56 protein-coding genes (2 of these 56 only partly in view) are annotated in these 57,671 nt (G+C 42.0%); 33 read left to right on the forward strand and 23 right to left on the reverse strand.

Annotation, left to right across the window (positions count from 1 at the left end; genetic code table 11):
- Window positions 1-46: the 5' end (the start) of an MFS transporter gene (locus AC1XUE_RS19970; protein ID WP_483357744.1), read on the reverse strand. 1,142 nt of this gene lie to the left of the window's left edge; only the first 46 of its 1,188 coding nucleotides appear in the window; its start codon is at window positions 44-46; its stop codon lies beyond the left edge, outside the window.
- Window positions 47-205: 159 nt separating this feature from the next.
- On the opposite strand from AC1XUE_RS19970, the gene corA reads away from it, so the two are divergent.
- A complete protein-coding gene (gene corA, locus AC1XUE_RS19975) occupies window positions 206-1,150 on the forward strand; it encodes a magnesium/cobalt transporter CorA (RefSeq protein WP_483357745.1) in 945 nt (314 codons plus the stop codon).
- Window positions 1,151-1,157: 7 nt separating this feature from the next.
- Here corA and AC1XUE_RS19980 read toward each other — a convergent pair whose 3' ends face one another.
- A complete protein-coding gene (locus AC1XUE_RS19980; RefSeq protein ID WP_483357746.1) occupies window positions 1,158-2,042 on the reverse strand; it encodes a glycosyltransferase family 2 protein in 885 nt (294 codons plus the stop codon).
- A 67-nt stretch (window positions 2,043-2,109) separates the two neighbouring features.
- Entirely contained in the window at window positions 2,110-3,060 is a 951-nt protein-coding gene (locus AC1XUE_RS19985; RefSeq protein WP_483357747.1) for a glycosyltransferase family 2 protein, read from the reverse strand.
- A 269-nt stretch (window positions 3,061-3,329) separates the two neighbouring features.
- On the opposite strand from AC1XUE_RS19985, the gene AC1XUE_RS19990 reads away from it, so the two are divergent.
- Window positions 3,330-4,340 carry a ribonucleoside-diphosphate reductase small subunit gene (locus AC1XUE_RS19990; RefSeq protein ID WP_483357748.1) on the forward strand — a complete coding sequence of 337 codons (1,011 nt, stop codon included), beginning with the start codon at window positions 3,330-3,332 and terminating at the stop codon, window positions 4,338-4,340.
- A gap of 265 nt (window positions 4,341-4,605) precedes the next feature.
- On the opposite strand, the gene AC1XUE_RS19995 is transcribed toward AC1XUE_RS19990, so the two are convergent.
- Window positions 4,606-5,058: a regulatory protein RecX gene (locus tag AC1XUE_RS19995; protein WP_483357749.1), complete on the reverse strand. Its 453-nt coding sequence runs from the start codon at window positions 5,056-5,058 to the stop codon at window positions 4,606-4,608.
- 114 nt (window positions 5,059-5,172) lie between these two features.
- Here AC1XUE_RS19995 and AC1XUE_RS20000 point away from each other — a divergent pair, with 114 nt between their 5' ends.
- Window positions 5,173-5,988: a metallophosphoesterase family protein gene (locus tag AC1XUE_RS20000; protein ID WP_483357750.1), complete on the forward strand. Its 816-nt coding sequence runs from the start codon at window positions 5,173-5,175 to the stop codon at window positions 5,986-5,988.
- A gap of 77 nt (window positions 5,989-6,065) precedes the next feature.
- Here the strand turns inward: AC1XUE_RS20000 and tyrS are convergent, their stop codons facing one another.
- A complete protein-coding gene (gene tyrS / locus AC1XUE_RS20005; RefSeq protein WP_483357751.1) occupies window positions 6,066-7,367 on the reverse strand; it encodes a tyrosine--tRNA ligase in 1,302 nt (433 codons plus the stop codon).
- A 176-nt stretch (window positions 7,368-7,543) separates the two neighbouring features.
- On the opposite strand from tyrS, the gene AC1XUE_RS20010 reads away from it, so the two are divergent.
- Window positions 7,544-9,310 (forward strand): discoidin domain-containing protein, encoded by a 1,767-nt coding sequence (locus AC1XUE_RS20010; protein ID WP_483357752.1) that lies wholly within the window; start codon window positions 7,544-7,546, stop codon window positions 9,308-9,310.
- A gap of 625 nt (window positions 9,311-9,935) precedes the next feature.
- On the opposite strand, the gene AC1XUE_RS20015 is transcribed toward AC1XUE_RS20010, so the two are convergent.
- The 3 genes from AC1XUE_RS20015 to AC1XUE_RS20025 all read right to left on the reverse strand — a co-directional run bounded on the left by AC1XUE_RS20015 (window position 9,936) and on the right by AC1XUE_RS20025 (window position 12,403).
- On the reverse strand, window positions 9,936-10,532 hold the full coding sequence (locus tag AC1XUE_RS20015) for a Uma2 family endonuclease (protein WP_483357753.1): 597 nt from the start codon (window positions 10,530-10,532) through the stop codon (window positions 9,936-9,938).
- A 96-nt stretch (window positions 10,533-10,628) separates the two neighbouring features.
- Window positions 10,629-11,861 carry an S-adenosylmethionine:tRNA ribosyltransferase-isomerase gene (locus AC1XUE_RS20020; protein WP_483357754.1) on the reverse strand — a complete coding sequence of 411 codons (1,233 nt, stop codon included), beginning with the start codon at window positions 11,859-11,861 and terminating at the stop codon, window positions 10,629-10,631.
- 29 nt (window positions 11,862-11,890) lie between these two features.
- Complete coding sequence (locus AC1XUE_RS20025) at window positions 11,891-12,403, reverse strand: hypothetical protein (protein ID WP_483357755.1); 513 nt, start codon at window positions 12,401-12,403, stop codon at window positions 11,891-11,893.
- Window positions 12,404-12,655: 252 nt separating this feature from the next.
- On the opposite strand from AC1XUE_RS20025, the gene AC1XUE_RS20030 reads away from it, so the two are divergent.
- The 5 genes from AC1XUE_RS20030 (at window position 12,656) to AC1XUE_RS20050 (ending at window position 17,244) form a co-directional block, all read left to right on the forward strand.
- Window positions 12,656-13,210, forward strand: a complete 555-nt coding sequence (locus tag AC1XUE_RS20030) for a cob(I)yrinic acid a,c-diamide adenosyltransferase (protein WP_483357756.1) — start codon at window positions 12,656-12,658, stop codon at window positions 13,208-13,210.
- A 107-nt stretch (window positions 13,211-13,317) separates the two neighbouring features.
- Entirely contained in the window at window positions 13,318-14,388 is a 1,071-nt protein-coding gene (locus tag AC1XUE_RS20035) for a branched-chain amino acid aminotransferase (RefSeq protein ID WP_483357757.1), read from the forward strand.
- Window positions 14,389-14,496: 108 nt separating this feature from the next.
- Entirely contained in the window at window positions 14,497-15,012 is a 516-nt protein-coding gene (locus AC1XUE_RS20040; protein ID WP_483357758.1) for a cupin domain-containing protein, read from the forward strand.
- A 106-nt stretch (window positions 15,013-15,118) separates the two neighbouring features.
- The gene (locus AC1XUE_RS20045; protein WP_483357759.1) at window positions 15,119-16,009 is read left to right on the forward strand and encodes a DUF72 domain-containing protein; all 891 of its coding nucleotides are present in this window, start codon (window positions 15,119-15,121) and stop codon (window positions 16,007-16,009) included.
- Window positions 16,010-16,131: 122 nt separating this feature from the next.
- Window positions 16,132-17,244, forward strand: coding sequence for an AI-2E family transporter (locus tag AC1XUE_RS20050; protein WP_483357760.1), 1,113 nt, complete (start codon window positions 16,132-16,134; stop codon window positions 17,242-17,244).
- An 18-nt stretch (window positions 17,245-17,262) separates the two neighbouring features.
- Here AC1XUE_RS20050 and AC1XUE_RS20055 read toward each other — a convergent pair whose 3' ends face one another.
- The 5 genes from AC1XUE_RS20055 to AC1XUE_RS20075 form a co-directional block, all read right to left on the reverse strand.
- Window positions 17,263-17,949 (reverse strand): DUF3575 domain-containing protein, encoded by a 687-nt coding sequence (locus AC1XUE_RS20055; protein WP_483357761.1) that lies wholly within the window; start codon window positions 17,947-17,949, stop codon window positions 17,263-17,265.
- Entirely contained in the window at window positions 17,946-18,710 is a 765-nt protein-coding gene (locus tag AC1XUE_RS20060; RefSeq protein WP_483357762.1) for an LVIVD repeat-containing protein, read from the reverse strand. The genes AC1XUE_RS20055 and AC1XUE_RS20060 overlap by 4 nt, the downstream gene beginning before the upstream one ends.
- A gap of 29 nt (window positions 18,711-18,739) precedes the next feature.
- Complete coding sequence (locus AC1XUE_RS20065) at window positions 18,740-19,282, reverse strand: LVIVD repeat-containing protein (RefSeq protein WP_483357763.1); 543 nt, start codon at window positions 19,280-19,282, stop codon at window positions 18,740-18,742.
- A 171-nt stretch (window positions 19,283-19,453) separates the two neighbouring features.
- Window positions 19,454-20,746, reverse strand: coding sequence for an ABC1 kinase family protein (locus AC1XUE_RS20070; RefSeq protein WP_483357764.1), 1,293 nt, complete (start codon window positions 20,744-20,746; stop codon window positions 19,454-19,456).
- Between the two features lies 1 nt (window position 20,747).
- Window positions 20,748-21,422 carry a TetR family transcriptional regulator C-terminal domain-containing protein gene (locus AC1XUE_RS20075; RefSeq protein WP_483357765.1) on the reverse strand — a complete coding sequence of 225 codons (675 nt, stop codon included), beginning with the start codon at window positions 21,420-21,422 and terminating at the stop codon, window positions 20,748-20,750.
- Window positions 21,423-21,691: 269 nt separating this feature from the next.
- On the opposite strand from AC1XUE_RS20075, the gene AC1XUE_RS20080 reads away from it, so the two are divergent.
- Entirely contained in the window at window positions 21,692-22,150 is a 459-nt protein-coding gene (locus AC1XUE_RS20080) for a GNAT family N-acetyltransferase (protein WP_483357766.1), read from the forward strand.
- A gap of 116 nt (window positions 22,151-22,266) precedes the next feature.
- Here the strand turns inward: AC1XUE_RS20080 and AC1XUE_RS20085 are convergent, their stop codons facing one another.
- Entirely contained in the window at window positions 22,267-23,607 is a 1,341-nt protein-coding gene (locus AC1XUE_RS20085; protein ID WP_483357767.1) for a D-arabinono-1,4-lactone oxidase, read from the reverse strand.
- A gap of 123 nt (window positions 23,608-23,730) precedes the next feature.
- Complete coding sequence (locus AC1XUE_RS20090; protein WP_483357768.1) at window positions 23,731-25,218, reverse strand: aminotransferase-like domain-containing protein; 1,488 nt, start codon at window positions 25,216-25,218, stop codon at window positions 23,731-23,733.
- Window positions 25,219-25,354: 136 nt separating this feature from the next.
- Between AC1XUE_RS20090 and AC1XUE_RS20095 the strand changes: the two genes are divergently transcribed.
- From AC1XUE_RS20095 to AC1XUE_RS20155, 13 genes are all read left to right on the forward strand, one after another.
- On the forward strand, window positions 25,355-27,289 hold the full coding sequence (locus tag AC1XUE_RS20095) for a TonB-dependent receptor plug domain-containing protein (protein WP_483357769.1): 1,935 nt from the start codon (window positions 25,355-25,357) through the stop codon (window positions 27,287-27,289).
- Between the two features lie 310 nt (window positions 27,290-27,599).
- A complete protein-coding gene (locus AC1XUE_RS20100) occupies window positions 27,600-28,727 on the forward strand; it encodes a sensor histidine kinase (protein ID WP_483357770.1) in 1,128 nt (375 codons plus the stop codon).
- A 66-nt stretch (window positions 28,728-28,793) separates the two neighbouring features.
- On the forward strand, window positions 28,794-29,540 hold the full coding sequence (locus tag AC1XUE_RS20105; RefSeq protein WP_483357771.1) for an alpha/beta fold hydrolase: 747 nt from the start codon (window positions 28,794-28,796) through the stop codon (window positions 29,538-29,540).
- 79 nt (window positions 29,541-29,619) lie between these two features.
- Window positions 29,620-30,219 carry a pseudouridine synthase gene (locus AC1XUE_RS20110; protein WP_483357772.1) on the forward strand — a complete coding sequence of 200 codons (600 nt, stop codon included), beginning with the start codon at window positions 29,620-29,622 and terminating at the stop codon, window positions 30,217-30,219.
- 94 nt (window positions 30,220-30,313) lie between these two features.
- Complete coding sequence (locus AC1XUE_RS20115; RefSeq protein ID WP_483357773.1) at window positions 30,314-30,682, forward strand: YccF domain-containing protein; 369 nt, start codon at window positions 30,314-30,316, stop codon at window positions 30,680-30,682.
- An 11-nt stretch (window positions 30,683-30,693) separates the two neighbouring features.
- The gene (locus tag AC1XUE_RS20120; RefSeq protein ID WP_483357774.1) at window positions 30,694-31,698 is read left to right on the forward strand and encodes an NAD(P)H-quinone oxidoreductase; all 1,005 of its coding nucleotides are present in this window, start codon (window positions 30,694-30,696) and stop codon (window positions 31,696-31,698) included.
- Between the two features lie 66 nt (window positions 31,699-31,764).
- Window positions 31,765-33,105 carry a deoxyguanosinetriphosphate triphosphohydrolase gene (locus AC1XUE_RS20125; RefSeq protein ID WP_483357775.1) on the forward strand — a complete coding sequence of 447 codons (1,341 nt, stop codon included), beginning with the start codon at window positions 31,765-31,767 and terminating at the stop codon, window positions 33,103-33,105.
- Between the two features lie 86 nt (window positions 33,106-33,191).
- Window positions 33,192-34,316 carry an FIST signal transduction protein gene (locus tag AC1XUE_RS20130; protein WP_483357776.1) on the forward strand — a complete coding sequence of 375 codons (1,125 nt, stop codon included), beginning with the start codon at window positions 33,192-33,194 and terminating at the stop codon, window positions 34,314-34,316.
- Window positions 34,317-35,627, forward strand: coding sequence for a sensor histidine kinase (locus AC1XUE_RS20135; protein WP_483357777.1), 1,311 nt, complete (start codon window positions 34,317-34,319; stop codon window positions 35,625-35,627). It abuts the gene before it with no gap.
- 27 nt (window positions 35,628-35,654) lie between these two features.
- Window positions 35,655-36,086: a response regulator gene (locus AC1XUE_RS20140; RefSeq protein WP_483357778.1), complete on the forward strand. Its 432-nt coding sequence runs from the start codon at window positions 35,655-35,657 to the stop codon at window positions 36,084-36,086.
- A gap of 22 nt (window positions 36,087-36,108) precedes the next feature.
- On the forward strand, window positions 36,109-38,085 hold the full coding sequence (locus tag AC1XUE_RS20145; protein WP_483357779.1) for a response regulator: 1,977 nt from the start codon (window positions 36,109-36,111) through the stop codon (window positions 38,083-38,085).
- 105 nt (window positions 38,086-38,190) lie between these two features.
- Window positions 38,191-38,415: a CDGSH iron-sulfur domain-containing protein gene (locus AC1XUE_RS20150; protein ID WP_483357780.1), complete on the forward strand. Its 225-nt coding sequence runs from the start codon at window positions 38,191-38,193 to the stop codon at window positions 38,413-38,415.
- Between the two features lie 136 nt (window positions 38,416-38,551).
- Window positions 38,552-39,460 carry an alpha/beta hydrolase gene (locus tag AC1XUE_RS20155; protein WP_483357781.1) on the forward strand — a complete coding sequence of 303 codons (909 nt, stop codon included), beginning with the start codon at window positions 38,552-38,554 and terminating at the stop codon, window positions 39,458-39,460.
- Window positions 39,461-39,475: 15 nt separating this feature from the next.
- Here the strand turns inward: AC1XUE_RS20155 and pdeM are convergent, their stop codons facing one another.
- Window positions 39,476-40,117 carry a ligase-associated DNA damage response endonuclease PdeM gene (pdeM, locus tag AC1XUE_RS20160; RefSeq protein WP_483357782.1) on the reverse strand — a complete coding sequence of 214 codons (642 nt, stop codon included), beginning with the start codon at window positions 40,115-40,117 and terminating at the stop codon, window positions 39,476-39,478.
- Window positions 40,107-42,569: a ligase-associated DNA damage response DEXH box helicase gene (locus tag AC1XUE_RS20165; RefSeq protein ID WP_483357783.1), complete on the reverse strand. Its 2,463-nt coding sequence runs from the start codon at window positions 42,567-42,569 to the stop codon at window positions 40,107-40,109. Before AC1XUE_RS20165 ends, pdeM begins: the two co-directional genes overlap by 11 nt.
- A gap of 174 nt (window positions 42,570-42,743) precedes the next feature.
- Between AC1XUE_RS20165 and AC1XUE_RS20170 the strand changes: the two genes are divergently transcribed.
- Together AC1XUE_RS20170 and AC1XUE_RS20175 are read left to right on the forward strand one after the other, a co-directional pair.
- On the forward strand, window positions 42,744-42,959 hold the full coding sequence (locus tag AC1XUE_RS20170; protein WP_483357784.1) for a DUF2281 domain-containing protein: 216 nt from the start codon (window positions 42,744-42,746) through the stop codon (window positions 42,957-42,959).
- Complete coding sequence (locus tag AC1XUE_RS20175; protein ID WP_483357785.1) at window positions 42,959-43,216, forward strand: type II toxin-antitoxin system VapC family toxin; 258 nt, start codon at window positions 42,959-42,961, stop codon at window positions 43,214-43,216. The genes AC1XUE_RS20170 and AC1XUE_RS20175 overlap by 1 nt, the downstream gene beginning before the upstream one ends.
- 154 nt (window positions 43,217-43,370) lie before the next feature.
- Here AC1XUE_RS20175 and AC1XUE_RS20180 read toward each other — a convergent pair whose 3' ends face one another.
- Entirely contained in the window at window positions 43,371-44,969 is a 1,599-nt protein-coding gene (locus tag AC1XUE_RS20180) for an ATP-dependent DNA ligase (RefSeq protein WP_483357786.1), read from the reverse strand.
- A gap of 20 nt (window positions 44,970-44,989) precedes the next feature.
- Window positions 44,990-46,084: a ligase-associated DNA damage response exonuclease gene (locus tag AC1XUE_RS20185; RefSeq protein WP_483357787.1), complete on the reverse strand. Its 1,095-nt coding sequence runs from the start codon at window positions 46,082-46,084 to the stop codon at window positions 44,990-44,992.
- Window positions 46,085-46,174: 90 nt separating this feature from the next.
- Between AC1XUE_RS20185 and AC1XUE_RS20190 the strand changes: the two genes are divergently transcribed.
- The 7 genes from AC1XUE_RS20190 to AC1XUE_RS20220 all read left to right on the forward strand — a co-directional run bounded on the left by AC1XUE_RS20190 (window position 46,175) and on the right by AC1XUE_RS20220 (window position 52,103).
- Window positions 46,175-47,374, forward strand: coding sequence for an ABC transporter substrate-binding protein (locus tag AC1XUE_RS20190; protein WP_483357788.1), 1,200 nt, complete (start codon window positions 46,175-46,177; stop codon window positions 47,372-47,374).
- A 1-nt stretch (window position 47,375) separates the two neighbouring features.
- Window positions 47,376-48,425, forward strand: coding sequence for a FecCD family ABC transporter permease (locus AC1XUE_RS20195; protein WP_483357789.1), 1,050 nt, complete (start codon window positions 47,376-47,378; stop codon window positions 48,423-48,425).
- Entirely contained in the window at window positions 48,422-49,444 is a 1,023-nt protein-coding gene (locus tag AC1XUE_RS20200) for an ABC transporter ATP-binding protein (protein ID WP_483357790.1), read from the forward strand. Before AC1XUE_RS20195 ends, AC1XUE_RS20200 begins: the two co-directional genes overlap by 4 nt.
- 74 nt (window positions 49,445-49,518) lie before the next feature.
- Window positions 49,519-49,932, forward strand: coding sequence for a hypothetical protein (locus AC1XUE_RS20205; protein ID WP_483357791.1), 414 nt, complete (start codon window positions 49,519-49,521; stop codon window positions 49,930-49,932).
- A 41-nt stretch (window positions 49,933-49,973) separates the two neighbouring features.
- Complete coding sequence (locus AC1XUE_RS20210; protein ID WP_483357792.1) at window positions 49,974-50,372, forward strand: nuclear transport factor 2 family protein; 399 nt, start codon at window positions 49,974-49,976, stop codon at window positions 50,370-50,372.
- Window position 50,373: 1 nt separating this feature from the next.
- The gene (locus AC1XUE_RS20215) at window positions 50,374-50,982 is read left to right on the forward strand and encodes a GNAT family N-acetyltransferase (protein ID WP_483357793.1); all 609 of its coding nucleotides are present in this window, start codon (window positions 50,374-50,376) and stop codon (window positions 50,980-50,982) included.
- Window positions 50,983-51,203: 221 nt separating this feature from the next.
- On the forward strand, window positions 51,204-52,103 hold the full coding sequence (locus AC1XUE_RS20220; RefSeq protein ID WP_483357794.1) for a carbon-nitrogen hydrolase family protein: 900 nt from the start codon (window positions 51,204-51,206) through the stop codon (window positions 52,101-52,103).
- A 31-nt stretch (window positions 52,104-52,134) separates the two neighbouring features.
- On the opposite strand, the gene AC1XUE_RS20225 is transcribed toward AC1XUE_RS20220, so the two are convergent.
- Entirely contained in the window at window positions 52,135-53,160 is a 1,026-nt protein-coding gene (locus tag AC1XUE_RS20225; RefSeq protein WP_483357795.1) for an acyltransferase family protein, read from the reverse strand.
- A 209-nt stretch (window positions 53,161-53,369) separates the two neighbouring features.
- Here AC1XUE_RS20225 and AC1XUE_RS20230 point away from each other — a divergent pair, with 209 nt between their 5' ends.
- On the forward strand, window positions 53,370-53,738 hold the full coding sequence (locus tag AC1XUE_RS20230) for a hypothetical protein (protein ID WP_483357796.1): 369 nt from the start codon (window positions 53,370-53,372) through the stop codon (window positions 53,736-53,738).
- A gap of 383 nt (window positions 53,739-54,121) precedes the next feature.
- Here the strand turns inward: AC1XUE_RS20230 and AC1XUE_RS20235 are convergent, their stop codons facing one another.
- The 3 genes from AC1XUE_RS20235 to AC1XUE_RS20245 form a co-directional block, all read right to left on the reverse strand.
- Window positions 54,122-55,549: an APC family permease gene (locus tag AC1XUE_RS20235; RefSeq protein ID WP_483357797.1), complete on the reverse strand. Its 1,428-nt coding sequence runs from the start codon at window positions 55,547-55,549 to the stop codon at window positions 54,122-54,124.
- Between the two features lie 50 nt (window positions 55,550-55,599).
- Window positions 55,600-57,387 carry a DUF885 family protein gene (locus AC1XUE_RS20240; RefSeq protein WP_483357798.1) on the reverse strand — a complete coding sequence of 596 codons (1,788 nt, stop codon included), beginning with the start codon at window positions 57,385-57,387 and terminating at the stop codon, window positions 55,600-55,602.
- Window positions 57,388-57,489: 102 nt separating this feature from the next.
- A protein-coding gene (locus AC1XUE_RS20245; RefSeq protein WP_483357799.1) for an NAD(P)/FAD-dependent oxidoreductase crosses the window boundary here: on the reverse strand, window positions 57,490-57,671 show its 3' portion. Its footprint extends 1,075 nt past the window's final position; only the last 182 of its 1,257 coding nucleotides appear in the window; its start codon lies off the right edge, out of view; its stop codon occupies window positions 57,490-57,492.

Genomic DNA, 57,671 nt, shown 5'->3' on the forward strand with positions numbered 1-57,671 from the left:
ACCAGAACTGTGTGGTGAAGATACCCTTGGAATTACTGCTTTGCATCGCACAAAATTAAGAGAAAGACAAAAATTATATGCACAGCAGGGAAGATTAAAAATGGTAGCCATAATTTAATACGGCAGCGTACCTCAATTTCAGTGAGCTTTGCGTTTTTTCTTCTTTGCTTTACGTGAAACGCAATCTTTATTCTAATTTTAAACCATGGTTCGTATTTTCTATAAAGAGGGACGTTTAATTAAACGTGAAAATGATATCCGTGAGCTTGGCAAGGTCAAAAACCTGGTCTGGGTAGATTTGCAATCTCCCAGTGCGGAAGAAGAAGAATGGGTAGAAAATAAATGTGATATCAGTTTTCAAACACCTCAGGAAATCGTGGAAATTGAAAGTAGTTCCCGTTTTTTTGAACAGAACAATACCATCAACGCCAACTCCAACTTTCTGAAAGTAGATCAGAATGGCTATGAAGTGTATCCGGTCTCTTTCATCTTGCATAACGACACGCTTTTCACTTACCGACGCGGCGATTCCAAAACCTTTGCCGATGCTGTAAAGAAGATGAAAGTAAGTCCGGATACGTTCCAGACCGGAGTAGATTTTATGCTTTTACTACTCGAAACGCGTATTGAAGCTGACGCAGATTCCCTCGAAGCCATTTCCAGAGATATATCTTCCATTAGTAAAGGCTTGAGCCGTGAACAGAAAGCCCGTCAGGAAGTACTGATCAGGATCAGTGAATTACAGGAAATAACAATGACCTTGCGTGAGACCAGCATCGATAAGCAACGTGTACTTTCGGGTATATTGCGCAGCCAGTATTTTCCTGCCGACAGAAAAGAGCACTTACGGATTATCCTGAAAGACATCAGCTCATTGCTTGAATATACCACCTTCAACTTTGAAAGACTGGAATATCTGCAAAACACCTTTATGGGTTTGATCAATCTTGAACAAAGTCAGGTAATCAAAATATTCACTGTGGTGACCATCATCTTCATGCCACCTACCCTCATTGCGGGTATTTTCGGAATGAATTATGATCACATGCCTTCTACAGATTACCCATGGGGTTTCTGGTTATCCTTATTCCTGATGGTTCTTTCCTCAGCCGTGGTACTATGGTTTTTCAGGCGTAAGCGTTGGATATAGAATGGTTTCACCAGGTTGCACGCAATCTTTTAACGAGGTTTTTCATACGAATGGCAATGGGTATCTCCAATTGTATCAACGGCCCGTCGTAGGTTTCACCTCTTTTCAGATAATACCTTGAAAACGTGCCCGCGGTAAGTCCCCATTTATTGATAAAAGTGAAATATCCATTATTTTTCTTAACGCGTTTCACTGATGTAGAACCAAAGTGATACACTCTACTTTTACCAACTCCTTTAAACAGACGTATACCAAGTTTCCACAATTTCATGGAAAAATCAGGATCTGAATACATCCCGGGCGAAAACTCAATACTGTAGCCTCCCACTGTATCCCAAATATCTTTATGAACGACATTAGGCGGCCAGGTTGCTCCCTGCCAGTCGGGCATGTAGGGTTTAGCATATTCGGCAAGTAAGCGCTCTTCCTCAAATGTATTGATATCATTACCAAAGTCACCTTTAATAGAACAGGTACTTTGTGGATACGCCTCAATAGCGGTGCCTGAAATAAAAAATTTGTTATGACCAATCCGCTTTATTTCATCATACAGAGCTTTATCCCAGTCAGGACACACATACATATCGTCATTGAGATATAATATATAGGATGTTTTGGCTAAGCTTGCAGCGGTATTAAGAGCGAAACAAACACCAATATTTTGCTCGCTGAAAGAATAGTCAATATTGCCTTGTGCCCTGACCCAGTCAAGAGAACCATCTTTTCCTTCATTGATATGTACAATGATCTGATGATTGTAGCAAGAATTCTTCTGAATACTGCTAATGCACAGTTTCAGATAAGCAAGATTATTCCAGGACGGAATCAGTATGGAAAACAAAGCATCGCTATTTTCACATGAATCAGGCTGTGCTACTTTTTCTTCAATCATTGGTAAGCTACATTGTATCAAAAGTTATTTGCAAAAGTATCGCCTTTTAATCTTAAACCAGTTTATCTTATTGTAACCTGAAGAACATTTTGAAACAAAAGAACCAAATTCGCAAATTTCTACGCTTTTTATAGGCCGTAATTTCCTTCCTGTAGCGAAAAAACAGCATCATCCGTCTGAAATTATTTATCAAAGAAAAATACTGATAGCTTTTATCCAGCGCTAAAAAGGTCTTTTTTTCATTCGAAAGTAAATCAGGACATTTTTCATACATGAGTCTGATTCGTTGCCGGGCTATTTCATTTTTCTCTTCTTTGCTTTTTTTCAACTTTTTTGTTGCTCTTTCTCTTCCGACATTCACCCCCACCACATTCGCCTCGTGCTGCCGGTACAATACAAGAGGCTCATCCAGGTATTTTAGTGAGCCAGAAAAGGTTGCTACAAATCCGATCCAGTAATCGTGTGTTACTATTGAAGGTAAAGGAAGGCTTTGATGAATAGACTTGCTTTTCACAAGCATCGCATGACCTGAAGCCGTGCCACCCGTTACATAGTTAAGAGGTGTCCAAAAATCGGTCATCCTTTTTACATCCGACAAATTTATTCCTAAAGTAGCTCCGGTACTGTTAATTAATGCTGAATCACAGTAAATCAAAGGATAATCTCCACGAAGCTCCATCAAACGGCTGATTTTCTCATGCAGCCATATATCATCCTGGTCACATAGGGCAATGTACTCTCCCTTACAAAGCAGTATCCCCCGCTCAAAGTTTTTGATATACCCTAAATTTTGCTCACACGGGTAGCATCTTATATGTGGGTAGGAATTGATATATTCCTCCAGTATAGACATTGTATCATCGCTGGAAGCATCATCCACAACCACAATTTCCAGGTTTTTATAGGTTTGCTTAACCAGGCTATCCATTTGTTCCCGAAGAAACCGTTCGCCATTGTAGGTGGCTACAAGAATCGAGACGAGTGGCGATGAAGCAGATTCCTGTTCTGATAAAATCATGTCAAATAAAAAAGGACTTTCCGAGAGTAAGCTTAGGATATGGATTGAATAAAACTGACTTCAAAACCCGAAGAGATGCTCTCGCGTGTACAGCATTCCAAAGTTAGTTGAATCCATAGATAATTCTCGAAAATATCATTCCATTTTAGACCCACTTCCATTTGAGATTGTAAATCAAACCATGTAGATTTGTTTTCCCTCAAATGGCCCTTCACATGAAGGTCAGTCTTCCTAACGTACCTTATCGTAAATAAACTTTTCAACTAATTATGTCACAAGATCTTATTAATCAGCATGGCTCTGCACCCGAACCCTTGCTGACCGAAGACCCATTGCGTTTTGTGTTGTTCCCCATCAAACATTCTGACATTTGGGAAATGTACAAGCGCCATGAGGCTTCTTTCTGGACAGCTGAAGAAATTGACCTTTCACAGGATCAGAAGGACTGGGAAAATCTCAATGATGGCGAACGCCATTTTATTTCTCACGTACTTGCTTTTTTCGCTGCTTCAGATGGGATCGTGAATGAAAATCTGGCCATAAACTTTCTGAGCGAAGTACAGTATGCAGAAGCCAAATGCTTCTACGGCTTTCAGATCGCGATGGAAAACATCCATTCTGAAACCTATTCTTTGCTGATTGATACTTACATTAAGGATTCTACTGAAAAAGATCGGCTTCTCCGTGCCATTGATACCATACCCTGTGTTCAGAAAAAGGCTGAATGGGCGCTTAAATGGATAGACAGCCCCATATTTGCTGAAAGAATTATCGCTTTCGCAGCTGTTGAAGGTATCTTCTTTTCCGGCTCCTTCTGTTCGATTTTCTGGCTGAAGAAGCGCGGATTAATGCCAGGACTTTCATTTTCGAACGAGCTGATTTCCAGAGACGAAGGTCTTCATTGCGAATTTGCATGTCTGCTTTATACGCGTCATATCGTGAATCAACTACCACAGGAGCGTGTGATTGAGATTATGATGGATGCTGTTCGTATTGAGCAGGAATTCGTAACTGAAGCCTTGCCTGTTTCTCTGATCGGGATGAATGCCGAACTGATGAATCAATACATCGAATACATTGCTGATTTCTGGCTGGAACGTCTGGGATGCCCTAAGCAGTTTGGCTCGGCTAATCCTTTCGATTTTATGGAGTTAATATCATTGCCAGGCAAGACCAACTTCTTTGAAAAAAGAGTAGGTGAATACCAGAAAGCGGGTGTGATGAGTGGTGTTAAAGACAAAGATTCAGGACATAAGATTTCTTTTGATTCTGATTTTTGATCTATTGGAAATTTTGAAGTGAGTTAATGCAGCGTAAATTGTTTTTCGTATGGATTAACCACTTCTTTTTTGTTTTGCAGCATGTTTCATTCCTACGGAATTTATGCTCCTCATCATTCTCATGGCTACCGATATTACATCGCTACGCGATTTCTCAGCCAGTATTTTGTAAATACTACAATGCCGCAGGCATGAAGTATCGGTAGAAAAGACTAAAATCGGATTTTTCAAAAATGCCATAGGCATGCAACAGCCATCCTGATGTTCATTCCTCCCCAACCAGCTTCCACACCAGCTCGCTCTCATAGCCCTTACCCAAAGCATAGCGTACCAGTTTTTGTTTCAGCTTGAATTTGTCGGTCTCTGTCTTTTCCAGTAAACGTTTTTTCTTGATAAGCAGCTCTTTCAATGTTGATATATAGGCCTCATCTTCAATTTCATTCATCCCCTTCTCAATACTGTAATTACTGAGGCCGCGGCGATTGAGTTCTTGCCTGATCTTCATCCGTCCCCAATTCTTGACCCTGAATTTCCCTCCGGCATAACTTTTGGCAAACCGCTCCTCACTCAGATAATTCATTGAAATGAGCTCCGCTATAATTTCATCAGCCTCATCGCCCCATACATTCCATTTCTTGAGCCGAAGCTTCACTTCATCCTGTGTGCGTTCCTGATACGCACAGTACGATGCGGCTTTCTGGAGAATGAGACGGTCCATAATGCGATTGTTAAAAATTAATAATAAGGTACAATATTAAAGGAAATATCAGTGATGAATAACTATTTTTGACAATAGATCATATGCCGCAACCCCGATTCAATCTGAAATAAAATGACCATACAAAGACGTTCATTTCTAAAACTTTTGCCTGCTATACCTGCGATAACATCTGTGCCTTTATCTGAAACGAATAATAGTACTGCCAGAATCGCTATGCGATTTATTGTTGCTTCTGACGGCCATTACGGACAACCGGGAACGGAATTCAAATCCATGCATATCGATATGGTGAGATGGATTAACAGAGAAAAAATGCAAAAAGGAGTTGACTTTCTGGTATTGAACGGCGATCTGATTCACGATGACCCTACGCTTTTATACGATCTCAAAACCACACTTTCCGGCCTGCGCGTACCCTATTTTGTAGGTAGAGGTAACCACGACAGAGTTGGTATTGACGTTTGGGAAAGTACTTGGGGATACAAACCCAATCATAGTTTTGGCAAAAATGATTACGCATTCGTTGTCGGCGATACCTCCAACGAAAAGGGCGAATACATTTGTCCTGACATACAGTGGCTTAAAGAGGAATTAACCAAATACAGTTCAAAGAAAGGGATATTTGTTTTTTTACATATCACTCCTGAGAAATGGACAGATAATGGAATCAATTGTAAAGAGGTAATGGATTTGCTGGACAATACACCCAATGTAAAAGCTATCTTTAATGGTCACGATCACGATCAGGATGGCAAAAAGCAAAAAGGTAAAAAGCCTTATTTCTTCGATGGGCATTTTGGAGGAAATTGGGGAACTGCCTATAAAGGGTATAGAGTGGTGGAGATTTATGAAGATGATACCTGGCAGACTTACCAATACAACCCTACAGCTGCTCCGGTGATCAATAGCTTTACCGGAAAAAGCTAACTTTCAGCATTGTGACCAACAAAAAATGCCCCGGAACATTGCGTTCTCCGGGGCATTTTCTATCTATACAGATAAGCTTATATCACCTTGATCAGGTGATTTTTCTTTCCTTTTGAAATCAATAAGAATCGGTCTTGCAGCAGGCTGAAATCTGATGAAGGCTGCTCAGCAGAGGTCACCTTTCCTTTATTCACACTAACTGCATTTTGCTGAATGGCTCTTCTGGCCTCACCTTTTGAAGGATATATTTCCGATTTGGTAACGGTTGATACAAGATCCAGGACATTTTGAGTACCATCCCATTCTTCACGGCTAATTTCCGTCTGAGGAACACCTTCAAAAATAGTATCAAATTCGTCGATAGCGATACTCTGAAGCGTCTCCAGCGTTGCTTTCCCAAACAATACTTCCGAAGCTTTCAGTACCAGATCGTACGCTTTTTGTGAATGTACCCGAACCGTCAATTCTTCAGCAAGTGCCTTTTGCAAAATACGTAAATGTGGTGCTTCTGCATGCTGTGCTTCCAGCGCTTCGATTTCATCTTTGGTTTTGAAAGAATAAACACGAATGTAACGCGGGCAATCTTCATCGCTTTGTCCCAGCCAGAACTGGTAGAAAGTATATGGAGAGGTTTTTTCAGGATCCAGCCAAATATTGCCGCCTTCACTTTTACCAAATTTGCTACCGTCAGATTTCGTCAAAAGAGGGGTTGTCAGTGCATACGCTTTGAAATACCCTTCTTCATCTCCTTCTTTTCTACGGATGATTTCTGTTCCGGTGGTGATATTTCCCCACTGATCCGATCCACCCATTTGCAGGCGGATATTTTTGGTTTTATATAAATGATAAAAATCGTATCCCTGAAGCAGTTGGTAAGAAAACTCGGTGAAAGAAATACCTGTTTCAAGACGCTTTTTGACTGAGTCTTTGGACATCATATAATTGACGCTCAAAAACTTACCAGCTTCACGCAGAAACTGTAAAAAACCCATTTCCTTGAACCAGTCATAGTTATTGACCATTTCAGCAGAGTTTTCGCCACAATCAAAATCCAGGAACTGCTCCAGTTGTTTGCGGATTCCTTCCTGATTGAATTTCAAGGTCTCTTCATCCAAAAATGAACGTTCTGACGCTTTGAAAGACGGATCTCCTATCATTCCTGTTGCTCCGCCCACCAATGCGAACGGCTTATGGCCTGCCCGCTGAAAATGTACCAAAAGCATGATCGTAGCCAGATTTCCAATATGTAGTGAAGATGCTGTAGGATCAAAACCGATATAACCTGCTGTCATTTCTTTTCTCAGCTGCTCATCTGTTCCCGGCATCATGTCATGCAACATGCCCCGCCAGCGTAATTCTTCTATAAAATCAGTCTTCATCGGTATACTTAATTATCGTTATTTCTCTTGTGTCGCATCACATGCCACAAATCGACCGCAAAGGTACGGCTTATCATTTCAAGTTAAATAGGGTAGGTTAAATTAGACAAGGAAAACTAACCTTTGTATAGAGTGAAAAACAGTATCTTTAAAGAAACGAATACACTGATACAATTATGAAAGTGCAACTTAAAAAACACTTTTCGCTCGTATTCCTTCTTTGCCTGTTGTTCACAGGAATCTGCTCCCATGCGCAAACCACCTATTGTAATCCGATGGATATTGATTACAAATACAACTTCGAGCAGTTGAACGAGCATATCTCCTATCGTTCCGGAGCAGACCCGGTCATCATCAATCACAAAGGCGAGTATTTCATGTTTGTCACGATTCAGGGTGGATACTGGCATTCCAAAGACATGCTCAGCTGGAAATACCTGACTGCCAATCGCTGGCCTTTTGAGGATATGTGCGCACCAGCTGCCGTTTCCGTTCGTGATACGTTGTTTCTGTTTCAGTCCACATTTGAATCCCGTCCCATACTGTATTCCGTTGCTCCTGAAAAAGGAATATGGGAATTTTATAACAGATGGACGCCCCGTTTACCGAAGGACATTGGCCCATGGGATCCGGCAATTTTTCACGACGCCGATACCGACAAATGGTATATGTATTGGGGCTCGTCCAATGTCTACCCTATTTTCGGCTCAGAACTTGATCATTCCAAACGGCTTGCTTTCAAGGGACAATACCAGGCTATGTTTTGGCTGAATCCGTATGAGCACGGCTGGGAACGGTTTGGCCCCAACCACTCCGATCCTTTCAAACCTTTTACAGAAGGTGCATGGATGACTAAACATAACGGAAAATATTACCTGCAGTACGGCGCGCCTGGAACAGAATATAATGTATATGCCAATGGTACTTATGTCGGAGACAATCCACTCGGCCCCTTCACCTATGCACCTTATAATCCTGTATCTTACAAACCGGGAGGTTTCGCAACCGGTGCAGGACATGGCAATACTTTTCAGGATAATTATGGTAATTACTGGAATACGGGCACATCGTGGATCGGACTGAACTGGGCCATGGAACGCAGAATGGTACGTTACGCAGCAGGTTTTGACAAGGACGGACACATGTTTGCCAATACCCGGTTCGGCGATTTTCCTCATAAAATGACGACGAAAAAGTGGGAAGGAAAAGGTGATGAACTTTTTACCGGCTGGATGTTGCTATCCTACAAGAAACCTGTGACCGCCTCATCTACACTGGACACGATGTCTGTAGCAAAAATTACTGACGAAAACCCAAGAACGTTTTGGGCAGCGAAACAAAATAAACCGGGAGAAATAATTACTGTGGATCTAGGAAAAGAGTCGGACATCAAAGCAATACAAATCAATTATACAGATTACAAATCCGACATTTTTGCCAACGATCCTGAGAAAGTCTACACCCAATTTAAAATCCTGACATCCAAAGATGCTAAAAAATGGGAGGTCGTGAGTGATCTGACCAAAGAGCCTAAAAGAGACCGACCATGCGCTTACATCGAACTAAGCCAACCTGTGAAAGCACGTTATGTCCGCTACGAGCATGTCTATGTCGCTTCTCCTATCTTAGCAATCAGTGAATTCAGAATTTTTGGAAACGGCTATGGCAAGGTTCCGGAAACGCCTGACTCATTTAAAGCGATTCGCCAGAAAGACGCCCGCAATGCAGACCTATCCTGGAAAAAGGTGGCTGGTGCAACAGGTTACAACATCCTTTGGGGAATTGCACCTGATAAGCTTTATCAAACCTATCAATTCTGGAACGACGAACCGGAAACCTTCGAATTACGTGCATTGAATGTGGGCGTTCCTTACTACTTTGCTATAGAAGCCTTTAATGAAAACGGAGTTTCTAAAAAAAGCGAGACTGTGGCTGTGAAATAGATATTCGGTAACCACCAAAGGCTGTGGAAATTCGATGTTGTTAAATGAAACCTTGTAGTAGTAAACCGGTTATAAAACATCTCAATATTACTATTTTCTTCCTGTTAACACAGAACGTATTGGGGCAAATTTAAGGATCAAGCCCATCGAATTCAGAGTTAGCTGATTAAGCACCTTCTTGCCCAAAATCGCGTAGCGATGTAATTTTGGTAGATATTTGAAACCCTTATTACATCCAAATCCCGTTAGGGATATAACGTTAATAGCAAATCAAAATATGTAATTTTCGACCCATGTTGCATACCTGACGGCATTGTAGGATAATCTCTATCACAACCTTGCTACCGATATTAGATGCCTAACGGCATTTTAGTAGTAGTATGGATACGTTTTCCCGTATTTAATCGGGCATATGCAGTCGTCAGAGAGCTTGGATAATATACCCTAATATTAGAACCTCTCGCCAGCTGAGCGACAATTTTTAATACACCTTCTATTGAAAACAGATAAAAGGAAATGATGGCTTGAATTTGATAAAAATACTAAAAAGGAGTGCTGATAATATAAAGACACCAGGAGAAATACGGATAAGGGGAGCGAGGTAGAAAATTTGATTCTTCGTGCACTATTGACCCAAACCTTCTTCCTCCACAAATACAATTCCTTCATATACCTTTGAAACAGGCATTGTGAAACCCATCAAATCGAAGCTAATGACAGATTCGGGGTTATCAAATGCCTGATAAGTCCAGACGCCTTCCTGATCTGTCCGGGTGTAAAGTTCGATGTAGCAATCGTATTGAGAAACCAGCATATAGTAATTGAGAGAAGGAATTTCCTTATATCTTCTCAATTTAAAGTCACGATCGTAGGTGGCTGTCGATTTGGATAAAACTTCAACCAGTATGCTGGGATGTTTTGCAATGTAGGTACCAGCAATATCTTCCGGTGCACAGGTCACGGTGAGATCGGGATACGTATAATAGAAGTTTTTGATCACTTCTAATTTCACATTCTCTGCGAAAACATCGCATCCCTTTGGCAAAAAAACATTTTCAAAAAATCTCCGGATTCTGCCAACAATCCTATTATGATTCATGGTTGTCCCAGCCATAGCAAAGATCTCTCCATCATAATATTCATGACGAATTTCACTTTGCTCCTCCATTTTAAGATACTCAGCAACGCTATATTTCCGCTCGGCTACTTCTGCATGTCCCATATCTGATCCTTAGGATTTTAAGACAAATTACATGAAAATCAGTGTAATTACAACTTCCGTAAGATTTGAATAAATCGTAAAACCTGATCTATGCCCCTATCCCCTCCCCCACAAAAGCGAGGAATCCCCGTAGCTCAAAAAGCGGTAATCATTGTCAAGCGCTTCATTGTAAATTCTTGCCCAATCCTCACCTACCAATGCCGCCACGAGCAATATCAACGTGGAACCTGGCTGATGGAAATTAGTAACCATGCCTTTGCATATACGGAATTGATAGCCCGGGAAAATAAAAATTTCGGTTTCACCGACTAACTGTGTAAGTCCCTGTTCATCCATATAATCAGCAATGGCATTCAAAGCCTGTCCGGCATCTGGCAACTCATATTCTTCAAATGGATAAGGGTATAGTTTTTCGATTTGAAATACAGTTGTTTCCTTCCGGAACAGCTTCACGCCATACCAGTAAAGACTCTCCAGCGAGCGCATGGAAGTAGTACCGACAGGAATTACCGATCCGATTCCAGCAAGTAGGTCATCAATCAATTCTCTTGAGAAAACAATCTGCTCAGAGTGCATCCGGTGATCGGTTACCGTGCTGGCTTTAATAGGCTGAAATGTACCCGCACCCACATGCAATGTAAGGAATGACCGCTTTACACCTTTTTCATTGAGTTTTTCAAAAATCTGCTCTGTAAAATGAAGCCCGGCAGTAGGCGCTGCAACAGCTCCATCGCGATCTGCATATACGGTCTGGTAAGTTTGTTTGTCAAGCTCCTCAGTTTCCCGATTCAGATAAGGCGGCAAAGGTATCTCACCAAGTGCTTTTACGATCTCCAGAAATGTAAACTCACGGTTCCAGGATAGGCGAACGTGGTTTCTTTCATAATCCACATATTCCACTTCCAGCTTCAGCGATTCGCCATTTACAGTAATGGTTGTACTCAGCACATCCGCCTTTTTCCAACGCTTTTTATTTCCGATCATACATTCCCACACGCAGGTTTGCGTCACAAGCATGGCGTCGTTGATCACCTGTGTAGGTTGCTCGGGATGCAACAGCAATATTTCAATGGTAGCACCTGTTTCCTTCCGGAAGTGGGCACGTGCCGGAATGACCTTGGTATTATTGAAAACAAGTAATGAGTCTGTTGGCAACTGACCCACCAAATCCGGGAATTGCTGATGTGCTATTTTCCCGTCTTTATACACCAATAATTTTGAACTATCGCGGGGATTGAGCGGATATCGGGCAATGCGCTCGTCAGGCAAATCATAATGAAAAGCCTCCAGTCGTATAGACGCCGCTTGTTCAAGCCAGTTAGTCTTCATTCAATGGATATTTATTGAAATGCTGATTGCTATATCCTGTCTTTGGGTACAGGAGTCCAGAACAACCTGATAGGCAGCAAAAAAACAATGACTAACAGCGCCATTCCCACATAATAAATCCAGGAAAAGTCAAAAACATCCATTTTGAAATTGTCACTATTAATCGTGGCCAATGCAAAAAGGCTGAAGCCGATAATGGTATTGATTACCGCCATCACACAAAACAGCCAGTTGGTTAAATGCTCGTTCAATTCCTCACGATGCTTTGCCCATTCATTCCTTTTTAAAATAGGTAAATGAGACGCATCCATTTTAGGAAGTTGTTTCACCAAACCTGCTATAATTACATTATTGACAAGGAAAAGACCCATCACAATATAGAATATCTGCTCTTTGTTTACATATCTTTCGGCTAATCCTGTGTCAGAAAAGTCGACAGCAACCATTTCAGGGAATAATGAGTACGTCCATACCAATGCCCCTATTACCAGCAAAACTGAGGTCCAGCGCCAGACCTTAAAAAAAAATGTTCCGATTTTCATGAATAAACTACCCTTTCAGGCTTCTCTTTTCGTCATAGTAAATTTGGGTGCAAAATTAGGTCGGGAAGTTTCTAAAACCTAACTGACGGAAATGTATAAGCCAAAAAGTTGATATAAAGATGTTGGGAAGCTGTTAGCCACGCTGTGAACTTGGGTAAGTTCAAACTTTGGTACATTTGTTTGTTTTCTGATTCCTAATGGCTGTAAAATAAACATTACAACTATTCAACGCTAAACAGAAACTTCCCCATCATGAAAATATACACCAAAACCGGTGACAAAGGTACCACTTCCCTTATCGGCGGAACCCGGCTTAGTAAGGCACATATACGTATTGATGCTTATGGCACTGTTGATGAGCTCAACAGCTATATAGGTCTGCTTGGCGATCAGCCCGTTAACTCAGCCAGAAAAGAAGTATTAAAAGAAATCCAGGACCGGCTTTTTACCGTAGGCTCTCACCTGGCTTCGGAGCCTGAACAATCAAAGAGAATATTGCCCGATCTTGTCGAAAACGATATCAAGTTTTTAGAAAATGAAATGGATTATATTGACCGCATGGTTCCTCCATTGAGAGCATTTGTACTACCGGGCGGGCATGTTTCCGTATCATTCGGGCATGTAGCACGAACGGTCTGCCGGAGGGCAGAACGAGCCGTAATAGAATTGCGACAGGGAGAGGAAGTAGAAGAAATTGTGATCAGGTATCTCAACCGCCTGTCGGACTACCTCTTTATGTTATGCAGAATGATGAGCCACGAGCTTCAAATCGAAGAAGTTGTCTGGAAACCAAGAATTAACAAATAATTAATTGTTATACTAAATACCTTTATTTTCCTGATATTATTTTTTTAAATTGCAAGACTCTTTCGGGAGCAACATCAATCCAATTTATAAGTAAACACACGGGCATCATGACAGCCGACACCTTGCAAATCGAGATCCAGCAGACAAGTAATTCACGCTTGCATGAGGTTGATTTCAACAACCTTGTTTTTGGCCGGAACATTTCCGACCACATGTTCATTTCTGAATACCGTGATGGCCAGTGGCACGATTCACGCGTCGTCCCTTACGGAGACCTGTCTCTAAGCCCGGCTACAGCAGCTTTGCACTACGGACAGGCTATTTTCGAGGGAATGAAGGCATATAAGAACGAAGCGGGTGAAGTACTTACTTTCCGTGCAATCGATAACTGGAAAAGGCTTAATAAATCGGCCGAAAGACTTTGCATGCCTTCAGTCCCTGAAGATATTTTCATGGGAGGCTTAAATGAATTGCTTAAGCTGGATGCAGGCTGGGTACCTTCTCAAGAAGGATGCTCGCTGTATATCCGTCCTTATATGTTTGCCACCGATCCTTACATTGGTGTAAAACCATCTGACTCTTACTACTTTATTATCTTCACAAGTCCGGTTGGTTCCTATTATGCGAAGCCTCCTCGTGTGAAAGTGGAGACGAAATATATCCGTGCTGCAGAAGGGGGCGTGGGAGGAACGAAATGCGCAGGTAACTATGCCGGCTCACTTTATCCTGCCAAACTGGCTCAACAGGATGGCTACGATCAGTTGATCTGGACGGACGCACGTGAGCATGCCTATATAGAAGAATCAGGAACGATGAATATCATGTTCATGATTGATGGCAAACTGGTCACTCCTTATGTATCTGAAACTACGCTTGACGGTATTACCCGCAAAAGTATTGTTGCTATTGCGCAGCACTGGGGAGTTCCTGTAGAAGAAAGAAGAATCAGTGTAAAAGAAATCATCGACGCATTGAAAGACGGAAGTCTGGAAGCAGCATTTGGAGCAGGAACAGCTGTAGTAATTTCTCCATTCGCTACCATATCTTACGAAGACGTTGATTATACGGTGCCAGAAGTAAAAGAAGATTCGTTTGTTGCCAAGGTGAAGAAATACCTTACTGAGGTTCGCACAGGCGCGGCAGAAGATACTTTCGGCTGGACTTTAAAAGTTCAATAGTCGATTTAGGTAACCGAAAAATCATTATATAAAAGATGCTCTGCAATTCAGGGCATCTTTTTGTATTTTATCCTAATTTTGAAGTTCAACCTGATTAAAACACACAGCATGATTCAATCATTCTCAGCAACGGCCGATAAAGACGTTGTTTTTGACAAAGTAGGACAGTTCATCGCAGAACAAGGCTTCACGGTTGTGAGCAAGGATCACTCTCGTCCATGGGGCGGATTTTTCGTTCTGGAAGAAAAAGAAGCACCAAAGTTCATTTCCACATTTTTCCCGCATCTTTCGCTGGAGGATTTCGCCGGTTATGAAAAATTGAGTCCAAAAATCCTGGTTGTAGCACCCAATAAGCGTTTATCCTGGCAATATCACCACCGCCGGGCCGAAATATGGAAAGTGATCGGAGGTAACGCAGGCATCGTCATCAGTGATACAGACGAAGAAACAGAACTACGCCAGCTGCCGATCGGAACAGTGGTTGATCTGAAAAAAGGAGAACGGCACCGCCTCGTAGGTGTGGATGAATGGGGTTTCGTAGCGGAAATATGGCAGCATACAGATCCGTCCAATCCATCTGACGAAGATGATATCGTACGTGTTCAGGACGATTTCGGAAGATAGTTTTTCAACACAGAGTTAACAAAGTGGAACAAAGAGTACACTGAGCTTAATTTTCAACTCTGTGAAACTCTGTGTTAAATATTTAAACTTATCAAACGACACTACCATGAAATTCGGAAAAGTTGACAACCCGGACAATATAGATTTTACCCTTCCTGCGGACCATCCTGATACCGCTAAGGTTTTAGTTAAAAAAGGGAACGTTAGAATTTATATCGGATGTGCAAAATGGAACAAAGCTGATCTGAAGAGTTTCTATCCTAAAGGAACCAAAGATGAGCTTGCCTACTATTCCACACAGTTCAACAGTATTGAATTAAATGCTACATTTTACAATAATTTCCCTGTCGAAACGATAGAAGGCTGGTTTAAAAAGACTCCGGATGAATTCAGGTTTTTCCCGAAACTACATCAGGGAATCAGTCATTGGAAAAGGCTGAAAGATGCCAAAGAGCCTACCGAAGTATACTTGGACGGAATCGCACACCTTCAGGAAAAACTGGGCATGCTGTTTCTGCAGATGCCCGACAATTTCGGGCCGAAAAACTGGGAAACGCTTCAGGCGTACCTGGAAGAATGGCCATCAGGTTTTCCACTTGCACTAGAGTTACGACACACAGGTTGGTATGATGGCAGCTGGAATTCCAATGATTTATACGAACTCCTGGAAAAGAAAAATATCACTCACATCATTACAGATTCCGCAGGAAGGCGCGATTTGCTGCACATGCGGCTGACAACTCCAACTGCTTTTGTCCGCTATAATGGTGCCAATGCAGATTCGGATTATACACGGCTTGATGACTGGTTCGACAGGCTCAAAGCATGGATCGATGCCGGAATTGAAAATATCTATTTCTTTGTACACCAGAATCATGAAGAAGCTTCTCCGCTGCTTTCTGCACATTTAATCAAAAGAATGAATGAAGAACTGGGTACCGACTTAAAGATACCGGTAACCCCTGAGAGGCCTGGAAAACAGACAGATCTATTTTAGAAATACAAATGATAAGCGCGGAATCCTGTTCGCGCTTTTTTTATTGTTGATCTTTACCGAAATTGATTAGAAAGTACAATAATCCGGGACACTGGTTATCGTTTTAAAATTCGGAAAGAACAATGAATACACCTTTACCAACAAAACCTTTTTACCACCAGCTTTCACACTGCCTCATAGCTATTGCACTTATTACGCTGGCTATATATCTCGGACAAGACATCATTGTTCCGCTTGCTATGGCAGTATTACTGGCAGTCCTATTACGCCCGATTGAAAACTGGCTGATCAGGTTGGGTATTCCCAAAGTACTTGCGATCAGTATAGCTGTCACATTAGCTGTACTCGTACTGGCAGGCATCACAATATTGATTTCCATGCAGATATCCGACTTTTCGGACGAATGGCCTAAACTGAAACGAAACATCAACGACGCTTACCGGGATATCAGAAGATGGATTCGCCGTGAATACAGCGTTAGTTACCGCCAGCAGGATCAATATCTCAAAAAAGCCCAGACACAGACACTCGAAAATTTCCAGAGTGCCGAAACGCTGGGAATCGTAACTGGGCCGCTTGGCTCACTCATCCTTATTCCGATCTACGTATTTCTTTTTCTTTATTACCGCGCTATGCTGCTCCATTTTATGGTCGTGCTTTTCGCTGAAAAATACAAAACACAGGTAATGGAAATAGTTGGGGAAATCAAAACGATTATTCAAAGCTACATGGTTGGCCTGATGCTTGAAACCGGTGCAGTGGCTATTATGAATTGTATAGGTTTATTAATCCTGAATGTACAATATGCAATTCTGCTTGGCGTCATGGCTGCCATTCTCAATCTGGTTCCTTACATCGGAGGACTGGTTGCTACGGTATTGGCTGTGATGGTTACCTTCATCAATCATCCGGACGGCTATACACTTGCCGGCGTTGTAGGGGTATTTCTTACGGTTCAGTTTATTGATAACAACCTGCTGGTGCCTCTTGTCGTAGGATCTAAGGTGAGAATCAATGCACTTGTTTCTATTGTAGGTGTGTTGATCGGAGGTGCATTAGCAGGCATCTCAGGAATGTTTCTTTCTATTCCTGCCATTGCAATCCTCAAAGTTGTTTTTGATCAGGTGGAAGGACTGAAACCATGGGGAATACTTCTGGGTGACCAGACTCCCGAACAGGCAAAGCGAGATTTGTTCAGAAGCGTAAAAAAACTAAAAAATGAAACCAACGACTGATTCATTGTTGGAACGCTACTAATTAAATTTCCCCAGTGCAATGCCAAGATGAAACCCAATGGCCAGGCTCGGTATGACTTCAGGATTGTTAAAACTACCATTTCCGATCCACCAGTCGCTTTCCAGATTCCTGTTCTCAACATCGGGTGTAATCATTCTCATTTTTGCCTGCCGAAATCCCACACCTGTAAATACATCGAGACTTGTTCGATTAGAAAAGTAGAAATGCCAGCCTACTTTTGCATGGATGGCGTTCACAAATCTGCCCTGCTTGACCTGCATATGCTCAAAAAAAGAACATCCGCCAGTTGTTGTACAATCCCGTCCTATCCAATCCCGCTTTTGATTAACAACCCTTTTGTAAAGATACTCTCCTGCTATGTACGCCCTGAACCTGGAGCGTTCCAAAAAGTAAAAGCGAAATTGCGTTCTGGCTTTAATGGTGCTTTTATCCGGCCGGCTGTTGCGGTCGGCATACCATATATTGAAACTGGCATGTCCGTATCCAACATCCTGCTGAATTGTAAACCTGGAATCCGACAGCGGCACTTCTACTCCAAGCTGAACGGTGTTATCAATATCATACAGGCTTAACGGAGACCATTTCAGAATCACATGCTTTCGGGATTCTTCCGGATCTATTTGTCCTAAACCTGCATGACAGATCAGTAAACTGAATAGGAAAACCCATATATTCAACCTCATAAAACAGGGATTTTACTAAGCAATTCCATATTGTCCTCCTCATCATACTTGTATTGAAACAATCCTTTCTTGCCGGTAACAATGAGCGTGTTATTTCTGACAATCACATCATAGGAAGTCAGGTCTTTTAAATGATTTTTCATAACGGGCGACGCAGGTTCTGTAATATCCATCACCTTTAATCCATTGTCCCCTTCACATACAAATAACCTGTTTCCTGAAACGCCAAGTCCATACGGTGAAAGCATCTGCTGCGAATTTATCATAATCGGATTTGCGGGATTGCTGACGTCCACCACATCCAGGCTACTCTGAGAAAACCACACACGGCAGGCAACCCCTCCTCTCAACGTTACATAGGCATATTTACCTTGCACCACTACGGGATCACACGACTGAATATGCGTATATTTGGAAAGTAAAGCCGGATTTTGAGGAGCCTGGTTATTGTAGATATACATGCCATCGTTGGCACCTATGAATAAATGATTCTGATAAGGAAAGATGGTCTCAATTCCCATTCCCATATTTTTCGAGGTTGATTTAACCGGACTGGACGCATCGGTGATATCATATACTTCCAATGTCTCTTTGGATACAAGATAAAGCGTATTACCTGTAATAGCGAAACGTGCCATCGATCCTCCCACCCCTGATTGCGGATTCATTTCAGATTTTGAAGTTTCTGATGCACATCCTGTAAACAAAAAAAGAGCTGCTAAGAGAATTGATACAGAGAGAAAAATATTTTTGTTTTTCATGTCTTTCAGGAGTTCAGTAAATAAATGGATCATCTGAAACAATTGGGTTTGGTGATCATAGTCACTTTTTCCCAGCCCACAACTGTTCCTTTTTTGGCATCAGCGCATTCAAAGTAAACATTCTGAAAAGGAGGGTAATTCTGCGCAGGAATAGCATTGGCGATTCTTTTGGTCAGTTTAGGCTCCGTAGGTATACTGATATCAAAAACAAGCAGATCCGTAGCATTATCAGCATATAACCAGTTGCCTTTCGCTGCAATATCATAGTTACCTAAAATGGAGATGAAAGAAAGGTTCTTAGGATTTCCAGGATCCGAATTGTCAATGATATGAACTCCCTTCCCCATTTCATTGACAAAAAGGTATTGATTGAGAACATAAATTTTGCCGGGAGACCGAAGCGCCTCAGAGCCAACAATGCTAATTTTCTGAAGTTCGTTTTCCGTAGCATAAACCGGCTTATATGCCAGTCCGTCGAAAGGCGTTGACTCAGCAGGTGAATCGTCGCCTAAATTGATACAGGATGCCATTGCCAGCACCAGAAGCAGGAAAAGAGGTAGCGTTTTCATCATGTTGATTCTGAGTTTTTTATGAGGACACAACATGGCAAAAAAGGTTGTAAAAGGAAAATAATTATTTGCAATAATTTGAGATTCGTTTCACGATCCCAAAAGGCTTTTTAAACAAAAAACCGGATAACTTATCAGTTACCCGGCCATCATATACTTTCAATTCACTGCAAATCAATAACCCGTTACCACTTTCGCTTTCAGATCATGCAAAAGGCTGAACAAGCCGAAGAAGGTCCGGTTGATATAGATAAAATGTTTCGAACCACGATTGACATTCATCTTCTTTAGTTCTTTGTCATTGGCATAGCGTTCTCCAAGCTCCGCTAATTTCCCAAAGAAAGCTTCATCAGCAAAATCAAAGCTGGCAGACTGAAATGGCAGGGTCAGCAGAGAAATCACATCGTAGAACAGACTTGAAAAATATTTTGTCTCCTCAGGTGTATCCTTATCGGATAGCATCTCAAGATCATATAATTTTTGCTTGTAGATTTCAGGATTGTTCAGGCTTGCCGGATCAGCCAATTCAAAATAGGGTGCATAAAAAGAATCCGGAATAGACTTCATGCAACCGAAATCAATGGCGATCAGGTTTTCATCAGCATCTACCAGAAAATTGCCGGGATGCGGATCGGCATGTACTTTTTTGAGCTCATGCACCTGAAACATATAAAAATCCCAAAGAGCCTGTCCAACCTTATTTCCCGACTCCTGAGAAAACCCTGCTTTACACCATTCTGACAAATGCTTTCCGGTCATCCAATCCATTGTCAGGACACGTTCGCTGGAATATTCATCATAATATTTGGGAAAAAGAAGATTCGGGATATGCGCACATGCTTTCGCCACTTCATTACTCTGAGCAAGTTCAAGCCTGTAATCCGTTTCTTCAAACAGCTTGGTTTCAACCTCCTTAAAATACTTATCAGAATCCTTTGCCTGAATGTTAAACATCGACATCGCAATCGGTTTCACCAGCGCCAGATCTGACGAGATACTTTCAGCTACTCCCGGATACTGTATTTTGACGGCCAATTGTTTGCCATTTACCGTCGCCTTATGGACCTGCCCGATACTGGCAGCATTGATCGCCTGCGCATCAAACGTATCAAACATCTCATGAGGTGATTTACCGAAATACTTCCTGAATGTTTTGATCACCAGAGGAGCCGAAAGCGGCGGAACAGAAAACTGTGACAAAGAGAACTTCTCCACATATGCCTGCGGAAGAAAGTTCTTTTCCATGCTCAGCATCTGTGCAAACTTAAGCGCACTGCCTTTCAGGTTTTTCAGACTGTCATATATATCCTCAGCGTTGTTTGCATTCAGATTATCCCTTGCTGTATCAGGATTGGTAATTTTTTCTCCGTAATACTTAAGATAATTCCCGCCAATTTTGACACCCGTCGTAATCAGTTTGCTGGCACGCTGTATCTTTGAGGTGGGAATTCTATCGATTGTCTCCATCCTACTTCAGTTTCTCCTTAATTAAAAATTTACCAAAATCAATCACACTTTCCAGCGGAGTGGTGTCTATAAGATCGAATGTAGCCCTGATCGACTTTTCTATAAACAGATCCGTTTTCTCAAAACCAAGTGATTCATCATCCAGCCAGAATTTCAGTGTAACCAAAAACTGGATCCAGGCGCCTTCTTCCAGCGCGTCCTGTTGTACTTTTCTGATCCTTTCACTTTTCACTTTCAAATAGCCCAGGCTTTCTTCAGCTACATAGGTTTTAAAAGCAGTTCTCAGCTGTTTCAACTTCAGAATTCCATTCAAACGGTTCTTGTCTTCTTTCAGAGCCAATACCACATAACTTCTGTTTGCAGTAAGCAGCTCGAAGAAAGTATAGTAATAAGCTAGCAGGTTATCCTTGAAGCCTGCAACAGCCATCTCATCACTTTGACTGATCAGACGGAGCGTGTGGTTATGGAAGTTTACAAACACCCCTTTTTCAATTGCCTCGATAGAAGCAAAATGATTGTAAAACTCCTTTTCGGTGATACCCAGGTGCTGCGCAAACAGGTAAACAGATTCGGGTTTTTTATTTCTTTCCAGGCAATACCTCATAAAAATCTCTGTGATCCCTTCCGCTGTAACTTCTGCGGATTGCACTTTAATCTCTTTTAATCTTGTAGCCATGATTATAAAATGTTAGTAGTCGGTCGGAAGCATTTATTCAATCAACGTCCGTAGAGCTGTAATCTTGTCTCATAATGATTGTAAGCCAAACCAGCTCACAACATTACACGCAAGTCCGGATCGTGATTCCCATTATGTTCAACAATAAATATCGCAATAACTATCCCGCCATTGCATATATTTTAGTTTGTATTTTTGTCTCCGTAATTATAGTACGGTATTACCAATTCTCCGGAATTGATGGTGCATTATATTCTCCAATCCGATTTATGCTGAAAATAGTAAGAACAACGAGTGACAACCCTGATTTCCAACAACTGATCGAACACCTTGACGTCACGCTTTGTGAAATATATGGAACCAAGCAGGAAGACTATGCCGAGTACAACCGCATTACCGATTTACCGACCGTAGTCATTGCGTACGAGGATGAGAAACCCATAGGATGCGGTTGTTTTAAAAAGTTCAATGATCATACCATTGAGATCAAGCGGATGTTTGTGACACCCGGGCATCGTGGAAAAGGAATAGCTTCAAGAATATTGTACGAACTTGAAACCTGGGCTATAGAGTTGAGATACACTTATTCTGCATTAGAAACAGGAAAAGGACAACCAGAAGCCATTGAACTGTATCAGAAATGCGGCTATACAATTACAACCAACTACGGCCAGTATGCGCAGGAAGAGCGTAGTGTGTGTATGATGAAGGCGCTTTGGGCGGATTAGAAAACTCCTGTTTGTTCCATCCTAACAGGAGTTGCATTGATTCGACCGTCATTTTAACCAGGGGTAGAACCCCTGGCTATTCAAATTCAAACCTTACAGGTTTGGAGCGAGCTTAGTCACCCACCAAATATATTCTTATTCAAAAATTCATTTCTGAACTTCCCTTTCGGATCGTAGTCAGCTGCCACTTTTCTAAACTCCTCCAGTTTTGGGAAAAGAGTTTTTAAATGCGACGGTGCTATCGTAAACAGCTTTCCCCAGTGTGGTTTCGCGTGAAAGGGAGCCAGTTCCTTTTCAATTATGGGTAGTAATTTACTGACAGCCGGCCAATCCTGTTTCCATGTAAAGTGGATCGTCACAGAATCCTGCTTGTAACACGGGCTCATCCACAAATCATCCGCCGCGATAGTCCTTACCTCAGAAGTAAATAAATGTGGACCGATCTGGCTCCCCAACTTTGAAATGGCAAGAATAGCTTCTACTGCATGCCGTCTCGGAACGTAATATTCCGACTGCAGTTCTACCCCACTGCTGGGTGTAAAACCCATTTTAAAATGTGGCATACGCTCGTACCATGGCCCGGGAACACCCATTTGCCCGGTACAGTTCTCCGCTGAAAGTTCAGGGATAGGATGTAAATTTTTAGTTGCCAGCTTTGCCCCAAACCATTCCTTATCTGCTTCTCTGGTATCGTCCGCACGTCTTTTGATCCACACTTCTGTAATATTTTCACTTTGCCAATTGGTGAACAAACTCACACTGTATCCGCTTGCTTCAATCTCGTCAAAATGTTCTCTCAACTGCGCTAGCGGCAGATTTTCATATACATATTGTTTCATCAAAAATGTGGGCTGAATATCCAAGGTCATTTTGGTGACTACACCCAATGCACCCAGGTGTACCACTGCCGCTTTGAATTTTTCCCCATCCTTATTCCGCGAGAGCTTGACCAGATCTCCTGCAGCAGTAACCATTTCAAAACCAGCAACCGCCGTTGAAAGATTACCGCTTTTTTCACCTGACCCGTGGGTGGCTGTAGCACATGCACCAGCGATGGATATATGAGGCAATGAAGCCAGATTATGTAGTGCAAATCCTTTTTCATGCAGATAAGGGCTGATCTGCCCATACTTGATTCCTGAATTAACGGTGACAGTTTTAGCCTCCTCATCGATGAAGACATCATCCTTCATACCCACCAGCGTAACGAAATGATCCGTTGTATCGGCTATCGTATTGAAGCAATGCCGTGTACCCAGCACCTTCATTTTAGGATATTTTTTCACAAGTTGCTGTACTCCCGAAATGGAATTTGCTTCATCCAGCTTGTCGGTGCCATAAGTAAGATTTCCAGCCCAGTTTTTGAGCTTGTCGCCGGTTGCCCAGCCTGTTATAGGGGAAAATATAGGAGCTGTCATTAAAGCAGATGATAGTTTCAGGAAATGTCTTTTCTTCATGGGGCGACGGAGCGGTTAAGTATCATTTTTCTTACAAATTACTTAAATTATATAAGAGATCAAGTTCCTGATCATGAAAGATTCGCTCCGTCCTTCAATCATTCATTAAGTAGGTATTACGGCTTATCCTGGGCTGATCAGCCGCACCGAATCAATCAGAATTTCCATTGCCCTGTCTATCTCTTTTTCATTCAGATTACCAAAACCGAGCCTCATAGCACTTAATCGTCCGGTTTGAAAAAGAAGTGTCTGAGGCAGATGAAGTTCATATCTGAGACATTCCTTACTGACACGAAGCAGGTTCACATCCTTTCTCCACTCCGTCCATACAGCCAAACCACCAGGAGGTGTAGCAAAATTGAGGTAATCCGTAAACTCTTGCTGTAGCAAGTTACAGAACTGATCACGTCTTTGGTGGTAAATTTTCTGTGCTTTTTTGAGATGTCGCTGTATTTCACCTTCGTGCAACAATTCACCCATAGCCTGTTCCATCATCAGATCTCCCTGCCGGTCCACAATGCGCCTGAGCTTGGCCAGTTCGGCAATAAAATTTTCCGGGGCCACGATATAGCCGGAGCGCAAACCAGGTGCGAGTGCTTTACAGAATGAACCGATATAAACCACCATACCCGAAGCATCTGCGCTTGCAAGAGGTAAAAACGGACTGCTGTCAAAATGAAAGTCATAATCGTGGTCATCCTCCAGAATCACAAAACCATATTGCACCGACAAGTTCAGCAGCTCTATCCTGCGGTCAGCGCTCAGCGTAACGGTAGTGGGATAGTGGTGATGCGGAGTGAGATACAGCATTCGGATTGAACGTGTTTCGCACAACTTTTTTACCGCTTCCACCGATATACCGTACTGATCCACAGGCACGGATACAATATTAGCGCCTGCCTGCTGAAAGATCATATTGGCTACATAATAACTCAGATTACCCACTACTACGGTATCACCGGCACTGATGAGTAAACTGGATGCCAGATAAATACCCATTTGAATACCCCGCATGGTCATCACGTTTTCCTTACGTACATGCAAACCTCTGGTATTATTGAGATAAGCTGTGAGTTCCTGTCTGAAAAACTCATTCCCTTCCACATGCGAATAACCCAGGTACTTACGGTTATTCTTTCTTCTCAATACGCTGGAATAGGCTTTCGATAGTTTGTCGAGCGGGGCAATACGTACATCAGGCAAGCCATCCGTAAATTCAAGATCCGTTTTTGATACCGCGACGGGTCTGTCGAGAAGCATACTTTTCCGAAAGGTAAATCCTGTTTGCCTTGCATAATTCCCGGCATCCACAGTCGTCAGATTCTCATTTGGAATAATAAGAGAACGGGACGTAACAAAAGTACCCTTATTAGGCAACGTTTCAATCCAGCCTTGCGCATCTATCTCACTATAAGCAGCTACAATGGTTTTTCGGTGTACTTCCAGCATAACCGACAACAGCCGCGTGCCAGGCAGCTTTACGCCAGGTGCCAGAATGCCGCGCTGTATTGCAGCAATCATCGTGCGGGCGATTTGCAGATAAACAGGTGTATCAGAAACACGCTCTATCTGGATCAGACTTTTAAACGGAATTTCAACCGGACTACTCATTATATCAAAACCGGATCATATTAACAGTCCGGCAAGATAATAGTTTTGTAGCAGTAAGCCATCAGCAGTCGGCTTTCGGCCATTGCCGAATACCAATTGTACCATGTTGACAAAATATATAAACACATAAAAAACAGTGAAAAACAATTTACTTACAACTACACTTTTACTTATTCTCTTTTTAAGCCAATACAGTATTGCGCAGGACGTATCACTTGATCCGGTTACCATCACTTCATCATTGGTTGAAAAACGTGCATCGGAGACCGGACGCAACATCGCTGTGATCAAAGGAGAATATTTTAAAAATCTTCCGGTAAACAGTATTGATGATCTGCTCCGGTATGTACCAGGTTTAGAAATTCAGGCACGTGGCCCAATGGGGTCCCAGAGTGATATTGTATTGCGTGGAGGAACATTTCAGCAGGTGCTCGTGGTAGTGGATGGCCTGCGCATAAATGATCCTAATACCGGTCATTTCAGCAGTTACATTCCTATCGTTCCTTCTGAAATTGAGCGGATTGAGGTATTGAAAGGCGCATCTTCTGCTGTCTATGGTTCTGAGGCCGTTGGAGGTGTGATCCATGTGATCACCAAAACGTTCGCTGCAAAATTGCCGGGACAGGAAGATGTATCGCGCACCGCTGTGAATGCAGCCGTTATTGCCGGGCAACATGGCCTCCTTAATGCAAATGCCGGAATTTTTACGCAAAAAAATAAACTGGTTCTATCAGCCGGACTGCTTTCAAACAACGCTGACGGCGTTCAGCAGAGAGGTACCCGAGGATACTTTCATAACAATACAGCTTCTGTTTCAGCCAACTATGCTATATCTGACGCATGGAATATTGCAGCGAGAAGTTCTTTCGATCACCGCGACTTTGCCGCTCAGAATTTTTATACCACATCTGTTGCAGATACGGCCAACGAGCAGGTTAAAACATCATGGAATCATTTGAAATTAGGCTACAAACGAGGTAGGTCGGCCTTTTCCTTTGACGGAGGATACAAATATGTAAGTGATCAGTATGCATTCAATTCAGCTTCGATCCGAAATGTCAGTAAATCACAATTATGGCAGGGGCTGATGACCTGGCAACAGACTTTTTCTACTCATACAGAACTGGTTACAGGTATTAACTATCAAAATAAAAGTATCTCATCAAATGACCGTGGCGAGCATTCCATTCATCAACTCGCTCCTTTTATTACGTTATCTCAGCATTTGGGTAAATATTTTACAATAAGTCCTGCGATCCGCTTCGATTGGCGTGAAGGAATTGGTACGGAGGTCGTACCTCAGGTGAGTCTTTCCTATAAAAAAGATATACTGCAACTTAGAGGCAGTGCGGGCAAAACCATTCGTGATGCAGACTTCACTGAACGTTTTAACAACTATAATAAACCAACCGTTACCACCGGCAACCGAATTGGCAATCCGGATCTAAAAGCAGAAAGGTCATTCAGCTATGAAGCAGGAGCAGATATTCTGCTGACAAACCTGAAAATATCGGGTACATTTTTTCAGCGTTTGCAAAAAGATCTGATCGATTATACCAACACACCTTATGCAAATATGCCACGCCGGGAAAACCTTGTACCTACAGGTACATATGCTTTGGCTGGAAATGTAGCGGAAGTAAATGTAACCGGATTCGAGCTGGATGTACAGTATAGTAAAGCGCTGGCCGACAATCAGAAATTATGGGTTACAGCCGGACTTACCAAGCTGGATAGTAAGAGCGGCAATGTTACTCCAGGTTTTTATCTTTCTTCTCATGCCAGACTTCTTACCAACTTTTCTGTTTTGTACCAGTATCGCCATCTTAATCTGAGTATAAATGGTTTGTATAAGAAGAGAGCCAAGCAGGAAGCCACTGCACTAAACGCACAAATATCATCAGCATACTTTATTTTCAATGTTAAGGCGGAATATGAAATAGTAAAAAATACACTTTATGTTTTCATTCAAACTGATAACGCTTTTGATAAAACGTACAGTGATTTACTGGGAGCAAAGATGCCTGGCAGATGGGTAATGGGTGGAATCAGATATAGCCTGATCAGATGATTTAATAGGTAATTCTTTAATAAAGTAAAAAAAATATCCTGTCAGAATACAGTCTGGCAGGATATTTGCATTTATGCTATTATTTTTATAAATATGAGATAATATTATAAAAAATTTAAAAATATCTTGACAATACAATTACTACACTGGTTTCTATAAAAAGTAAAAATAATTTTACAAATTTGTAGAAAAATACTCCACCAGTTTGTAAAAATATGCAAGACTAATATAACTCAACGGACATAACTTATTGAAAAAGTATGATAATCTTCCTTTTGGGTAATTAATACCCAACTAAAATTTACAGGAAATGGAAATGTTAGCCCGAATTGACGACGACCTGTTTCACATCATGGTGGAGAATTTACCGGTAGCCATTCTTCTTGTTGACCACAATTATAAACACGTATATTCAAATTCAGTATTTCTTGCGATATCCAATCTTCATGTTGCTCAAATTACCGAACGCGGATGGTCAGCCTTTTTGAGACCGAACCAACGTAAACAACTACTGGAAACATTACAGGAAATGAGTGAAAATCCTGAAATCACTATCCGGAAATATCCCGAGTGGACAATCAACCGGGCGATCAATGCAAAGAACGATACTTTATTTCTGATCACTTTCACTGCTCAGTCCGAACCGGTACACCTTTCCACGATTAAGGTGCATGGCCGTCATACATTTACACATCAAAATCATGTAAAAAAGCAGTCGGCATCTGAACTTAAAAAGATCAACAATCAGCTGTCGGCATCCAACCAACTTAAGGACAAAATTCTTGCGATTATTTCGCATGATATGAATGCACCTATTGCTTCCCTGAAAGGACTTACATCGGCCCTTTTAGATAACGAACTTGACAAAGAGCAAAAAGCACAGGTACGTGAGGGCCTATTAAAGCAGCTGTCCGATGTGGCAGACGTTACGGATAACTTATTGTTATGGGCAACGAATTCTTTCCACAAAACTGAAACGATAGGTCTGGACGTATTGTCGGTCCTTGATACACTCGAAAAAAATAAGGGTTTTTTTGAACAACAGGCAATGGCTAAAAACATTGCTGTCCAGTATGATATTCCCGATAAACTTCATATAAAAGCCAACCGTGATCAGTTTAATATGGTCATCAGAAATTTGATTACCAATGCCATCAAATATACGCCTGTAAGAGGCAATATCTCAATTTCTGTTATTGACAAAGATGCTTTCGTTGAAATAAGCATTACAGATAATGGCATTGGGATCAGTGAAGAAAACCAGCAATCTTTATTTACATTCCTGCAAAGAAACACATACGGTACGCATGGAGAAAAGGGGATTGGATTGGGTCTGCTGCTATGCAAAGAATACGTAGAAGCCAACAATGGCAGGATCTCCGTCACCAGCAAGGTCAATATCGGTACTACTGTGATCACCGAATTTCCGCGTGCATGACATGGAGCCATGTGCAATCGATATGCATAAAAGCTTCGTATATAGCAGCAAAGTTTCCCTGAAAAGATGAACAACAATACATGTATTCTGCTCTATATTCTTATCACGCTTTCTTTGACCGTTTCTGCAAAAAACACATTTAAAAAAGGCCCTTCCGAATCAGGCAAGGAAGTATATTTTATAAGTGGATTAGGAGCTGACAGGCGTGTTTTCGATCAACTCAGTCTTAATCCTTCCATCTCTGTCAAACATATTGAATGGATTAAGCCACTAAAAAAAGAATCGATCGCGCATTACGCTTCGAGGTTAGTCGCTCAGATAGATACGACTCGGCCGTTCCAATTGGTCGGATTATCTTTCGGAGGCATTATTGCTTCAGAATTATCGGAAATTGTACATCCTGAAAAAGTCATCATCATCTCCAGCACCTCTACGGGTATACCGGTATCTTCATTTTACCAAAAACTAATAAAAATCATTCTTGCCTCACCATTGGCCGGACCCATATTAAAACATCCCGGTTCTTTCACTTATAAATACTTCGGCGCAGACACACCTGAGCTTAGATCACTTTTAAAAGCCATTTTAAAAGATACTGACAGTAAGTTTCTCAAATGGGCACTTAACCACATGAGCTACTGGAAAAAATCAAAAAAAGCACCTGCGCTTTATCATATACATGGTTCAGCAGACAGACTTATTCCAATCAAATTGGTATCGCCTGACGCAGTTATAGAAAATGGCGGGCACCTGATGGTATATGCTCAGGCCAATGAAATTTCAGAAATACTTAATCAGCAAATTTTGAAATAGCGCAGAGATAGTCTTTCTCCCGAAATGCAATCATTCCGTAATTAATGTCCAATTTTGTGGATAGCCAAGATCCCTGTCCATGAGTGAACATCATTATTTTATTCTGCATAAACCTGCTAACATGGTATCTCAGTTTGTAAGTCCGGATGATGTACGGCTACTGAAAGACCTGGATTATAAGTTTCCTGAACACACCCATGCCATCGGAAGGCTCGACAATCACTCGGAGGGGCTTTTATTACTGACAACAAATAAAAAAGTTACCAATCTTCTTTTTCAGGGAGAAGTTCCGCATAAGCGTGCCTACCTCGTTCTGGTGGGACATGTCGTTAGTCAGGATACATTACAACTACTCAGAACAGGTATTCCAATCAGGATCAAAGGAAATGTCGACTATGTGACATCGCCCTGTGAAGTGGACATCATTGAACGTCCTGAATGGCTCCCCAAAAATCAAAGTGAGTCACATCATGTACCTCACACATGGCTGAAAATTGTATTGACTGAAGGCAAATTTCATCAGGTGAGAAAAATGGTTCGTACCGCCGGGCATCGTTGCAGGCGGCTCGTACGTGTCAGCATTGAAGATCTGGAATTGGGTGATTTGCAACCAGGTGAGGTAAAAGAAATAGACGAGCACGTTTTTTTTGATAAATTGAAAATAAGAAACTGGAAATAAACCGATAAAACACCGGCTTTCCCGCTTATCAAAATATAATAATACCATAATAGCTTCCAATTACCTTTAAGAGTACATCAAATCTGTATCGGCTATGAATCTAATAGGAAATATCATCTGGCTCATTTTTGGAGGTTTTCTGGTTTTTCTGGAATACATGATTGCAGGGCTGGCTCTTTGCGTAACCATCATTGGAATTCCTTTTGGCATTCAGTGCTTCAAAATCGGTATTCTTGCATTGTTCCCATTCGGAAAACAGGTACGGGAAGTACCCGGTGCTACCGGCTGTTTATCTACAATTTTCAACATCATCTGGATTGTAATAGGTGGTATATGGATCGCTCTGACGCATCTTGTATTTGGAATTCTTTTAGCCATTACCATCATTGGCTTACCTTTTGCAAAGCAACACTTCAAACTCATGAGCTTATCATTCACGCCTTTTGGCAAAGATGTGTACTAAACAGCAACCTGATGAAAAATGAAATGAATGCTGTGATTATTACACAGCCCGGTGATGCTAAGGTATTGCAATTGCAAAAAAGACCCATTCCTGTTCCAGGCAAAGATGAGGTTTTAATTCGGGTAAATGCAGCAGGTATCAACCGACCCGACGTTTTGCAGAGGAAAGGTACATATCCTGCCCCACCCGATGCACCGGACGATATCCCCGGACTGGAAATAGCAGGCATTATTGAAGCTTGCGGTGATGCAGTCACCAACTGGAAAGCCGGAGATAAGATATGCGCATTGGTACAAGGCGGTGGTTATGCAGAATATGCTATTGCCAGAGCTGGTCAATGTCTTCCTGTACCACATGGATTTTCATTCGAAGATGCAGCTTCCTTACCTGAAACCGTGTATACGGTATGGCATAACGTATTCAGAATAGGAAAACTTCGCGCTGGCGAGACGCTGCTTGTACATGGTGGCAGCAGTGGTATAGGCATTACCGCCATACAACTTGCGAAGGCTTTTGGTGCAAAGGTATTTGCCACGGCTGGCTCTGATGAAAAATGTGACGCTTGTTTGGAATTAGGCGCCGATCGTTGTATCAATTACCGTATTCAGGATTTTGAAGGTGCGCTCAAGAATGAGAAAATAGACGTTGTTCTGGATATGATCGGTGGAAGTTATATAGCGAAAAACATTCGCCTGCTCAATGAGGATGGCAGGATGGTTTTTATTAATACAATGAAGGGAAGCAAACCGCCCGTTGAAGATTTGCCTGATTTTGGAATGGTATTACGAAAGCGCCTGACGATCACAGGAAGTACTCTCAGAAACCGTGACCACGAGTTTAAAAAGCAACTAACCGAAGATATTTTAGGAAAAGTATGGCCTGTTATTGAGTCGGGTAAATTTAAATCTGTGATACATGCGTCCTTTCCCCTCGAACAAGCTTCAGCTGCACATACACTGATGGAGAGTAGTAAACATATTGGTAAGCTGATACTTACTGTTCATCATTCTATCTGATAAGATATATCAAAACGGTTTTCACTGAAAAGCAGTTAGATTTGTTTTTTGTAAAACAGCAAAGCAATGAAGTGGGAACAGTTACTATCTGCCAAAAGATGGGGAAGTGAAGATAAATACAACGGCGATCCGGCGGAAGCCCGGTCTGAGTTCCAAAGAGATTATGACAGACTGATTTTCTCTTCTCCCTTTCGTCGCCTGCAGAATAAGACGCAGGTCTTCCCTCTTCCCGGAAGCATTTTTGTACATAACCGGCTTACACATAGCCTGGAAGTTGCCAGTGTGGGCCGCTCTTTGGGTAGAATTTTTTATAATAAACTTAAAAACGAAGATCCGGAAATAGATGAAAGGCTTCCACTGATCAGCGAGATTGGCAATATCGTCGCTTCGGCTTGCCTGGCTCATGATCTGGGCAATCCTGCATTCGGGCATTCGGGCGAAGATGCCATTTCACGTTATTTCACAGATGGTGCGGGTTCAGTTTATGAAAATCAGGTAACTCCGGCACAATGGGCAGATCTGACCCACTTTGAAGGAAATGCCAATGCCTTTCGCATACTTACTCATTCCTATGCGGGTAAAGGTTATGGCAGTTTTGCACTCACCTATTCTACCCTTGCAGCAATAGCAAAATATCCCTGTGAATCCCTGGGGAAGGATAAAAGCAATATTTACACAAAGAAATATGGATTCTTTCAATCTGAACAAGCCAGTTTTCAACGTATTGCCCAAGATCTGCAACTTGAAAAAGTGAAGGATTCTCCACTTACTTACAAGCGGCATCCAATTGTATACCTGGTAGAAGCGGCTGATGATATTTGTTATAATATTATTGATCTTGAAGATGCGCACAGACTAAAAATCTTGTCGTACCAGCAGGTGGAAAGTCTGCTATTGAAACTATGTAATGATCCGAACTTACCCGCACGGCTTGCTGATATTAAAGATGATGATGCCAAGATAAGTTTACTACGTGCCAAGGCGATCAGTGTATTGATCTATTCATGTTCCGAGTTGTTTTTCAAAGAGCAGGACAATATTCTGAACGGAGATTTTAATCATAGTCTGATTGATATGATCGAAGAACCTTACCGGTCGGTGATGAAAGAAATCAATGTCATTTCAGTAAAAAAAATATACAATTATTCGTCTGTTGTCCAGATAGAAGTGGCTGGTTACAAAGTAATGGCCGGCCTTCTGGAAGAGTTTATACCGGCGTATCTCAACAACAAATCGAATTATACGAAAAAGCTTGTTGAACTGATTCCAAAACAATTTATCACGCAGCATGAAGACACGTATTCCAGAATACAGACAGTGGTAGATTTTGTGTCCGGTATGACAGACATTTACGCCGTGGAGCTGTTCAGGAAAATCAAAGGTATATCATTCCCGACCATCAGTTAAATCTATTAAAAGATGTAAAATAGAGAGATTGCTTTTACCCGAAAAGTTTTTGTAAATTGTCTGGGAAAATTTACAAAAACCCTCAAATGCAACTCAACCAACTTGTTTATTCAAGAGAAACTTCTCCTATATCCTTTTCCTTGGAACCGGATGTTATTTTTGTCTTTGGCAATCGCGAACTACTGGAGGCGAGCTCTGTCACCGCACAACTGCGTACGCAATATCCACAGGCTATCTTTTCAGGTTGTTCCACAGCTGGTGAGATTATTGGCGAATCTGTAAACGACAACACCATTGTACTTACCGGTGTTCAGTTTGAGAAGACCAAAATTGTATCATCACTCGTAGGACTTGATGAAGTAGAATCAGATAGTTTCGCTGCCGGCCAAAAACTGGTCTCTCAGCTTCCTACCGAAGAACTCAAGCACGTATTTGTAGTATCAGACGGGCTGCACGTTAACGGAACTGACCTCGTCAAAGGCATGCGGGCAGCACTTGACGCCCATGTAACTATTACAGGTGGTCTTGCGGGTGATGGTTCACAATTCTCAAGGACCGTCATTGTTGAACCCGATGGTACCGTTGCTCCTGAAAGTGTGGCTGCTATAGGCTTTTACGGCGATGCCATTTCTATCGGCTTCGGATCAAGAGGTGGCTGGGATAGCTTCGGACTTGACCGACTCGTAACCCAATCTACAGACAATATCCTGTATGAAATTGACGGCCAGCCTGCGTTGGATCTTTATAAATCATTTCTGGGTGACCAGGCAAAATATTTGCCTGCATCCGGTCTGTTATTTCCGCTCAGCATGCGTGACAGTGAAGACAAAGCACCGGTGGTGCGTACGATACTGGGAGTAAACGAAGAACAAAAAAGCCTGACATTTGCAGGTGATATTCCGCAGGGATCATTTGTGAGGCTGATGAAAGCGAATACAGACAGGCTTATTAACGGAGCCGAAGAAGCAGCAGAAGTAGCGTTGGAAAGTCAGGATCTCTCGCCTGAGTTTGCCATACTTGTAAGCTGTGTAGGTAGAAAGCTCGTTTTGAAACAAATCACAGAAGAGGAAGTGGAATCAGTTTCAGAGGTACTGGGCAAACCAGCTATCACAGGTTTTTATTCCTACGGAGAACTTGCTCCGTTTAACAAGGATACATCCTGTGAGCTACACAATCAAACGATGACCATCACCACTTTCCGGGAATTATAAATGCTTACTTCCGAGCCTACCGAAGTACTATACCATCGGTTATTAAAACGTCAAATCAGAAAGTCTTTACCAGACGACCTGGCGGAAGATCCGCGTTTACAGGAGTTTCTCAGTTCTGTAAGTAAAGCTTACCTTGAATTTCAGGCGGATCTGGGTCATGCAGAGAATATCCTTGAACAAAGTTCCGGCGAACTTTTCAAAGCAAACCGTGAACTGAGCCGTATTGCAGAAGAAAAAACACAAGAAGCGGCCTTTTCCAATCAGAGGCTGGACGAAGTGGTGAAGAGTATATCGGAGGTGCTTGTACAGCTGGACGAAGAACGCAGATTTGTATTTCTGAACCCGGCCTGGAAGGTGATTACCGGTTTCTCTGTAGAAGAGAGTCTCGGCAAAAAACTGGATGATTATATCCAGGCAGATTCAACAAATCTGATCCAATTTACCGAATCAAAAAATATTGAAGATACCGTCAGAATAATGACTGCTGACCAATCCGAAAAGTGGTTGGGAATTACACTCAGCCGGCATATATCTGTTGATAATCAAAGTGCGGGATACATAGGAACCTTTACCGATGTATCTCAAAAAGTGGAAGCGGAACAAAAACTGAACTTGTACATGCGTGATCTGGAAAAGATCAATGCTGAACTAGATCAGTTCGCGTATGTAGTGAGCCATGATCTGAAAGCTCCTCTCAGAGCGATAAACAACCTGTCAGAATGGATTGAAGAAGATATTGGTGATATGATAGAAGGTGATACCAAAGAGCAATTTGCATTACTCAGAGGTCGTGTACACCGCATGGAAAGTTTGATTAATGGCATTTTATCCTATTCCAGGGTAGGAAGGGTCAAACTGGTAAAAGAAAAATTCCTGATAAAAAGCATTGTAGATGACGTATGTGATACGTACAGTTCAAAAAATCCGGTGCAATTCTGTCTGGAAGGTGATACCAGCCTTGAAATCTATTCGGAAAGAATTGTCCTTACTCAGGTTCTGCAAAATCTTATATCTAATGGCATTAAATACAACAATAAAGATCAGGTAGTGATTACAATCGGATGGACAAAAAAAGAATCTCAGATTGAAATTTTTGTAAAAGACAATGGGCCGGGTATCAGTTCTGAATTTCACGAAAAAATATTTGTGATCTTTCAAACCTTACAGTCTCGGGACGAAGTAGAGAGCACCGGGGTCGGACTGGCAATTGTTAAAAAGATAATTGAAGAAAAAAGAGGAAAAATCCGTGTTGATTCAGTGATAAATGAAGGAACAACCTTCACATTTCACTGGCCTGTGATCGAAGAATAAACTATCAAAAAAACAAACCCATTCTCTATGTCAGTATCTAATGCTGTCCCATTAACTATTCTTCTCGTAGAAGACGATGAGGTAGATATTATGAATGTAAAAAGGGCATTCAAAAAGAACAATATAAGTAACCCTCTTATTGTAGCGCACAATGGTATTGAAGCTTTAGAGGTATTACGCTCAACAGATAGCGACGCACCAAAACCAAAGATTATTTTACTGGATCTGAATATGCCTCGCATGGGTGGAATTGAGTTTTTGAAAGAAATGCGCCAGGATCCTGCTTTGAGTAAACTGTCCGTTTTTGTGATGACCACTTCTAATGAGGATGGCGACAAAATAGATGCCTATAACCTGAATGTAGCAGGCTATATTTTAAAACCCTTATCCATGGACAGATTTATTGCTGCCGTGTCAACCTTAAAAAGCTACTGGACACTTTGTGAGTATCCATCATAACTATACACAAGCCTAAACCAAAATGATGACGCCTCTCAATATCTTACTTGTCGAAGATGACAATATTGATGCTATGGAGTTTAAAAGAGCTATCTCAAGAAGTCAGGTTGAGATCAAAGAGCTACGTGTATGCAAGTACGCGGAAGAGGCACTCCTACTATTGGAATATTGGTTGCCCAACTGCATCTTCATTGATTATCAGCTCCCAAAAACCAACGGACTCGAATTACTTTGTAAAACCAAGGAGGTAGCTCCTCATATCCCTGTTGTCATACTTACCTCACAGGGGGATGAACGTATAGCGGTGGAAATGATGAAGGCCGGAGCGATGGACTATTTCCCAAAAGCTGAAATTACGGCAGAAAAAATTACCCGGCTTTTCCACTCCATGTGGCAGATGCTGGAAACGGAAAGTAAAAGGATTGAAACACAAAGAGAACTAGCCGAAAAAGAGGAACTAATTGACAAGATCAATCTTTTATCGCCTAATATTATTTATGTGATCGATATCGAAAACCGCATTGATGTCTTTCATAATGACCAGATCTGGCCGATATTAGGTTATAGTAAGGAAGAGCTTGCTGTCAATACCGAAACATTCATTTTCCAGGCTACACACCAAGAGGATTTACCTGCGATAAAAGCACACTACCATCGGATCAGAAACCATGTCGAAGATGGGGAGGTGACTGAAATGGAGGTGCGATTGAAACACAAAGACGGCTCTGAGATATGGATCATTACCAGGGAGGTTCCTTTTAAGAGAAATGAGCAGGGTGAAGTTCAGCAGGTACTGGGTACCGCCATTGATATTACCCGGCGTAAATCCATGGAAAATGAATTGATTAAAGCGAAAAGAGATGCGGAAGAAGCATCAAGAATTAAGTCTGACTTTTTGTCAACGATGAGTCACGAGATCCGGACTCCAATGAACGCCATCATTGGTTTTACAGATTTATTACTGGAAAGCAACCTGTCCGGCGAAAGCAGCCAGCATCTGAACACCATCAAATATTCAGCAGATAACCTCATGGTTATTCTCAACGACATTCTTGACTTTTCGAAAATTGAAGCAGGGAAGTTTGATCTTGAGGATTTTGAGTTCGATCTCAGGGAAAAACTTCAATACCTGGAAAGAACATATGAGGTTAAAGCGCGGGAAAAAGCTATAGATCTGATTTTCAGTATAGACCCCAAGGTACCTGAGCTACTGATAGGTGATGTATACAGGCTCAATCAGATTTTGGTTAACCTGCTCAGTAATGCGCTGAAGTTCACGCATACCGGCTTTGTACGGCTATCCGTTCACGTTGAAAATGAGGATCATGAACTGGTTGGTCTGAGATTTGAAGTCGCAGATTCCGGCATAGGGATTTCCGAAGATAAACTGAACAGCATCTTCGATAGTTTCTCTCAGGTTCATCATAACAATGCTATCAAATCGTTTGGAGGAACTGGCTTAGGACTTACTATTACCCGAAAACTTTCTGAAATGATGAATGGAAGCATTCATGCAGAAAGCCAGTTGGACAAAGGCTCTCTATTCAGAGTGTTTCTTCATTTCAGAAAAATCATTGAACCGCAGCCAAAGCCCCAAACAATTTCAGTAAGTGAATTTTCCCTGAAAGGATATAAGATACTTGCAGCGGAGGACATTCTTGCCAATCAAATTTTATTAAAACATCTTTTAAGTAAATGGGGAGCTGAATTTGTGATCTGTAATAATGGCGGGGAGGTGATTAAAGCAATAGCAGACACGCATTTTGACCTGATCCTGATGGATATACAGATGCCCGTGATGGATGGACTGACTGCTATGAAACTTATCAGAAAATCACATCCTGCTTATGATCATGTGCCTGTCATTGCTTTCACTGCCGATACATTCGCAGAGAGTACACCGGAAATACATGCCTGTAACTTTGATGATTTCGTAACTAAACCTTTTAAAGCAGATGAGCTTATCAAAAAAATAAGTACACACCTCTTCAATAACTAAATAGGCTCTGCAGAACAAAGTAGCTGTATTTGTACTAATCCTAAACTGCAATCCGGGGTATCGGCCTTACAAGTCGTTGCCTACCTTTGTCAAAAAAAACGCATCATGACGAAGGTAAAGCTTACAATTAACAACAACGGTTCAGTTAAAATCGACGGCGATTTTGAGATCGTTGATATGCAGGGAAACGAGTACGGATTACAGGGCCGCACAGTGGTATCTATATGTCGGTGTGGAATGTCGGCCAACAAACCATTCTGTGATGGCGCTCACAAAGGGCATTTTGAGCATAATGCAGTAGCATTCGATCTGCCTCCCAAAAAAGCATAAAATTGAAAGAGAACCTGTCTGTCAAATCCGAGGACAGGTTCTTTATTAACAGGCAAGTGTATCACTATCTATCATCTGTTTGATCAAGGTAAACGTAGGTATATGAAATATTCATCAAACCTAAATACCATCAAATTTGAAATCGGAAACCAGGAGCGCATTGTTAATGCTTGCCGTAATACTGGCCGCATTCCTACTTACTCTTTCAGGATGTTCGTTTAAACGTATCAGCCGCAGCAAAAATATTACCTATCTGTCAAAAGCCCAAGATGGGAAACAGGAACTTAATATCTTTTCCCCCAGAGCGAAGTCTCCCCATGATGTACTTGTTTTCATCCATGGCGGCAATTGGAATTCGGGCAAGAAATCCCAGTACAGCATCATCGGAAGCCATTGGGCGAAAAAAGGCGTGGTGTGTGTAATCATCGATTATCCTCTTAGTCCAGATGCAGATTACCGACACATGGCTTCTGCGTCGGCACATGCCGTGAAATGGGTGAAAGACAACATATCACAATATAACGGAAACCCTGATCGGATCTTTGTTTCAGGACATTCAGCCGGCGGACACCTTGCTGCCCTGATTTCCATAGACGACCAGTATTTCGAGGATTTGAAAATTCCAAATCCTATAGCCGGAACCATTCTTATTGATGCGGCAGGACTGGATATGTATGGATATTTGATGGAAGAAAAGTTTGCAGGAGATCATACGTATTTGAAAACTTTCACCAAAGATCCGAAAGTCTGGAAGGAAGCGACTCCACTTTACCATCTTCACAGGAATATGCCTCCAATGCTTATATACAGAGGAGGAAAGACATATGACTCCATCCTGAAAAGCAACGAGAAATTTGTGAAAGCCTTGCATGAATATGCACCCGAAACACCTTACCATATCCAAAAAAGCAAAAAGCACATCCCAATGATCACGCAATTTTTCAATCCATGGAACAACCGGTATGAGGAGATTATCAAGTTCATGGACCGGGTTGGTAAGGAGAAGGGTTTAACTAAAAGTGAGACCATCAGCTCAAATAAATAATCCACCGACAGCACATTAGCATACCGAAAAAACTTTCTGTTCTGTGGTAATATAAATTTTCCTGTTCTCTACCAGGTTCATTTGAAAGCCACCGGTGAATACTCCAAAACTGGGCAGGATGGCCTGGTTACGGTCAATCACAAAACAAGGTAGTCTCAAACTCTGCCTTCCCTTTCCATATGTTGTAAAAACCGGATGCACATGGCCGGCAAACACAAATTTAGAATCCTCCGGATCAACTTTAGGATGGTGTGTAAATACGAACTCTCCTTCTTCAAAGTCGTTGACAAACACCTGCAGATCTGCTTCTAGAAACATCGTTATAGGCAGCACATCATGATTGCCGATCACAATGATCATTTCAATATAAAAGTGTTGAGATCTCCATTCCCGGAAGGTTTCCCACTCCGTATTGTACTTGCTATGAAAAAGATCCCCCAGAAAAATGATCCGAGTTGCACCGGTATGCTGGACAATCTGGTTAAGTCTTTCAAAGTTATTATCTGCGGCAACATTTGGAACAGCAATGCCTTCTTTCCGAAAGTGTGTGATTTTCCCCAGATGCAGATCGCCGATCAGTAAGGTTTGTGTTTCATGCCAGAAAACGGCTTTTTGTGGAAGTAGTATAAAATGATTTTCCCTAATTTCAATCTCCATCACTGTACTGTTTGATCATTTTCTGAATCCTGTCTTCCAGTTTTTCAGAAGTTAATTGCTCGCGCAAACGGTCTACCATAATAGGGAACGAAAGCGGCGTAGGTTTCTTTGTTTGCTTAACAACGATTTCCTGCGTTTTGATCCGCGCCAGCGCTGTCCGCATACGTACTTCTTCCAGTTGATAAGTTAATACTTCCTGATAAGCCTGGTTTACCAGAAGATTATTCTCTTCATATTTGCTCATCACCGTAAAAAGTAGTGCGCTTGAAGCTTGTAAATGTTTCGTTTTGACAAACTTACCGGGATAACCCTGAAACATCAGTCCGGCTATGGCAGAAATTTCACGAAATTTACGCTTCGCCATTTCAGTTGCGTTCACACTTTGGTATATATCATCGACTAAATGTTCGGTTGAAAAGAGGTCGATCTGCTTCATCACCTTTTCAAGATCTACATATTGGTCACTCAGCAATTCGAAACCATAATCGTTCATGGCAAGCGAAAATGTGATCGGTGATAATTTACTGATCCGGTAAGCAAGAATAATAGCCATACCTTCATGAACCAGACGGCCTTCAAACGGAAAAATGAAAATGTGATATCCCTCACGCGTTTCACATTGTTCGATGAGCAGTTCCTCTTTTTTGGGAATCAGTGAGCGCTCTTTTTGAAGTTCCAGGAGCGGTTTGAGTTTGCTGAGTTCTTTTTCATCCATTGGGTTTTCGAGTGCAGTATCTATTCTGTCGCGTATAAAAGTCGATAGTTGAGAAGATAATGCCATACGGCTTCCGGCCCATCTTATTAAAAATGCTTTCTTCCCCTCCGCTTTTTTCACGGTTACCGTCATTTCATGGATGCGGATAAATTCCAGACTCATGCCGCCAAAATAGAAAGTATCTCCGGCCTTCATGCGGGTCGCAAATGTTTCTTCTATCGAACCAATGTATTTTCCGTGCTGAAATTTCACTTTCAAAACAGTATCTGAAACAATAGTACCCATATTCAGCATGTGCCTGTGAGCAATCCTCCGACTGGTTACCATATATCGGCCATCTATTCTTTCGACTTTTTTGTATTCGTCATAAACTTCCAGCGACGGACTTCCCGTCGTAATATATCCCAGCAACCACTCCCACTCCTGCCGGTTGATAAACTGATAACCATAGCAATTCCTGACTTCCTGAAACAGTTGCTGTTCCTCAAAACCTTCACCAACGGCAAGGGTAATCATCCATTGCGCCAAAACATCAAAGGCATGAATGACCGGCGGGCGGTCTTCAATCATTTTCTGTTCTACACCATCACGCAGAGATACGGCTTCTATAAGCTCCAATGCGTTTGTCGGACAAAAATAAATCTTACTGGCTACGCCTGGCCTATGCCCGCTCCTACCGGCGCGCTGGATAAACCTGGCAATACTTTTGGGGCTACCTACCTGAACAACAGTATCAACCGGGCGAAAATCTACACCCAAATCCAAACTAGCCGTACAGATCACCAGTTTTAATCTTTCCTGATGCAATGCTTCTTCAACCCAATCACGCACATTGCGATCTAATGAGGCATGATGAAGCGCCATGATTCCTGCAAATTCAGGATACTTGTCAATCACAGTACGGTACCATACTTCGGCCTGGGCGCGTGTATTGGTGAAGATTAAAGTCGTTTTACTTTTATTAACGATCCGGACGACGTAGTCCACCAATTTTGTCCCCATGTAACCTGCCCAGGGAAGCGTTTCCACTTTCTCCGGGAGGATACTTTCAACAATAATTTTCTTTTCCGTTTTGGATTTGATAATCACAGCATCTTCCTCAACTGCATCCATTCCCATAAGTACTGTCTTTGCTTCTTCCAGGTTCCCGATCGTTGCAGATATCCCCCAAGTTTGTAAATGCGGGTTGATCGTTCTCAGCCTGGCTATGGCCAGCTCAGTTTGCGTACCACGCTTACTTCCCATCAACTCATGCCATTCATCTACAACAATAGTATGGAGGTTTTTAAAAGTCTCAGAGCTGCCCTTCTGAGCAAATAGAAGATGAAGGCTTTCCGGGGTGATCAGCAACGCTTCGGGCATCTGCTTTTTCTGGCTGGCTCTTTCCTTGGTACTGGTATCTCCCGAACGAACGCCGATCCGTAAATTCAGATTCATTTCCAGCGCCGCCACCTCCATATTCCTGAAAAGATCTTTTGAAAGGGCCCGCAGGGGCGTCACCCACAAAATTTGTAAACCTTTAGTTCTTTTTGCAGGATTTTCGGGTAAAGAATTGATATAGCGAATCAAAAAGGGAATCCATAGCGAGTAAGTTTTCCCGCTTCCCGTTGGCGCATTGACCAACCCACTTTTCCCTGAAAGATAAGCAGCAGCAGCTTCCTTTTGAAAAGCGGCCCATTTCCAGTTTTTCGATTTAAACCATTGCTCAACAATGATATGTCCGCGGGATTTTGTCAAGGATAATTCGGAATGGATTGTTGTTGTAGAATAAATAATTAAGAAGATATGCAACAATTATGCTAGATCAATCTAATTCCCGTATTCATATTTAATGACTTAGTTTAAAACCCCTGAATATGAACTAATTCTTACAAAGTTAGTATATTTGATAAGACCATTATCGAGATGACAATGATGACAACTATTGAAGGGACATACGAAAACGGACATGTGATTTTTAAAGAATCTCCCCCCATTACAAAAAAAAGTAAGGTCCTGGTGACATTTATTGAGGAAATTGAAAGTGCACACTCTATTAGAAAGCGAACACTTGGAACGATGAGAGGAACGATCAAAATGGCTGATGATTTTGATGATCCAATCGAGGATTTAAAGGATTACATGTGATGGCATTTTTACTAGACACACATGTAATACTATGGGCTTTGGACGAAGAAAATCGTTTGTCTAACGAAGTTCATGCAATTATATCTAACGTTGATTTGGCTTGTTTTGTAAGTACTGCTTCCATTTTCGAAATAGTTATTAAGAAGAAAATAGGGAAGCTGGAACTGACGAAGCCGATTGCCGATTATGTTACTGAAATTGAAAACATAGGCCTGCGACACTGCTACCGATTTCCTGGAACATCTGGAAGCTTATGATACGATTCCATTGCATGACAATCATCGAGATCCTTTCGACAGCCTTATTCTTGCGGCTGCATATGCCGATAAACTTAAACTTCTTTCTGCGGACGAAAAGTTTAATAAGTGTATAGAACTGGTTGAAATAATATGGTGATTTGTTAATTAAAATTCACTTATAAACTTCCAGGATCCCCTTCAAACTCTCCAAAGTATCTGCTTCAGACGCTTTTTTATCTTTTCGCCATCTTAGAATTCTGGGAAAACGTACAGCAATACCTGATTTATGCCTCGAGGATTCATTAATCCCTTCAAAACCTATTTCAAATACAAGTTCCGGTTTCACTGTTCGAACCGGACCAAATTTTTCAATCACATTTCTCTTGATAAAGTAATCAACCTGCCCGATTTCCACATCTGTAAGACCCGAATAAGCTTTTGCAAAAGGGACCAGCTTCCCATCCTCACCCCATACAGCAAAGGTATAATCTGTGAAAAGCTCCGCTCTTCTACCCGATCCTTTTTGTGCGTAAATCAGAACGGCGTCAATACTCAGGGGATCAATCTTCCATTTCCACCAATCGCCTTTTTTACGTCCTACCTGATATGTTCCACTTTTTCGTTTGATCATAAAACCTTCGGCAATATTTTCGCGCGAAGTAGGATGTAGCGTGTGTAAATCGTCCCATGCTTTAAAATCCACCAGGCGCGAGAGATTAAAAACATTTTGCACCGGCATACTTTGAACCAGCTTTTCAAGTTCAACCCGTCTCTGAAATTGGGTCATGCTTCGTGCGTCAGCACCATTTACTTCCAGGATATCGTAAGCCAGAAAAGCTACCGGAGCTTCCTCTAATACTTTTTTGGATAAATTTTTCCGTCCTATACGCGTTTGCAGTACGTTGAAAGGCATGGGCTTTCCATCCAGATAACTCACTATCTCACCATCCAGAACAGTCCCATCGGGCAGTACGCCGGCAAGAAAATGCAGTTCTGGAAATTTGTCTGTAGATAATTCCTCACCTCTTGTCCATATAAACAGTTCGCTGTTCCTGTAAATAATCTGTGAACGGATTCCATCCCATTTCCATTCTACAAACCAGTCTTCCGGATTTCCCAATCCCGATACATCACCTTCAATAGGATAGGCCAGGAAAAACGGATAAGGCCTTGATGCATTGTCATTCTCGCCTTCATTCAGAATAAGCTGTTCAAAAGTAGTTGTTGAGGGATCCCACTGTCCCATCACGCGGTGTGCGATCACATTAGAATCGGTTGATGTGGCTTCGGCTAATGCCCGCACAACCAGTGTTTGTGACACTCCAATTCTAAAACTGCCCATTAACAGCTTATTGAAAACAAATGTTTCATGCTGTGACAATTGCATCCATGCCTGAATGATATGATCGTGCTTTTCCTCATCGGTCATGCCAGGTAGCATGCTTAGATAATGGAACCATTCAGTGAGCGATTTATCCGAGGAAGTTGTTTCCGTCCTTGGCAGAACCAGTGAAATCGTCTCCCCTAAATCCCCTACACTCTGATAGCTTTCCTGAAACAGCCACATGGGGATATTTGCTTCTGCTGCCGCCCACTCCTTCACCATGGTACGGTTTACCTTAAACGATGGCCTCCTGCCAGCGAATAGAGTCAGCGCCCAGAGTTTGTCGTCGTCTGAGGCAGAAAGAAAATAATTCTTCATCAACTCAACCTTTGCATTGGTTTTATTGGTTCGGTCCAGGTTCATGAAAAGTTCAGCAAATTGTTTCATCCAGCTTTGTCAGTTAGGCATTAGCTTAATTTAAGATCCGGATCGTCCGGGATTGGCGACATGTCTTTTTTATTTTCAATGCCTTCTGATTCCGGCCCTTCACCCGTTGCCTTATCTTCCGTTTCCTCTTCATTTCCATACATCGTAGTTACTTCACCTGCTTCGATACCATTTTCATTCAACCATCTTGAAAAAATACTGGTATATCCATGTGTGACATACACCTTCTCTGCTCCGGATTCCACCACAGCGGTATTCAGATCCGGCCAGTCGACATGGTCACTCAATATAAAACCCTGGTCAACGGCCCTGCGGTTTTTTGCTCCACGTAAAGCCATCCAACCTGAGCAGTACCCGAGGGAATAAGGATTGAATTTTCTGATCCAGGTGCTGCTATCTACTGACGGGGGAGCAAGAACCAGCGAGCCCCGGAACAGTTTCTTATCTGTTTCCTTTGTAACCAATGTAAGTTCAGGAAGATCGTGCCCTGCTTCACGTAATTTTTCATTCAATATATAAATAGCTCCATGCGCATAAATCGGTTCATCGGGCAACTGAATTCCTTTCAAAATCCGCTGCATTTTCCCCAATGAATAGCCCATCAAAATACTGGCTTTATCTTCTCTTTTGTTCTGCGCAAACCAGTTATCAATTTCGGAGAAGATTTCCTGTTGAGGCTGCCATTTGTAAATTGGCAATCCAAATGTGGATTCAGTAATAAATACATTACATTTCACTGGTTCAAAAGGGGCTGAGAATCCGTCATCCTCCAGTTTATAGTCACCACTAGCGACCCAAACCTCACCCTTGTATTCTACCCTAACCTGAGCGGAGCCGATAATATGACCGGCAGGATGTAATGAGAAGGTAACGCCGTTTATGATAGTCTTATCACCGTACTCCACTGTTTGTAGTGAAATATCCTGCCCAAGCCGCAGACGTAAAATCGCTTCGCTATGCTTATGAGAAAGATAATGTTTGCTTCCCCAGCGGGCATGATCGCTATGCGCATGTGTGATAATTGCCCGGTCCACAGGTATCCAGGGATCTATATGCACATCAGCCTGCGCACAATAAATACTTTTTCCGGTAAATTGTAAAAGAGGTATTGGCATACAGCAGATTAATTAAAACTATGCCAGCTAAAACATCGATATTGAACCCTTTCCTTTTAATTCTTACTACTTTTGCGGCATCTTCAAATTATGTCTGAAATTTCTGCGATGAAGGGATACATATATCGTCCGGTTACGCTCGTACTCTACTTGCTGATTATTGTACAAGGTTGCCGGTCAGGTTCCTCCGATTCCGCTTTGCAGGATTCGGAAGCTGTTAATTCCGACTCTTTTAAAGAGAAAGTCTCTATCAGACATGCACGCGGCTTCACTATTGACTATTTTCAAAACTATAAAGTAGTGAAAATTATGAATCCGTTTGAGAGATCGGCGGATACGACCCTATATGTACTAGTACAGCGCGGAACAGCCATACCTCAAATTGCGAAGAAAGCTACAATCATTCAAATTCCAGTACGGAGCCTGGCACTTACGTCTTCTATGCATATAGGATTACTTTCCTATATGGATTCTGAAAAAATACTCTCAGGACTAAGTAGTCTTCAATATGTATTTTCTCCGAAAGTCATTAATAGGATAGAAGCTGAAAAGATTACTGAAATTGGTAAAGACCAAGGCATCAATGAAGAGAAACTGATCACCATGCATCCTGATTTACTTATGACAACAGGCAGTCCCGGGTCGGTGAAGGAACACTATTCGTTACTTTCCGAGGCTGGTATTCCTGTTATTTTCAATTCTGAATGGGTTGAAAAAACGCCACTGGCACGTGCAGAATGGGTAAAGCTAATGGCTGCTCTGCTCAACAAGGAAGAATTGGTAAACCGCAAATTTCTGGAAACCGAGCAACGTTATAAAGAACTGGTTCACCGGGCTTCCGTAGTTACAAAAAAACCGATCATTCTCTCAGGATTAAATACGAAAGATGTATGGTATATACCTAACGGCAACAGCTACATGGCACAGTTCTTCAAAGACGCAGGTGGAAATTTCCCCTGGAAGTCAACTTCTGATGCAGGTAGCATTCCTCTCAGTTTTGAGACGGTGTATCCGGTAGCGCTCACTGCCGACTTTTGGATGAATGTCGGTTTTGATCCCCATGATACTAAAAGCAGCATTCTGGCTCAGGATAAGCGCTACAGTGATTTTAAAGCATTTAAAAACGGAAACATCTTTAGTTATAACAACCGGGTGAATGCACGTGGATCCAATGATTTTTTCGAAAACGGAAATGTTGAGCCTGATGTAGTACTGGCTGATCTGATCAGCATCTTCCATCCTGAACTTCTTCCCCAACACAAACTTGTTTATTATAAGCAATTAAAATAACATGCAGCAGACCGTTTCACATAAAGCCATATTGAGCGGACTCTTCTGTCTGGCAGTGTGCTTCTTTGCACTGGATATTATGCTGGGGTCTGTACAGATACCATTCAGTCAGATCATCGGGATACTTATCGGCCAGGATGTTGACAACATAGCGTGGGTATTCATCATTGAAAAGATACGTTTACCAAAAGCACTAACAGCCGTACTTGTGGGCTGTGGATTGTCAGTGAGCGGGCTTCAGATGCAAACACTTTTTCGTAATCCGTTGGCAGGACCTTCTGAGCTGGGAATAACAGCCGGCGCAGGGCTGGGTGTTGCGGCAGTGATGCTGGCGAGTGGCAGCAGTGCCAGTATCTATGCCATTCGCCAGCTCGGCGTTTCAGGAAGCTGGCTTATCATCGTGATGGCTTCCCTGGGCTCAGCTTTGGTATTGTCTGTGATATTACTGATCGCCGGCAGAATCCGTGACAATGTCATACTCCTTATTGTGGGGGTGATGATTGGTACGATTACACTCTCCGTAATTAGTATCTGGCAATATTTCAGTCAGCCAGAACAATTGCAGGAATACATTATGTGGACTTTCGGTTCTTTGGGTGGCGTAACACAACATCATTTATATGTGCTCACCGCTGTAGTTGTGCTTGGCCTTTCTATATCATTCATCTCTTCAAAAGCATTAAACGGACTTTTGCTGGGTGAAAATTATGCAAGAAGCATGGGGCTCACGATCAGCAGAACCCGCCTGATCATCCTGGCCAGCACCAGTATATTAACAGGTAGTATTACCGCTTTTTGCGGCCCGATCGGCTTTATTGGTATTGCTGTGCCGCATATCACACGTTCATTAATGGGCACTTCTGATCACCGGATACTTATTCCGGGTGTTTGCCTTACAGGAACTATACTTGTACTTCTTTGCGACATCATTGCGCAAATGCCGGGAACCCAAACTGTACTTCCAATCAATGTGGTTACTTCCTTACTTGGCGCTCCTGTGGTCATCTGGGTGATTATAAGCCGTAATAATCTACGATCATCTTTCTCATGAACCAGCCTGTTATCAAAGCTATTGATCTTTCGGTCGGCTACAAACTGAAAAACAAGTCGGTTAAATTAGTGGGTACATCCCTTTCTCTAGAGCTGTACAAGGGCGAAATGGTGTGCCTGCTCGGGCCCAACGGAGCCGGGAAATCCACATTAATGAAAACTCTGTCCGGCCTACAGCCTGCCCTTACCGGCTCAATAGAAATAAATGGTGAAGCATTGTCTACTATTGATGCAGCTGCATTAGCACGTCAGCTCAGTCTGGTATTAACAGAACGTATTGAAGTAGGTAACCTTAGTGTTCAGGAAGTAGTTGGATTAGGACGCATTCCCTATACAGGCTGGCTAGGAAAATTATCAGATACAGATAAAAAACAAGTAGAATGGGCATTAGAAGCAACTGAAACCACTGTATTCAGACTGCAAAAAATGAATAACCTGAGCGATGGGGAAAGACAAAAGGTGATGCTCGCCAGAGCGCTCGCGCAGGATACAGATTTGATTTTGCTTGATGAGCCCACCGCACATCTTGATTTACCAAGCCGGGTTGAAATTATGCAATTGCTACATAATCTGGCCCGACATCACCATAAAGCTATACTGCTTTCCACCCACGAACTGGATCTTGCCTTACAAGCTGCAGACCGGCTTTGGCTGATGAAAAAAAATGGATCTCTTCTGACTGGCACGCCGGAAGATATGGTATTGAATGGCAGTTTCGAAGGTGCTTTTGCCAAACCGGGGTTTTACTTTGATAAAAACACAGGAGGCTTTAATATCTATCAAAAGACGCCCAGAGCCGAAGTTTCTCTGCTTGGACTACAGCACCTTGTTTTTTGGACGAAGAGAGCTTTACAAAGGGAGGGCATATCTGTGACAGCGAATGATAAAAGCAAGTTACAAATCAGTATTTCAAACAATGACCAGCAGATATCCTGGACACTATTTGATGAAGGTATCGAAGCCTTCTCCGCTCCTTCCATTGCTATTTTACTTGCTGAAATGCGCAGATTTATCAGTTAAATATTTGTTGCATTTTAGCATTCGCGGAAACCCGAAAGTGATACAAGACGTTGCATTGGAATACTATTCATCTTATGCTTAACAGAAAATTCAAATATATCTTCGGGGCCGGATTTGCATTACTGATCGGTTACATCCTGTACGATTCATTTTCCCAACCCACCACTTCGGATCTGAAAGGTAATTTCAGGCAAACGGCTGAATACCGAAATGAGAACAATACCGGCCCTATCGTTCGCATTTATGCGGTTACGGTTCAGGGAAATCCATGGGAAGAGATGCAGCAATATGGTGACATGATGCCTTATACCAAATACGGTTCGACCAAAGTATATTTTTTCCAGGAAAACCAACCTGCCCCGAAGACATTAGTTCCTGCTGAGCCAAACTTCGGCGTAGCATTTAAACAGAACTGCCTGGCTGTATATGAAAAAGATGGTAGTGGACAGGTAAAATTTGTAAAAGCACCATTTGGTGCAGGAATCTGATCCTGCTATATATGTCATAATTAATCAAAACCTATAGAATAATGATTGCTATCGATATCGTAAGAGAATACTATAACCATTTCAATAATCAAAACTGGGAAGGGATGCTTGGCTTAATTCATGAAGATATCCGTCATGAACCTAACCAGGGGGACCCACGTATTGGTATTGACAAATTCACCGAATTTCTGAAGATCATGGATACTTCCTATCAGGAAACACTGACAGACATGGTTCTTTTCAGCGAACTTGGTAACAGTCGGGTTGCCGCAGAATTTACGGTGAACGGGATTTACAAAAAAGGAGAAGAAGGGCTTCCCGAAGCACACGGACAATCCTATGTGTTGCCTGCAGCTGCATTCCTGCAAGTAAAGGATGGTAAAATCAGTAGGGTTACAACCTATTATAATCTCCCATTGTGGATAAGCCTTGTATCATAATATGAAGCAAGACAATCTGAATTTTGTAACCAAAAAAGGGAGAGAAATTGAATCTCTGTTTAATGACCTGGCTCAGTTGCGGATCACAGTTTTTCATGATTTCCCCTATCTGTACGAAGGCTCGGTGTCGTACGAAAAAGAATATCTGAAAATATATTCCAATTCAGAATATGCATTGGTCTTTGCAGTGTATGATGGAGATAAAATGGTTGGCGCAACGACTTGCATTCCACTGGCAGACGAGACAGACGAAGTTCAGAAACCATTCTTAGATGCAGGTCGTGACGTGGATAAGATCTTCTATTTCGGTGAAAGTATATTGCTTCATGCGTACCGGGGATTGGGACTGGGCCACCGCTTTTTCGATGAGCGCGAATCACACGCGCAAAGTTTAGGAAGCTATTCACTCACTTGCTTTTGTTCCGTTGAACGGAGTGAAAACCATCCCGCTAAGCCGGTAGATTATCGCCCAAATGATGCATTCTGGATCAAGAGAGGCTACAGCAAAGAAGCTTCTCTGGTAAGTTCGATGAGGTGGCTTGATATAGGTGACGATGAAGAATCTGAAAAAAAGATGATTTTCTGGGTTAAAGATTTGGATGGAGTGTAGTGTCTACCAAAATTGCATCCCTAACAGGATCTTAGTTTATTCAACCACGCTCAATGCAGTAAGTCCTGGTAGGGACATGATATCGGTAGATAGAAGAAGTCTTATCATTATCTGAAAGTGCCGTAGGTACGCAATATCATTCAACCGTCATTTCACGCTAATACTGCCCTTTCGCGATCTTTGCGTTTTCTTATTTTCTTTGCGTGAAAATCTGATTAAATATGAAAGTAAAAATAGCCGCTGCACAATACCCGATTACGGCTCACACGTCATTCGAAGCCTGGACAATGCACACGGAACAGTGGATTTCCAACGCTGCTAAAGCCGGATCTCAGCTTTTGATCTTCCCGGAATATGGTGCTATGGAGCTGGTAAGTATATTCTCAAAAGAAATTCAGTCAGATATCAAATGGCAGGTGAGTGAACTTAACTCTATCAAAGAAAAATTTTGTAAAGTATTTGCTAGCCTCGCTCATAAACACCAAACTACTGTAATTGCCCCAAGTATACCCGTCATTGATAATGGCCGTAAGGTGAATCGTGCACATGTTTTCTCCCCGAATGGCTTGGCCGGACATCAGGATAAATTCTTTATGACCCGTTTTGAAAATGAGGAATGGGGCATGGAGAGTGGTGAAAAAAAACTGACCTTGTTCGAAACAGATTGGGGTAACTTCGGTATTCAGATTTGTTACGATGTTGAATTTGGCATAGGCTCTCAGCTCTTGAGCACCGCCGGAGCTAACCTGATCGCAATACCAAGTTGTACAGAGACCATTCGCGGAGCAACAAGGGTTCATATAGGGGCCAGAGCGCGCGCACTGGAAAATCAGATATACACCAGCGTAGCACAAACCGTGGGCCATGCTGTATGGTCACCGGCAGTTGATATCAACTATGGATTTGCTGCTTTTTACTGCACACCTGACAATGATTTACCGGAAGAGGGTATTGTTGCAACCATGGAACCTCAGCTTGAGGGCTGGCAAATATCCTCACTTGATTTTAGTAAATTGGAAGAAGTGCGAAACAATGGTCAGGTTTTCAATTTCAAAGATCACCAACGCATTCTTACTTCCTTGGCTGAACAGGAAATCATTATTACAAAAGTTAAAATTTAATTTCACAAAATTTTAACATACCCATGTGCAATCAATGGATGGAAGCTACCAGTTCCGGCTCCATCATTTTTGTATTGCCTGATTCTTTATACTTTATTTTTTGAGACATTTTTCTAAATGGATTTTCAACAAACCTGAAATAAAGATAAGATACCAGGATACTAATCACCAGCGCAGCCAGAATCATCAATTGCCTGACAAACTCATCATTTGAAAATCTTTGGGTAAGATTAATTATACGTAATCCGACAGGAAAGTGGAGGAGATACAAAGAGAAAGAAATATTGCTGATAAACACACCAAATGATGTTGTACGCACCGGAGCCAAAATTGCAAAGCAAGTAAAAACAACAACAAGCATTTCGGTGTAGGTATACTTCATTGCTAAAAATACCAATGTAACAATTGCGCTAAAAATCATTTCCATTGTGTTCAGACTACCCGTAACATATCGGAATAGTAGGATACCAGCAGTGAAATAAATCGAGAATTCAAATACAAAATTTCGGTTAGAATAGTACGATAATAGATTGAATACCAACAGTGTAAAAATCCAAACTATGCTATTTTTACTATTAATAAGCGGAAAGATCAAAGCGATCAGTATATAATACTGAAATTCAATAGCTAAAGTCCAAAATACCGGATTCAACCAGTCTTTGTCAACAAAGACATTAAGATAACCAACATGATATAGCAATTGAGGGATATCAAGTACAAATGGTTTACCTGAGTAGGTAGGACTAATGGTGGTCAGATAGTTAAGAAAAAGTGCAAGAACAGCACAAATCAGGTATGGCGGTTCTATTCTGATCAGCCTCTTTTTCATGAATGTAGATACTTTTTGCAATGTATACTTGCCTGCATACATCGACAACGGAATAACAAAGCCGGATATAATGAAAAATATTTCGACACCGAAATGTCCGTAACTAAATAGTTGTTTTAACTGATTAGACTCTGATAAATAATCCAATTTATCGGAGAAATGAAACAGGCAAACTGCAATGGGTGCAAATCCGCGCAAATAGTCCAGAGAGGGTATATGTGCTTTCAAGTGACAACTGATTATTGTAGAGGTAATATTGTTCAAAAATATCAAATTAAATTGACAAAAAATGGTCTTCATAATACAAATTCAAAATTTTAATAACCAAGAGTTACCATTATAATAATCACCAATTCGCGCACATACGTTTAGCCGTTGGCTCGATTTTGTTACTTGGTTTAATATTATTTTAGTAGCTAACTAAAGAAATTAATCTTATGAATACCGACCATATAGATATCCTGGGCGAACAGGAAGAAACACTGGGAACAGCTGAAGATCTTACTGAAGAAATTGCTGTTGAACCGCGAATCAGTGCTCAGGAGGGCATGCGGCTACGTATTGAGTTTGAAACGTCACGTGGACTATGTGTGGGTTATTATACTGTAACTGAAAACGGCCATGAAGAAATAGACATGGAACCCGACTCCATCATTATGCTGAGTTCGCTATATCCAACCTATTATGGTACCTATGTCCACCCTCTAAACCATGACTGGGTTGAAATTGACGTTTCGGAGACGCACATCGGCAATCCTGAATATAAAGTGTACAATCGTACCAGGGAAACACAGCAGATATTGTAATACGCTGGTGGATACTAACAAACAAGGCCGGATTTCTCCGGCCTTGTTTGTTAGTATGTAATGATGATATGTAACATGACAACTCAAAAATAAATCGCTTTCATTTCCGCATAAACAAGAGCAAATAAAAGAAATGAAAAGATAAGAATGATCAGCTCCTTAAATGATTCTGTCTTTTTTGACGCTTCCATAGTATTGTTAAGGTGATGTTTGTTTAAACTTCGTGTTGCTTTGTAAAAGCCTGTTTCTGACGCTATGCAGTACCATTAGTCACTTATTGATAAACAAATCACTCACAATAATTTTAATGAGCTTTACAAACAAAATCTTCCTGTCATAAGTCGATTTACACTTATGACAGGAAGATCAGGATAACAACTAAACTATTCTGCGATTTCCTTCTTTGCAATCATGTAGTAGACCGGTATTCCCAACAACGCGATGATCAGTCCAGGCCAGGTATATTCCGGTTTATAAATGATGAGCAATATACAGAAAGCCAGTCCCATGATAATGTAGATAACAGGCAGCACGGGATATCCGAAAGCTTTATAAGGCCTGGCTGCATCGGGACGTTTTTTACGAAGTATAAATATGCCAACTATTGTAAGCATATAGAATACCACAACAACAAATGAAATCATATCAAGCAGGTTTCCGTATTTGCCACTCAATGCCCACAAGGAAGCGATAAGGCATTGAATCCACAATCCGAATTCCGGAACCGAGTTTTTATTCAACTCACCTACCTTCTTAAAGAACAGCCCATCTTTCGCCATGGAATAGTACACTCTTGCACCGGACATGATCAAACCATTGTTACATCCGAAGGTTGAAATCATAATCATCACAGCGATAATGATCGTTCCGGCACTTCCGAAAATCACCTGAGAAGCTGTTACTCCCACACGGTCCTTGTCCGAAGCAGCAATATCCTGCAATGACAAAACGCCTGTGTACATGATGTTGGTGAGCAGATAGATTACCGTCACAATAATTGTCCCCAACGCAAGGCTTAATCCTATATTTCTTTGCGGATTTTTAATCTCTCCTGCAATGAACGTCACGTTATTCCACGAATCGCTACTGAAAATGGATCCTACCATCGACGCAGCTATCGCTCCCAGAGCAGCAATGGTTGTGTAGGTTTCGATACTACCATCGATATTCAGTTTGTGAAGATCCCACATGGTTGCAGAATCCCAGTTGGCCGCCCATACTTCAGGTTTCATGAATATCAATCCGAAAACGATCAATCCAAGCAAACTGAGCAGCTTCGTTAACGTGAATGTAGTTTGAATTACCTTTCCTCCGTTAACACCCTTTGTGTTAATGAAAGTCAGCAAAACAATGACGACAATGGACAGCAGCTGTGCCGGAGATATTTGTAAAAATCCCATGTCTATCGCAACGATATCCTCACTGATGGCGGGGATAAGATAAGCTGTAAACTTGGCAAATGCCACTGCAACCGCTGCAATAGTGGCCGTCTGTATCACAGTAAAAAAGCTCCATCCGTATAGAAAACTTATCAGTGGATTATAGGCCTCTTTCAGATATACGTACTGGCCACCCGCTTTAGGAAACATAGCGCTGAGTTCTCCGTAGCTCAGGGCAGCAGTAAGCGTCATAAAGCCTGTAATTACCCATACAAACATCAGCCAGCCAACACTTCCGGTGTTTCTTGTAATATCTGCACTTACAATGAATATCCCTGATCCGATCATACTCCCGGCAACAAGCATGGTGGCGTCTACCAGGCCCAGGGAGGGTTTGAATGAGGTCGATTCTGTACTACTTTCTGTTGACATAGAAGGAATTGAGGTTAAAAGTCAGGAATGCATTTCTGTAAGCTACAACATTATTTAAAACTATAAAACTTCCATTTCGTTTTGAAATCGGGAGTCAGTTTCTGGTTGGTGAGCGTAGCTCTTACCATCTCGATCGGCATATTATTTTCCTTCATGATGGCATTGTGGAATTGCGTATAAGTCATTTTGCCACTGTCTACCAATTCTGTTTTAAGACTGAATATCTGCAAACCTCCGACAAGATAAGCCAACTGATAAAGCGGACTGTAATTTCCTTCAAATGAACGTCTCACTTCTCCTTCGGCATTCGCTCTTTCGTGCCCTACCCTGTCGACAAGGAAATCGATACATTCCTGTGGCGTCCATTTTCCTAAATGGTAGTTAAGCGAGAAGATAATCCGTGCGCAACGGTGCATCCGCCAGAACAACATCCCGATTCTTTCCTCAGGCGTTTTAGCAAAGCCTTTGTCGTAAAGCAAAAGCTCCCAGTATAATGCCCAGCCCTCAGTCCAGAACGGCGTGCGAAAATCGCTACGGTAAGACTTATAGCGACTGTTCATATAATACTGCAAATGGTGACCCGGCACAAGTTCGTGATGTACAGTAGAACGAGAAAAATAAGGATTATTTCCACGCATACTCATCAGCTTATCGTCATGTGCCATCGTATTGGTCGGATAAGAAATGATGATGTCGCGACCACCCAAAAAGAACGGATTCACCAGCTGGCGTTCCGGTGTCATCATCTGCATACCCCAGGTTTCATCCGCAATCTCAGGATATTCTCCCAGATTATTTTTCAGAATGAATTCCTTCGCATCATTGTACAGCTTCATGATCAGCTCTGGCTGCTGCCCTGCAGGTACGTAGCTGTTTTTTACTTTTTCCTGTGCTTTCTTCCAGTCATTGCCGAAACCCATTTCCTGAGATGCTTTCAGTAACTCCTTGTCGCACCAGGCAAATTCTTTATTGGCCAGATCAATCAGTTCATCAGGTGTATAGCTGATCATTTCCGTTTTGAGCTGACGGATCAGTTCTTCACGACCAATAGGTACTCCCTTAATTCCGCTGACATCGTCCTTCTGTGTTGTATTGAGCTTGCCTTTTTTTCTAACGGTACGCGCATACGCAACCAGCGTACTATCCAAAGCTTTGTAGGGCTTAGGCACCCACCAAGTAAACATCGGATCGTATCCGTTGTAGAAGTCGAATGTACTTTTTAGTCTGGCCTGAATACCATTAATAGCCTCCTCGCCCCGCATGGCCAATGGCATATCCAGGGATTCCACTTTTTTGAAGCTTTCAGCAGCAGCATTTACTTCTTTAAGAATACTATTCAGCTCTGTTGCCACCTTTTCACCATCTACTGTGGCCCCGCGACGGCGTCCTTTTTCAAAGGTGTAAATCTTTTCGGCGAACGGAACATACTTCTGTATCGCAGTATACTCTTTTTCTTCCTGTGACAATGTCAACTGATGGTCTTCAATATTCCTTTTTAACAGCAAATAATCCACCTTGCCATAAGTACTCATGGCATTGAAGTCGAGCTTTGCAAGTTTGTCGAGATAGTCTTTATCAATTTCATTCAGACGCTTACGCTGCTCCGGTGAATTGAGTGTGTTTGGCGCTCCGCCATAGCCTCGGCTTGCTACCATAGGAGAGTAAAAGTAACGCACAGCCCGGATATCCTGGCTATACTGAATTATTAGACCGGCTGTTTCACTGGATTGTTCGTATAGATTGAATTTGCTGGCGGGAGTTTGAGCCCGTAATCCACTCGCTACAGAAAGCAACACGACAAACGTTCCCAAGCAGCGGAACAAAGCTTGACTTCTCATAAGGTTCAGGTATAGATTAAGTAATTGTTGTCAGGTTAATGTGCTCTTATTACAAGAAATTCTTCCTGTTGGCATAAAAAAAGTGAGCTGTCGGGAGACAGCTCACTGGTATCTTTCAGGATTATATATTTTGATGTCGGCTGACAGCGCGGTTCTGTCCGCAAGCTCTGCAACCAATTTACCTGTTGCCGGCCCCAGACTAACGCCCATCATGCCGTGTCCTCCCGCAACGATCAGGTTTTTAAGTTTTTTGCTATAGCCCAGATACGGCAAGCCATCCGGTG

Source organism: Dyadobacter sp. HNCC25DJ187, assembly GCF_056895255.1.

Coding starts and splice junctions, on each gene's coding strand:
- pdeM (WP_483357782.1), bottom strand. CDS start 40,117: ATGGAGATTGAAATTAGGGAAAATCATTTTATACTACTTCCACAAAAA.
- AC1XUE_RS20015 (WP_483357753.1), bottom strand. CDS start 10,532: ATGGGACATGCAGAAGTAGCCGAGCGGAAATATAGCGTTGCTGAGTAT.
- AC1XUE_RS19980 (WP_483357746.1), bottom strand. CDS start 2,042: ATGATTGAAGAAAAAGTAGCACAGCCTGATTCATGTGAAAATAGCGAT.
- AC1XUE_RS20205 (WP_483357791.1), top strand. CDS start 49,519: ATGCTTAACAGAAAATTCAAATATATCTTCGGGGCCGGATTTGCATTA.
- AC1XUE_RS20050 (WP_483357760.1), top strand. CDS start 16,132: ATGAATACACCTTTACCAACAAAACCTTTTTACCACCAGCTTTCACAC.
- AC1XUE_RS19995 (WP_483357749.1), bottom strand. CDS start 5,058: ATGGACCGTCTCATTCTCCAGAAAGCCGCATCGTACTGTGCGTATCAG.
- AC1XUE_RS20090 (WP_483357768.1), bottom strand. CDS start 25,218: ATGAGTAGTCCGGTTGAAATTCCGTTTAAAAGTCTGATCCAGATAGAG.
- AC1XUE_RS20000 (WP_483357750.1), top strand. CDS start 5,173: ATGACCATACAAAGACGTTCATTTCTAAAACTTTTGCCTGCTATACCT.
- corA (WP_483357745.1), top strand. CDS start 206: ATGGTTCGTATTTTCTATAAAGAGGGACGTTTAATTAAACGTGAAAAT.
- AC1XUE_RS19985 (WP_483357747.1), bottom strand. CDS start 3,060: ATGATTTTATCAGAACAGGAATCTGCTTCATCGCCACTCGTCTCGATT.
- AC1XUE_RS20170 (WP_483357784.1), top strand. CDS start 42,744: ATGATGACAACTATTGAAGGGACATACGAAAACGGACATGTGATTTTT.
- AC1XUE_RS20065 (WP_483357763.1), bottom strand. CDS start 19,282: ATGATGAAAACGCTACCTCTTTTCCTGCTTCTGGTGCTGGCAATGGCA.
- AC1XUE_RS20035 (WP_483357757.1), top strand. CDS start 13,318: ATGACAGCCGACACCTTGCAAATCGAGATCCAGCAGACAAGTAATTCA.
- AC1XUE_RS20200 (WP_483357790.1), top strand. CDS start 48,422: ATGAACCAGCCTGTTATCAAAGCTATTGATCTTTCGGTCGGCTACAAA.
- AC1XUE_RS20210 (WP_483357792.1), top strand. CDS start 49,974: ATGATTGCTATCGATATCGTAAGAGAATACTATAACCATTTCAATAAT.
- AC1XUE_RS20135 (WP_483357777.1), top strand. CDS start 34,317: ATGCTTACTTCCGAGCCTACCGAAGTACTATACCATCGGTTATTAAAA.
- AC1XUE_RS20070 (WP_483357764.1), bottom strand. CDS start 20,746: ATGGAGACAATCGATAGAATTCCCACCTCAAAGATACAGCGTGCCAGC.
- AC1XUE_RS20020 (WP_483357754.1), bottom strand. CDS start 11,861: ATGAAGACTAACTGGCTTGAACAAGCGGCGTCTATACGACTGGAGGCT.
- AC1XUE_RS20085 (WP_483357767.1), bottom strand. CDS start 23,607: ATGAAGAAAAGACATTTCCTGAAACTATCATCTGCTTTAATGACAGCT.
- AC1XUE_RS20080 (WP_483357766.1), top strand. CDS start 21,692: ATGCTGAAAATAGTAAGAACAACGAGTGACAACCCTGATTTCCAACAA.
- AC1XUE_RS20115 (WP_483357773.1), top strand. CDS start 30,314: ATGAATCTAATAGGAAATATCATCTGGCTCATTTTTGGAGGTTTTCTG.
- AC1XUE_RS20110 (WP_483357772.1), top strand. CDS start 29,620: ATGAGTGAACATCATTATTTTATTCTGCATAAACCTGCTAACATGGTA.
- AC1XUE_RS20045 (WP_483357759.1), top strand. CDS start 15,119: ATGAAATTCGGAAAAGTTGACAACCCGGACAATATAGATTTTACCCTT.
- AC1XUE_RS20040 (WP_483357758.1), top strand. CDS start 14,497: ATGATTCAATCATTCTCAGCAACGGCCGATAAAGACGTTGTTTTTGAC.
- AC1XUE_RS20190 (WP_483357788.1), top strand. CDS start 46,175: ATGTCTGAAATTTCTGCGATGAAGGGATACATATATCGTCCGGTTACG.
- AC1XUE_RS19990 (WP_483357748.1), top strand. CDS start 3,330: ATGTCACAAGATCTTATTAATCAGCATGGCTCTGCACCCGAACCCTTG.
- AC1XUE_RS20120 (WP_483357774.1), top strand. CDS start 30,694: ATGAAAAATGAAATGAATGCTGTGATTATTACACAGCCCGGTGATGCT.
- AC1XUE_RS20230 (WP_483357796.1), top strand. CDS start 53,370: ATGAATACCGACCATATAGATATCCTGGGCGAACAGGAAGAAACACTG.
- AC1XUE_RS20195 (WP_483357789.1), top strand. CDS start 47,376: ATGCAGCAGACCGTTTCACATAAAGCCATATTGAGCGGACTCTTCTGT.
- AC1XUE_RS20010 (WP_483357752.1), top strand. CDS start 7,544: ATGAAAGTGCAACTTAAAAAACACTTTTCGCTCGTATTCCTTCTTTGC.
- AC1XUE_RS20140 (WP_483357778.1), top strand. CDS start 35,655: ATGTCAGTATCTAATGCTGTCCCATTAACTATTCTTCTCGTAGAAGAC.
- AC1XUE_RS20175 (WP_483357785.1), top strand. CDS start 42,959: ATGGCATTTTTACTAGACACACATGTAATACTATGGGCTTTGGACGAA.
- AC1XUE_RS20145 (WP_483357779.1), top strand. CDS start 36,109: ATGATGACGCCTCTCAATATCTTACTTGTCGAAGATGACAATATTGAT.
- AC1XUE_RS20240 (WP_483357798.1), bottom strand. CDS start 57,387: ATGAGAAGTCAAGCTTTGTTCCGCTGCTTGGGAACGTTTGTCGTGTTG.
- AC1XUE_RS20180 (WP_483357786.1), bottom strand. CDS start 44,969: ATGAAACAATTTGCTGAACTTTTCATGAACCTGGACCGAACCAATAAA.
- AC1XUE_RS20105 (WP_483357771.1), top strand. CDS start 28,794: ATGAACAACAATACATGTATTCTGCTCTATATTCTTATCACGCTTTCT.
- AC1XUE_RS20125 (WP_483357775.1), top strand. CDS start 31,765: ATGAAGTGGGAACAGTTACTATCTGCCAAAAGATGGGGAAGTGAAGAT.
- AC1XUE_RS20215 (WP_483357793.1), top strand. CDS start 50,374: ATGAAGCAAGACAATCTGAATTTTGTAACCAAAAAAGGGAGAGAAATT.
- AC1XUE_RS20100 (WP_483357770.1), top strand. CDS start 27,600: ATGGAAATGTTAGCCCGAATTGACGACGACCTGTTTCACATCATGGTG.
- tyrS (WP_483357751.1), bottom strand. CDS start 7,367: ATGAAGACTGATTTTATAGAAGAATTACGCTGGCGGGGCATGTTGCAT.
- AC1XUE_RS20220 (WP_483357794.1), top strand. CDS start 51,204: ATGAAAGTAAAAATAGCCGCTGCACAATACCCGATTACGGCTCACACG.
- AC1XUE_RS20150 (WP_483357780.1), top strand. CDS start 38,191: ATGACGAAGGTAAAGCTTACAATTAACAACAACGGTTCAGTTAAAATC.
- AC1XUE_RS20075 (WP_483357765.1), bottom strand. CDS start 21,422: ATGGCTACAAGATTAAAAGAGATTAAAGTGCAATCCGCAGAAGTTACA.
- AC1XUE_RS20235 (WP_483357797.1), bottom strand. CDS start 55,549: ATGTCAACAGAAAGTAGTACAGAATCGACCTCATTCAAACCCTCCCTG.
- AC1XUE_RS20060 (WP_483357762.1), bottom strand. CDS start 18,710: ATGAAAAACAAAAATATTTTTCTCTCTGTATCAATTCTCTTAGCAGCT.
- AC1XUE_RS20185 (WP_483357787.1), bottom strand. CDS start 46,084: ATGCCAATACCTCTTTTACAATTTACCGGAAAAAGTATTTATTGTGCG.
- AC1XUE_RS20025 (WP_483357755.1), bottom strand. CDS start 12,403: ATGAAAATCGGAACATTTTTTTTTAAGGTCTGGCGCTGGACCTCAGTT.
- AC1XUE_RS20055 (WP_483357761.1), bottom strand. CDS start 17,949: ATGAGGTTGAATATATGGGTTTTCCTATTCAGTTTACTGATCTGTCAT.
- AC1XUE_RS20030 (WP_483357756.1), top strand. CDS start 12,656: ATGAAAATATACACCAAAACCGGTGACAAAGGTACCACTTCCCTTATC.
- AC1XUE_RS20130 (WP_483357776.1), top strand. CDS start 33,192: ATGCAACTCAACCAACTTGTTTATTCAAGAGAAACTTCTCCTATATCC.